The following is a 54,761-nucleotide window of genomic DNA, read 5'->3' on the forward strand; positions in this document are numbered from 1 at the left end:
CCGAGACGCCCAACGGTCAGGCGGTCGGCGCGGCCAACCCCGCGCAGCCCGGGAACGGTTACGGCTCCGACGCCGGTTACGGCTCCGACGCCGGCGGCGAGGCGGCGGCCGCCTCGCCGGCGGGGCAGCTCGCGGTCTGGGAGAGCAAGGAGCTCGGCAAGGTCCTCGCCGACAGCGCGGGGCTCACTCTCTACCGGTTCGACAAGGACACCGCGGAACCGCCGAAGTCGAATTGCGAAGGCGACTGCGCGAAGACCTGGCCGGTCGTCGCCGCCGGCGGCGCCTCCGCGGCTCCCGGGGTCGACCCCTCCCTGATCGGCGAGGTCACCAGGGCGGACGGCACCAAGCAGCTCACCATCGGCGGCTGGCCGATGTACCGCTACGCCAAGGACACCAAGGCCGGTGACGTCAAGGGCCAAGGCGTGGGCGGTACTTGGTACGCGGCCGCCCCCGATGGCAAGAAGGCCGCACCGGGCGCCGGCGGGGAAGCGGGCGGCGACGAGGGCACGGAGCCCGCCGACCTCGCGGGGCTTTCCGTACGCAAGGACCCCAAGCTCGGTGACATCGTGGTCGACAAGAACGGAATGACCGTCTACCGCTTCATGAAGGACTCGGCCTGGCCGATGAAGACCGCCTGCACCGGCGACTGCCTGAAGAAGTGGCCGGTCGTGGAGCCCGTCGACAAGAACGACACCGTCGGGATCCTGAAGAAGGGCTTCGTCACCTTCGACCGGCCCGACGGGATCGAGCAGCAGACCATCGACTGCTGGCCGATCTACACCTTCGCGGGCGACTCCAAGCCGGGTGACACCAACGGCCAGGGCGTCGGCGGCACCTGGTACGCCGTCTCGCCCGAAGGCAAGCCGGTCGGAGCGCCCAAGTAGTCCCCACGCTGCGCCTCCGGCCAGCGTCGGCCCGTCCCACGCCCTTGCGCGTGCGGCGGGCCCGACGCATGTGCGGGAGCGTTTGCCGGACGCATGTGACGACGTCGCGTTCCGGTGGCGCATGACGAACAGGTGTGACCAAGAACGGACCGCTAATTTCCGTTTGGGCTCGCCCTCTTGGCGGGCGATCAGTAGCCTCGGCTCGAACACTGGCCATGGACATGGCCGAACTCCCCCGTGGCGACTTGTTGGAGACATCGATGGAGCGTCCCGCCTGGGCCCCGCAGGGCATCGACATATCGGTGCCGAGCGTGTCCCGCATTTATGACTTCTACCTGGGCGGCTCCCACAATTTCGAGGTCGACAGGGCGGCCGCACGCAGGGCCATGGAGTTCATGCCGGGACTCCCCAAGATCATGCAGGCGAACCGTGCCTTCATGCGCCGTGCCGTCAATTACGCGGTGGGCGAGGGCATCACGCAGTTCCTCGACATCGGCTCCGGCATTCCGACCTTCGGGAATGTCCATGAAGTCGCCCGCAGGGCCAGCCCCGAGGCGAGGGTGCTCTACGTGGACCACGACCCGGTCGCGGTCGCGCACAGCCGGGCCGTCCTCGACGGGGACACGCAGTCGGACGTCGTCGCCGCGGACCTGCGCAAGCCGCGGGAGATCCTGGAGAGTCCCGAGGCGAAACTGTTGGACCTGGAACGGCCCGTGGCGCTGCTGCTCGTCGCCGTGCTGCACTTCCTCACGGACGAGGACGAGCCGTGGCAGGCCGTGGCCGAGCTGCGGGACGCACTGGCGCCCGGCAGCCTGCTGGTGATAACCCACGCCTCCTTCGAAGGCATCCCCCTCCCGGCCGAGCAGGCCGATGGGACGGTCGGTGTGTACCGGGACATCCGCAATCCGCTCGTGATGCGATCGCGCGAGGAGGTCGGCCGGTTCTTCGACGGGTACACCATGGTCGAACCGGGCCTCGTTTCCATGCCGGACTGGCGGCCCGACGGGCCCGTCGACCAGGAGGATCCGTACGCCTTCTCCGGCTTCGCCGGGGTGGGGCGCAAAGCGTGAGGCAATCGTCACGGGCGTCCGGGTCCGAGGGGGACACGGACGTGCTGGAGGACCGGCTCAGGCGGTTCGCGACCATCTGGAGCCGTGCCATCTTCCCCGCTACGGCAACGTCGCTCACCCGGCCCGAGTTCGAGCAGCACCTGCTGCCGCTGGCACGGGAGTTGAACAGCGCGCTCCATGCCCGCCCCTTCACCGCACAGCCCGCGCAGCAGGTGGGGGCAGCCCTCGTCGGCGTGCACTGTACCGATCCGGACGCACTCAGCCGCACCCTCGGTGTCGTCGACGCCTATTTGGTGCTCTACTGCGGCGATCCCCAGCAGACCGCCGAGGAGAACCGGGCCCGCTGCGCCCGCCTCCAGCACGCCCTCGCCGCCGGCTTCGCCCAGGCGCTGCGGGAACGGACGCTGGCCGAGCAGGAGTCCATCGCCCGCTCGTCGCTGCTGGCGCGCAGTGAGGCGCTTCAGGCCATGCACGCCACGGAGGCACGCTTCCGCGCGGTCTTCGAGGGCGCCGCGATCGGCATCGGGATCGCCGACCTCGAGGGCAACGTGCTCGAGGTCAACGACACGCTGACCCAGATGTTCGGCGGTCTGGAGAACCACGTCCGCGGGCGCAAGGTCACCGATTGGGCGCACCCGGAGGACCGGCCGCAGGTCTGGAAGCTGTACCACGAGCTGGTGACCGGGGAACGCGAGCACTACCGGGTCGAGAAGCCGTTCTACCGCAACGACGGCACCGTCCTGTGGACGAATCTGACCGTCTCCCTGCTGCGCGACGCCGACGGGGAGCCGCAGTACCAGCTGGCGCTGTTCGAGGACACCACGGAGCGGCGGCTGCTCAATCTGCGCCTGCGGTACGAGGCCACGCACGACGCGCTGACCGGTCTGCCCAACCGGACCCTGTTCTTCGAGCGTCTCGAGAAGGCCGTCGGCGCGGCGGCCGGCGCCCGCTTCGGGCTGTGCTACCTCGACCTCGACGGCTTCAAGACCATCAACGACAGCCTCGGCCACGCCACCGGCGACCGGCTGCTGGTGGAGGTCGCCGACCGGCTGCAGAGCTGCGCCACCGCGCCGGGCGAGATGGTCGCGCGGCTCGGCGGCGACGAGTTCGTCGCGCTGACGACCGGGCCCGACACCCAGAACGCCGTGGACGAGCTGGCCACCCGCATCCTGGGCGCCCTCGCCACCCCGATCCGTGTCGACGGGCGGGAGTTCACCGTCCGCGGCAGCATCGGCATCGTGGAGGGCCCCGCCGGGGAGCGCACCAGCGCGGAGGTGCTGCGCAGCGCCGACATCACCATGTACCGCGCCAAGTCCGCGGGCGGCAACCGCTTCGAGATCGCGGACCCGGAGGCGGACGCCCGCGCGATCACCAGGCACGGGCTGACCAACGCACTGCCCGCCGCTCTGGAGCGCGGTGAGTTCTTCATCGAGTACCAGCCGCTGGTGCACCTCGGCGACGGCAGCGTGCACGGCGCCGAGGCGCTGGTGCGCTGGTGTCATCCGCAGCACGGGGTGCTCGGCCCCGACCGGTTCATACCGCTGGCGGAACGCACGGGGCTGATCGTGCCGCTCGGCCGCTGGGTGCTCCAGGAGGCCGTACGCCAGGCCAGGTTCTGGAGCAGGCGGCACACGGACGGCGGCCCGCTGCGGATCAACGTCAACCTCTCGCCCGCCCAGCTCCAGCATCCCGGTTTGGTGGCCGACACCGTCGACGTGCTCGAGCGCTCGGGCCTGGAACCGGGCGCGCTCTGTCTGGAGGTCACCGAGTCGGCGCTGATCGGCGCCGACGAGGACCGGCTCAAGCCGCTGCGGCAACTGGCGGAGATGGGCGTCGACATCGCGCTCGACGACTTCGGAACCGGGTACTCCAACCTGGCCAACCTGCGCCGGCTGCCGGTGAGCGTGCTGAAGTTGGATCGTTCCTTCACCCAGGGCATGCAGCGCCATCCGGCCGACCCCGTCGACCTGAAGATCGTCGAGGGCATCGTGTCCCTCGCGCACAGCCTGGAGCTGGCCGTCACGGTGGAAGGGGTGGAGACCGGCGCCCAGGCCGAGCAGTTGAGGGAACTCGGCTGCGACACCGCACAGGGCTGGTACTACGCGCGGCCGGGCGCACCCGACCGGATTCACACGCTGGTGATGGCCGACGCCGTCTGACCTCCCGCGGCGGCCAACGAGTCCAGCAGCACCCGCTGCAGCTCGCGGGCCGCCCGGGGCGGCGCCACATCGCTGCGGTGCGCCAGCGCGACGGTCCGGCGCAGGCCGGGTCCGGCGAGCGGGGTCACCCGCAGGTCGCTGCCGGTCCGCTCGGCGACCGTGCGGGGCACGACGGCGACGCCGAGCCCGGCCCGTACGAAGCCGAGCACCGCGTCCATCTCGCCGCCCTCCACCGTGAAGGTCGGCTCGAACCCCTCCGCCCGGCAGGCGGCGACGGTCAGATCCCGCAGGTCGTAGCCGTGCCGGAACATCACCAGCGGCTCGCCGGCGAGGTCGGCGATCCGCACCGGACGGCGGGGCGCCCGGGCCTGCGGCGACGACACCACGACCAGATCCTCCTTGAGCAGCTCGACGGTGGTCAGCGCGGGGGACGGCGACGGCAGGGGCGAAACGACGAGGGCGAGGTCCAGCGAGCCGCGGGCCAGCTCCCGCACCAGGTCGTGCGAGCCGGACTCCTCGATCACCAGCTCGATACCGGGATGCATATCGTGGAAGGTGCGCAGGACCTGGGGCAACAGGCCCGTGCACAGGCTCGGCGTGGCCCCCAGCCGGACCCGCCCCCGGCGCAGCTGGGCCAGCTCCTGTACCTCGCGGCGGGCCGTGTCGGCGTCGGCCAGGATGCGCCGGGCGAGGGGGAGCAGGGTCTCGCCCGCGTCCGTGAGGGCGATGTTGCCGCGGGCCCGGCCGAACAGGTCCGCCCCCAGCTCCTTCTCCAGCGCTCTGATCTGCTGGGACAGTGACGGCTGCGAGACATGGACGCGCTCGGCGGCACGCGTGAAGTGGCGGGTCTCCGCGACGGCGACGAAGTAGAGGAGCTGCTGCAGCTGCATCCGGCCACGATAGACCATGCCTATGGACATGAGCTGGATCATGTCTTGGACCTCTGGACCCACCCGCCCTAGCGTCGACGGCATGGCACTGGGAACGAGGACGGAAGAGAAGCAGTCGAGGAAGGACCGGCCACCGTCCGGCATACGGCTGTTCTGGCGGTCCACCGTCGGCAAGAAGACGGTCATGGCCGTGAGCGGCCTGATCATGCTCGGCTACCTCGTCGCCCACATGATGGGCAACCTCAAGATCTTCTTCGGGGCGGACGAGTTCAACGCGTACGGGCACTGGCTGCGGACCATGGGCGAGCCAGTGCTCCACTACTCATGGGCGCTGTGGCTCGTGCGGGGGGTGCTGCTCCTCGCCGTCGTCGGGCACGGCGTCGCCGCCTACCAGCTCAGCCGCCGCGACATCGCGGCCCGCCCGGACAAGTACGTGCACCGGAAGCGGCGTTCGAGCTACGCGACGCGCACCATGCGCTGGGGCGGGATCATCCTGGCGCTGTTCATCGTCTGGCACCTGCTGGACCTGACGACCCTCACCGTCAACGAGAACGCCCGGCCCGGCCACCCGTACGAGAACGTCGTCGCCACGTTCTCCACCTGGTACGGCAACGTCGTCTACATCGTCGCGATGCTCGCCGTCGGACTGCACATCCGGCACGGCTTCTGGAGCGCCGCACAGACCCTCGGGATGGGCAACGCCACCCGTGACCGCATGCTCAAGACCACCGCCGAGGGGCTGGCCCTGCTGCTCACGGCCGGCTTCCTCTCCGTACCCGTCGCCGTCATGACCGGAGTCGTGAGCTGACATGGACTACCTCGACCACACGACCGGCACGCCCCTCGTCGACACCAAGGCGCCACAAGGCCCCGTCGAGCAGCGGTGGGACCGGCGCCGCTTCGAGGCGAAGCTGGTCAACCCCGCCAACCGCCGCAAGCACACCGTCATCGTCGTCGGCACGGGCCTCGCCGGTGGCGCGGCGGGCGCGACGCTCGCCGAACAGGGCTACCACGTCGAGCAGTTCTGCTACCAGGACTCCCCGCGACGGGCGCACTCGATCGCCGCGCAGGGCGGCATCAACGCCGCCAAGAACTACCGCAACGACGGCGACTCCGTGCACCGCCTCTTCTACGACACCGTCAAGGGCGGCGACTTCAGGGCCCGCGAGTCCAATGTGCACCGCCTCGCCGAGATCTCCGTCGAGATCATCGACCAGTGCGTGGCCCAGGGTGTCCCCTTCGCCCGCGAGTACGGCGGCCTGCTCGACACCCGCTCCTTCGGCGGCGTCCAGGTGTCCCGCACCTTCTACGCCCGCGGCCAGACCGGCCAGCAGCTCCTGCTCGGTGCCTACCAGGCACTCTCCCGTCAGATCGCGGCCGGCACCGTCACCATGCACCCCCGCACCGAGATGCTCGACCTGATCGTCGTCGACGGACGGGCCCGCGGCATCGTCGCCCGCGATCTGATCACGGGCCGGATCTCCACGTACTTCGCCGACGCGGTGGTCCTCGCGAGCGGCGGCTACGGCAACGTCTTCTACCTGTCGACGAACGCGATGAACTCCAACGCCACCGCCGTCTGGCGGGCCCACCGGCGCGGGGCCTGGTTCGCCAACCCCTGCTTCACCCAGATCCACCCCACCTGCATCCCGCGCACCGGCGACCACCAGTCCAAACTGACGCTGATGAGCGAGTCGCTGCGCAACGACGGCCGCATCTGGGTGCCCAAGGCCCGTGGCGACGAGCGGCCGCCCAACGAGATCCCCGAGGACGAACGCGACTACTACCTGGAGCGGATCTACCCGTCCTTCGGCAACCTCGTCCCCCGCGACATCGCCTCACGGGCGGCGAAGAAGGTCTGCGACGAAGGACGCGGCGTCGGCCCCGGCGGACAGGGCGTCTACCTGGACTTCGCCGACGCGATCCGGCGGATGGGCCGCGAGAAGGTGGAGGAGAAGTACGGCAACCTCTTCGAGATGTACGAGCGGATCACCGCGGAGAACCCGTACGAGGTCCCCATGCGGATCTACCCCGCCGTGCACTACACGATGGGCGGCCTGTGGGTCGACTACGACCTGCAGACCACGATCCCCGGCCTCTTCGCCATCGGTGAGGCCAACTTCTCCGACCACGGCGCCAACCGCCTCGGCGCCTCCGCCCTGATGCAGGGCCTCGCCGACGGCTACTTCGTCCTGCCGTCCACCGTCAACGACTACCTCGCCCGCGGCACCTTCGACGCCATCGGCGCCGGCCACCCCGCCGTCGCGGAGGCCGTCGCCGAGGTGGAGGACCGGCTGAACCTGCTGCTCGCCGTCGGCGGCGACCGCACGCCCGATTCCTTCCACCGCGAGATCGGCGAACTCATGTGGGAGTACTGCGGAATGGCCCGGACCGACGAGGGACTCCGCAAGGCGCTCGACCGGATCCCGCAGATCCGCGAGGAGTTCTGGCGGCGCGTCAAGGTGCCGGGCACGGGCGAGGAGTTCAACCAGTCGCTGGAGAAGGCCAACCGCATCGTCGACTACCTGGAGCTCGCCGAGCTGATGTGCCTCGACGCGCTGCACCGCACCGAATCGTGCGGCGGCCACTTCCGGGAGGAGTCCCGGACCCCGGACGGCGAAGCCGCCCGCAAGGACGACGAGTTCGCCTACGCGGCCGCCTGGCAGTTCACAGGCACCGGCACCCCTCCCGTCCTGCACAAGGAAGACTTGGTCTTCGAGTACGTCCACCCCACCCAGCGGAGCTACGCATGAGGCTCAACCTGCGCATCTGGCGGCAGAAGAACGCCGACACCCCCGGCGCCATGGCGACCTACGAGGTGGACGGCATCTCGTCCGACATGTCGTTCCTGGAGATGCTCGACACCCTCAACGAGGACCTCATCCTGCGCGGCGAGGAACCCGTCGCCTTCGACCACGACTGCCGAGAGGGTATCTGCGGCGCCTGCTCCCTCGTCATCAACGGCGACGCCCACGGCCCGGAACGCACCACCACCTGCCAGCTCCACATGCGTTCCTTCCGCGACGGCGACACCATCGACGTCGAACCGTGGCGGGCATCGGCCTTCCCGGTCGTGAAGGACCTCGTCGTCGACCGCTCCGCATTCGACCGGATCATCCAGGCCGGCGGCTACATCAGCGCTCCCACCGGCTCGGCCCCGGACGCGCATGCCACTCCCGTGCCCAAACCGGACGCCGACCTCGCCTTCGAGCACGCCGAGTGCATCGGCTGCGGTGCGTGTGTGGCGGCCTGCCCCAACGGCTCCGCGATGCTCTTCACCTCCGCCAAGGTCAACCACCTCAATGTGCTGCCCCAGGGCGCCCCGGAGCGTGAGACCCGGGTGCTCGACATGGTCGCGGCCATGGACGACGAGGGCTTCGGAGGGTGCACGCTCACCGGGGAGTGCGCCACCGCCTGCCCGAAGGGGATCCCGCTGCCGTCCATCGCCGCGATGAACAAGGAGTGGCTGCGCGCAACGCGCAAGGTCAGGCGGTGACCGCCGGCCGCATGTCGGCGCCGTAGAAGGTCTCGTAGTCGGGCACGACGATCCTCGAGGTGGGCGAGAGCGTACGGACCAGGTCCGTGAAACCGTCGAGGTCCATGACCGGATCACGCTGCGGCGGCAGGCTCAGCGGCCTCTCGAAGTTGTCCCAGTGGACCGGGACGACGGTCGCGGGGTCGCCGAGCGCGCCCAGCAGCCTCTCGAGGTAGCGGTACGTCGCCGTGCTCGACGGGGTGGCGGCCATCAGCACATCGGGTCGCAGCCCGCTCGCGGCCCGCTCCTCGAAGTCGCTCGCGCCCATGAGGAAGACGGACGGGCCGCCCCTGACGCTCACCTGGAAGGCGAGCGTGTCGCCCTCCGGGAGATCGGAGATCGTCCGCGGCGCGCGGCGCGGCACGGTGTTCAGCGTGCCCGGCGCGAAGTAGGAAAACTTGGCGTTGCGGCTGTGCCGGCTCGCGACGACCTCCACCGTGAAGCCGTCGAAGTCGAGCACCTCGCCGCCCTTGACCACGCTGATCTGCCCGGCGTCCACGCCGAGCGCCCGCAACACGTGGTACGTCGTCTCGGTGCCGATGACGCGGGCGCCCGTCGAACGCGCGATATGAGGTACGTCGTTGATGTGGTCCCAGTGGGTGTGGCTGACCAGCACCAGCTCCGGGCTGCCCGCGTGCCGTGTCACCAGCTCCTCGTCGCAGAGCAGCGGGGTGGCCGCGTCGAAGCTGCCCTTCGGGCCGAACAGGCCGGTCGGGAAGCGGGTGATGTACGGGTCGAACAGGACGGTCCGGTCGCCGATCCCGATGCGCCAGCCCGAGGTGCCGAGCCAGCGCAGGGTCGCGGAGCCGGCGGATACCGCGGCGGCCTTCCGGGATCCGGCCGTCGAAGCAGCCGCAGTCCCGGCCGGCAGCAGCGGCGCCGCCGCACCGAGCGCCGCTCCGCGGAGCAGGGTCCGCCGCACGAAGGTCCTCCGGCCGCCGTGCTGAGGGCCGTTCACGGGGTCACTCATGTGTTCACTCGGGTGTTCGCTCATGAGTCAGAGGAGATCAGGAACGGGCGGGTCCCGTCCAAGACCGTTTCGGCGCACCACCGATACCCGAATGGGCATGACTGCCCTTCGGCTCTCCTCAGGTCGCCAGCGCCTCAGCGGTGGCGCGGACGAACGCCTCCGGGTTGTCCAGCATGATGTTGTGTCCGCAGTCGCGTATCGCGACGACGGACACCCCTGCTTCGGTGAGTGCGTCGGCGCCCGGGAGAGGGCCGTCGGCCTCGGGCAGCAGGAAAGTGCGGGGAATCCTCAGGTCCAGGAGGAGCTCGCGCATGGTGGGCACGGTGCCGCGGGTCAGGTGGACCGCGCTGCGATGCAGTGCCTCGAGGCCGGCGAGGCGCATCGTCGACCACCAGTGGGCGCCGACCCGGTCGCGGACCTCCCTCCATCCGTCCGCCAGGAATTCCTGCTCGGAACAGGCGGCGATGCCGCTGCTTCCCGCAGAAGCGGGCCTGCGCGGGAGCGGGTCGAGATTGGCGTCGATCAGCACCAGGCGGGAGATGAGGTCCGGATGCCGGGCGGCCAGGACGATGGCCACCGAACCTCCCATGCTGTGCGCGATCAGCTCCGCGCCGGTGACGCCCGCGGAGGTCAGGGCCACGGCGAGCGCGTCCGCGTGGGATTCCAGGGTGTAGTCGAAGTCCGTCGGCCGGTCGCTGATGCCGTGACCGAGCAGGTCGATCAACAGCGAACGGCGGCCGGCCAGCAGAGGATGAACCGCGACCTCCGTGAAGTAGGCGGGCGAAGTGGCGCCCAGACCATGCACGTACACGCGTGGCGGCTCCTGGCCCGGCAGCTCGACCCAGCGGATCCGATCGCCTTCGGGTGTCACGGTGGCACTGCGCACAGTCTGCTCCCCTGCAGTCAAGATCGTGGAGAGACGAGAGTAGCCACGAGAGCCGGGTGTACCGCTCTCGCCCGCCGATACGGGCCCATCGGGTCAGGACCGGTGCTCGGGCTCGAGGCCGCGCAGCAGGTCCACCGCCGTCCGGGCCGCCGCGCCGATCGCCACGTCCGTTTCCGTATGGTTCGCCTGGAGGCCCGGAGTGCGGGCGAACACGGCCACCGCGTACCTGCCTCCCTCCGGGAACTCGGCCACCCCGACCTCGTTGTGCAGTCCCGGCAGGGTGCCCGTCTTGGCCGCGACGCGCGCGCGGTCGCCGAACCCGGCGGCGAGCCGGTGGCGAAAGACCTGGCGCCTCATCAGGTCCCGTACCTGCGCGCACGCTTCGGGCGGTCCCGCCTCGTCCCGCCACACCATCCGGAGCAGGCGTGTCATCTCGCGCGGCGTGCTCGCGTTCGTACGGGCCGGGTCGTACACGCCGAGGCCGCGGACCTCGGCGGCGGACAGCGTCGGGAAGACCGCGGCGAATTCCCGCTCGTCCCGCGCCCCCACCTCGTCGAGCATCGACTCCAGTACCTGACGGGGGCCGCCTACGATCCGGGTGTTCGCCAGCCCGAGCTCCTTCGCCAGCATCGCCACCGTGTCCGGACCCACCCGCTCCATCAGCAGGTCCGCGGCCGTGTTGTCACTCACCGCCATCGCGAAGTGGGCGAGGTCGCGCAGGGACAGCTCCACGTCGTCGAGACAGCCCCCGGTGCCCCAGCCGCCGAGGCGCCGCTCGCCCGTCACCCGGACCCGCTCCCGGGGATCGAGCTGGCCGGCGGCCGACTGCCGGGCGAACTCCAGGACGAGCAGCACCTTGAACACCGATGCGACGACGACCGGTTCGTCGGCGCCGTACCCCGCCTCACCGGGGCCGTCGATGTCCACGGCGTGCAGGAAGCCCTCGGCTCCCGCCCCGGCGAACACCGCTCGCAGTCTCTCCTCGATCAGCATTCGGCCACCGCTCCTGTCGCCTAGGGTCGTCCCGTGGATCTCCTGCGCCACTTGCGTATCTTCGTCGTTGTGGCCGACGAGTTGAACTTCGGGCGGGCGGCCGATCGCCTCGGCATGGCCCAGCCGCCACTCAGCCGTGCCGTGCGCAGGCTGGAGGACGAGCTCGGCGCGCAACTATTCGACCGTTCACGGCGGCAGGTGCAGCTCACCCCGGCCGGGTCCGTGCTCGTGGACCAGGCGCGGGACCTGCTGGCCCGTGAGGAGCGCACCAGGGCGCTCGTCCGCCGTGCCCGCGACGGCGGTCTCGGCACGCTGCGCGCGGGCGTCCCGCCAGACACTTCCGCGGCGGTGCTGGGGGCTCTGGTCGCCGAATGCGGGGTACGGGCCCTGCGCGTCGACCTCCAGGAGCTGACGACGGACGAGCAGCTCCGGCTGCTGGCCGCCGGGGGTCTGGACATCGGCCTCGTCCAGCAGCCGGCGGACGTCGGCGGCCTGGAGCTGGGTCCGGAGACGCGGCTCGAGCTGGGTGTGGTGCTGCCCCGCACCTCGCACCTCGCCCGGCTCCCGGAGGTCGCGCTGCCCGACCTGGAGGGCCAGGACCTCGTCCTCTTCCCGAGGGTCTCTGCCCCAGGCTGGTACGACACGACGCTCGAGATCTGCCGTGCCGCCGGCTTCGTTCCCCGTGCGGTGCGGCAGGCCCGTAACCCGGAGTTCCTGATCGGCCTGGTGGCGGCCGGCCACGGAGTCGCCTTCGACCAGGGGCCGGTGGCCCGCAAGGAGCCCAGGGTGGTCTGGCGGCCCCTGGCGGGCCGGCCGCTCGCGCAGCGCATCCGCGCGGCGTGGCCGGGGCAGTCGCCGCACAGGGCCGCCGCGGAGTTCGCGGCCGTCGCCGCGGACGTCCTTGCCCGCGACCGCACGCCGGCCCTCTGCGCCGTGGCACCGGCTGCCGAGGCCTCGGCCGGCGACGGGCCGCGCCCCTGGTCGGTGGTCTTCGGGTGAGTCGCGGGCGGGCTGGGTCGCTGGTCAGGGCCTTCGGGAGGGCGCGGGTGGACCGGGCCGCGCCGGGGCCGGTCGGGCACGCGGTGGTGCCCGGCAGGTCAGGCCGCCGCGCCGGTCAGCTCGTGGGAAGACAGGCCGGCCAGCCGCGCGAGACGCCGCAGCGAGTCCAGCAGCGCCACGCGATCGTAGGTGCTGGTCGTGACGAGTACCTCGTCGGCCCCGCTCTCCTCGACCGCCGCCCCCAAGGCGTCGGCGACCTGGTCCTCGGTCCCCGCGATGTGGCCGCTCAGCCCCGACTCGTAGAGATCGCGCTCCTTGGCGGTCATCGTCAGCGCCTCGACGCGTTCGGGCGGCAGGAGCGGCGGGAACGTCCCGTGCGTGCGGGAGTACGCCATCGACCACGCCTCCGGCATCAGCAGCCGGCGCGCCTCCTCCTCGCTCCCGGCGACGGCGACCGTCCCCGCGGCGACGACGTACGGCCGCTCCGCCCAGGCGGAGGGGCGGAAGTCCCGCCGGTAGCCCTCCACGGCCCTGAGCAGCCGGTCCCGGCCACGGAGATCGCCGATGACCAGCGGAAGACCGGCACGGGCCGCGATCCCCGCGCCCTCCCCGGTGGCGAGCAGGAACGGAGGGACCCTGAGCCCCTCCGAGGGGCGGGCGTGGACGTGCCGATGCGCCGCCCGGTCGCCGGTGAACCAGCCCAGCAGTTCCTCGAGCCGGGCCTCGAAGTCCTCCGCGTCCTGCTTGTCGCGGCCGAGTGCGCGGCGGATTCCGTCCGTGAAGCCGAGGGACCGGCCGAGCCCCATGTCGACCCGGCCGGGGAAGAGGGACTCCAGCACGCCGAACTGCTCTGCCACGACCAGGGGTTGGTGGTTGGGCAGCATGACCCCGCCGGTGCCGACGCGGATCGAGGTGGTCGCGGCGGCGACCGCCGCCGCGAGCACCGTCGGCGCCGAACCCGCGACGCCCGGGACGCCGTGGTGCTCGGAGACCCAGAAGCGGTGGTAGCCGAGGGCCTCGGCCTGCACGGCGAGGCTCACGGTGTCCCGCAGCGCGGCAGGGCTTTCGTACCCGTCGCGGGTGCGGGAACGGTCGAGGACCGACAGACGGACGGTGGACGCGGTCAGTGAGCTCACATCACGGTTCAACGCGTTCAGCGCGCGAGGATTCCCGATGTGCCGCCCGCGCCACCTCCGCCGGGCCCGTCCTCCCGGCTCCCGGCCCCGTCCTCGGTTCCGCCGTGCCCCCGTCCGGCAGGATCCGGCGGCGAGGGCCTAGGGTGACCGGCGTGACCCAGAGCAGCAGGCCACTGGCCGTATTCGACCTCGATGGAACGCTCTCCGACGCCGGGCACCGCCAGCATCTGCTGGAGCGCAAGCCACGCGCGTGGGACGCCTTCTTCGCCGCCGCCCCCGAGGACCCGCCGCTCGCCGAAGGCGTGGCGCTGTGCCTGAAGGCGGAGAAGGAGTGCGAGGTGCTGTACCTGACCGGCCGACCGGAGCGCTGCCGGAAGGACACCGTGGACTGGCTCGCGGCAAAGGGGCTGCCGCAGGGGCGGATCTTCATGCGGCGCAACGACGACCGGCGACCCGCCCGCAGGACCAAGCTCGAGATCCTGCGGCAGCTCTCCCGCGACCGGGAGATCAAAATGCTGGTGGACGACGACGAACTGGTGTGCCAGGACGCGGAGCGCGCCGGTTTCCGGGTGGTACGGGCGGTCTGGGGCAGGGCGAGCACGACGCCTGCCATGCATGAGGCGCAGGAGCGTGAGGGGCGCACCTGAGCGGGCCGGTCGGCCACGTACCTGAGCCCGCGGGTCAGCCCCCTGAGCCGAGCCGGTCACGTCAGGACCTGAGCGGGGCCGCTTGTCGAAGTGGCGGCGTCGAAACCGCGGAGGCCCGCGTCCCGTGACGCATCGAAGTACAGGACCGAGCGGGCTCCGGCGGAGACCTGGTGGAGGGGCTCGACGGAGCCGAGGAAGCCGCACAGGTTGCGGCCGCAGCGAGGGGCTTGCGGTCGGCCCGCGGCGCGACCGCGCGCTGCTCGGCACCATCATCGAGCCGGCCGAGCACGGGCCGCGCGTTCCGCGCCCGTGCCTCGTCGCCGACCGCCGCGGGCCCGGTCTTCACGGCATGGGGAGCTTCGGCGGGTCGAGGAGGGCGGGGTGCGGCCGGCCTCCGGCCTCTTTGAGCAGGCCCCTGAGGCAGCGCGCGAGCAGGATCCAGTTGCGGGGACTGCGCAGGTTCAGGCCGCCGAGGAGCTGCTTCAGCAGCGTGAGGCTGTCGAAGTAGATGCGCTCGCAGACGAGGTTCTCGTTCTCGACACCATCGGCGTTCAGCCCGAGAAGCAGCTCACGGACGAACTGGCGCGCCGAGCGCACCGACAGTGAGCCTCGGCAGTCGATGCGGGGCGCCATCCCTCCGTACGGGGAGGGCTTGGGAGGTGCGGCGGTTTCCCGAGGGCCGACTCTTCAGTCGCCGGCCGGGTCAGGTCCCAGAAAACCCTGGGCTCAGCGGCGTTCGGCCGCGGCGACGACGGGCCCGTGGGGAGGGACGCTGCGGTCCGGGCCGACTTTCCCATTTCGCGGCGGATCCGGTCGCCGAACTGGTCGCGGATCTGACCGATGACACCGGCGGCGCCCGGCGGGCCATGAATCTCCGGGCGGTCCGCCAGGGCGGGGAATCCGCGGGTAGAGCCACCATTTACCGCCGTGTCCACGACTCAGCGGATCGCGTCGACGATCTCGTGGCGGGGGTGCTTCTCCGGCCGGCAGCCGCGGCCGGTCCCGCAGGCGGGGGCGGCAGCAGCGGCTCGAGCAGGGCCCATTCGGTGTTCGTGGTGTCCGAGGGACAGCGGTGTCGACGCATGCGGTGGCAGATCAGTGGCGGCCGGCCATTGGGCCAGGCTCGTCCTTCAGTGCCGCGAGACCGGACCGCACCTGGCTGGACGAGAGGTCGCCGGCCCGTGTGCTCAGTCGCCGTCCTCGAGACGGAAACCGACCTTCAGACCGACCTGGTAGTGCTCGATCCGCCCCTCGACGATGTGCCCGCGGACCTGCGTCACCTCGAACCAGTCGAGGCCCCGCAGCGTCTGCGAGGCCCGGGAGATGCCGTTCTTGATGGCCTGGTCGACCCCGTCGGGCGAGGTGCCCACGATCTCGGTGACGCGGTAGGTGTGGTTCGACATGGGTGTCGTGCTCCTCTCGGTGCCTTCACTCCACCGTGCCCCACCAGTCGGCTTCCCGCGAGGCGTCGGGCGCGGGGCGGCCGTCCCCCGTGGGACCGAGCGAAAGCCGGGAGAGGATGCGGTAGCGGTCCCCGCGGTAGAGGGAGCGCACGTACTCGAGCGGTCGGCCCTTCGGGTCGGAGGTGACGCGGTCGAAGAGCAGCGCCGGCGACAGGACGGGTACGGCCAGCAACTCCGCCTCGGCCTCGCTCAGCACGGTGGGCTCGATGGACTGCTCCGCCCGGGCGGCGACGATCCGACGCTCGGCCCGCAGGTAGCGGTAGAAGCCCGACTCCATCCAACGCGGGGTGAGATCGGGGGCGAGCTCTGCCGGGATGTGCAGGTATTCGAGTCCGACCGGGCCGCCGTCGACCAGCCGCAGCCGGGCGATGTGGAAGATCTCCGCGGCGGGGGAGAGCCGCAGCCTGCGCCCGATACGGGCGCCCGCGGCGGTCCTGCGGAACTCCAGCACGCGGCTCGACCAGGTCCCCGGTGCTTGCGGGGCGGCGGCCGGAGCCGAGTCGCCCACCAGCTCCTGGGTGATCTTGGTGGGTGCGACGAACATCCCACGGCCGTGCTCCCGTACGAGCACCCCGGTGGCGACGAGTTCGTCGACAGCGGCGCGGAGGGTGGGGCGTGAGACGTCGAGGGCGGCGCAGAGGGTGCGTTCGGAGGGGATGGCGTCCCCGGGGCGCCGGTCGTCCACCAGTTCCAGCAGATACGCCCGCACCCGCTCGCGTTTGAGCGCCGCCCGGGGCGCGCCCTCGTCCCTCATCGCCGTCCCCTCCCGGGAGCCCGGGCCGTAGCCGTAGCCGGAGCCCGTGAGCTTGATGGGCCGAGGATACGGCCCTTTCAGGCGGCGGCCCGCCCCGACCGGAAGGCCACCACGGACTGCCGTGCCTGCGGCGATCCCATCCGCACGAACTTCCGCACCGCCGCGGCGAGTTCCGTGAGAGACGCGGCAGGCGCGCGGCTGGGACGGAAGCACGCCTTGTCGAGCCACCGGGTGGGCGGGGTGCCCCGGGCCTTGCTCGTCGCGGGGCCCTGCACGGTCGCTGCGGGACGGTCGGGGCGGCGAGGGCAGGTTCAGTACGCGTCGCCGGTTGTCGACGACGTGATGATGTCGCCGTGTGCGAAGTCGCCCGGGGGGATACCGGGATGGTGGCCCGCCGGGCGGTCGCCAGGTGCGGCGGACGGGCCGAGCGCGAGACGGGAGACGATGCGGTAGCGGTCGCCCCGGTACACCGAGTGGACGTACTCGACCGGGCTTCCCGCGGTGTCCGTCGTCAGGCGCTCGACCAGCAGCGCGGGGGAGAGGACCGGCACGTCGAGCACCGCGGCCTCCGCCTCGTTGACGACGGTCGGCTCGATCGACTGGACGGCCTGGTCGACGTGGACCTGATGGTGCTCGCGCAGATGGTCGTAGAGGTCTCCGGCCTCGAGCTCCTGAGGGGTCAGGGAAGGCACGAGCCGGGCGGGGATGTGCAGGTGCTCGATCGCCATGGGGGCGCCGTCGACGAGTCGCAGCCGGGCGATGTAGACCAGTTCGGCGGCGGGGGACATCCGCAGCTTGCGGCCGATCCGGGCGCCCGCGGTTATGGTGGCGAGCTCCAGGACACGGCTCGACCAGGCGCCCGCCGCGCGGGGGACGGCGAACGCCGCGTCGTCGGAGACGAGTTCCTGGGTGATCTTCGCCGGTGCGACGAACATCCCGCGGCCGTGTTCGCGCAGCAGCTGGCCGGTGGCGACGAGTTCGTCCACGGCGGCACGCAGGGTGGGGCGGGACACGCCGAGTTCCGCGCAGAGGGTCCGCTCGGAAGGGATGGCGTCGCCCGGCCGGCCGGCCTCGATCAGGCCGAGCAGGAACTCCCTGACCCTTTCCCGCTTCAGTACGGCGCCCGAAGAGCTGCTCTCCATGGACCCTGCCTCTCTGCTCCGCGTCTGCGATAACTGGTCAGATGGTAAACGAAGCTGCTTACCAGTGATCTGCACGGTCCCACGGTCGCCTGCTGAACAAACCAGTGTTTTCAAAGGCCTTGACGTCAACATTGGTCCATGCCACCTTCTAGCCACGCCGTTGGCCAGTTTACCAATTGGTCAACTCACTTCAGAGGTGGATCAGTTGAAGAATCGCTCCGCCGCCGCTGCCGCCGTCTTCCGCCGCGCCACCTCCCCGCCGCTCGCGCCGAGGCTGCCGGCGACGACGCTCTTCGGCTTCATCACCGCGTGGAACGGGTTCGCCTTCGCCGGCATGCTGATCACCAAGAACCAGGACGACCGCACCCTGCCCGTCCGGCTCTCCTCGTTCTCGAGCGTCCTCGGCGCCGACCGGGGCGCCACGACGGCCGCTTCCACACTCTTCGCCCTGCCCCGTACTCGTCCTCTTCCTGGTGCTTCAGTGCCGGGTCTCCGCCGGGTGACCGGCGGCGCGGTCAAGGGATAGGAGAGCCGACACATGCCCGCACCCCGTACCGGAACCATCCCCACCGGACCCCCTCGCACCGGATCGCGCACCGGCCCCGCGCTGATCCCCCGTCCGGCTCAACTCGCCTTCGCCCCCAATGAGTTCGTACTCGACAGCAATACCGGCATCCGCGCCACCCGCGGAGCCGAGCCGGCCGCCGCGCTCCTGCGGGCCCACCTCGCCCCGGCCACCGGCCTGCCGCTGCCCCTCGTGTCCGACGGCCGTGTCGTCCTCGCGCTCGACCCCCAGCTCACCGGGCTGGGCGCGGAGGGCTACGGACTCACCGTGGGGACCGACGCGGTACTGCTGCGCGCCGGCCGCCCCGCGGGGCTGCTCCACGGCATCCAGACCCTGCGCCAACTGCTGCCTCCCGCCGCCCTGTCGGGCACACTCGCCCCCGGCGCGCACTGGTCCCTGCCCTGTGTGCAGATCACCGACCTACCGCGCTTCCCCTGGCGCGGCGCGATGCTCGACGTGGCCCGCCACTTCCTGCCCGTGGCATTCCTCCGGCGCTTCGTCGACCTGCTGGCGCTGCACAAGCTCAACGTGCTGCATCTGCACCTCACCGACGACCAGGGCTGGCGGATGCCCGTCGCCGCCTACCCGAGGCTCACCGAGGTGGGAGGACTGCCCCACGGCGGCGCCTACACCCGGGCGGAACTCGCAGCCCTCGTCGCCCACGCCGCCGACCGCGGTGTCACCGTCGTGCCCGAGATCGAGATGCCTGGTCACGTCCGCGCCGCGCTCGCCGCCTACCCGCACCTGGGCAACCGGCCGGACCGCCGACTGGACGTGTGGCAGCAGTGGGGCGTCTGCGACACCGTCCTCGGTGTGCACGACGAGGTCCTCGACTTCTGCCGCACCGTCCTCGACGAGGTCATCGACGTCTTCCCCTCCCGGCACGTCCACATCGGCGGCGAGGAGTGCCCCACCACCGAGTGGCACGCCTCACCCGCGGCGCGACTGCGCGCCGAACAGGAGGGCATAGGCGGCCCCGAGGCGCTGCACGGCTGGTTCATGGGGCGGATCGGCGCCCATCTGCGTGAGCGGGGGCGGCAGCCGCTCGGCTGGACGGAGACCGGTCTCGACCTGCCCTCCTCGTTCACCGCAATGATGTGGCGCGACGAGGCCCACGCTCTGGCGGCCGCCCGCCGCGGCCAGCACGTGATCATGGCCCCTTACCGCTCCACGTACCTCGACTACCCGCAGTCGGCCGACGCCGGCGAACCGCCCGGCCAGCCCGGCGCGGTCGTCGATCTGCGGGCCGTGTACGCGATGGAGCCGGCCCCCGCCCACTGGGAGGCGGAGGTCGCGGACCGTGTGCTCGGCGCTCAGGCCCAGTTGTGGACCGAGTACGTGACCACGGCCGAGCACGCCGAGTACCTCGCCTTCCCCCGGCTGTGCGCCCTCGCCGACACCGCCTGGAGCGGTGGCGGCGACTGGACGGGATTCAGCGCACGGCTGCACCGCCACAGAGCCCGGCTCGGCGCCCTCGGCATCCCGGGCCGACCCCCCACGACCACCCCTTCCGAGAGGAAAACCAGGTGACCAGCACCAGCATGAGCACAACGGCGCGTACCGGCCGGACCCGTACCCGCCCCGCCATCCGGGCACGTGCCGCACTGGCCGCCGCCGTGGTGGCCGGTCTCGGCTGCGCCACCCTGTCCGCCCTGCCGGCCGCGGCCGCCGACGCCTCGGTGAGGGTCCAGTACCGCCAGAGCTCGAGCGGCAGCGATCAGGCGGAGCCGTGGTTCAAGGTCGTCAACTCCGGCAGCACCACGCTCTCCCTGGGAGAGGTCCGCATCCGCTACTACTTCAAGGCCGACGCCGGGGCCTCCTACACCTTCGCCTGCTCATGGGCGGTACGGGGCTGCGCGAACATCACCGGCACGTTCGGCACGCTCGCCGCCCCCACCGCCGACGCGGACCGCTACCTGGAGATCGGTTTCCGGGCGGGCGCGGGAAGCCTGGCGCCGGGCGCGGACACCGGGGACATGCAACTGCGCTTCCACCGCTCCGACTGGCGCCCCCTGAACCAGAGCGACGACTACTCCTTCGGTCCCGGCCGCACCTCGTACGGCGACTGGACCAAGGTCACGGCGAGCGTCGGCGGCCCGACGGTGTGGGGCACCGCCCCCGCCGGCGCCGACCCCACCGACCCCACCGACCCGCCGGCGGACGGCCCAGCCCTCTTCGACGACTTCGACTACACCTCGCACACCGACCCGGCCATCGGCGCCCACGGCTGGAACGTCCGCTCCAACGCGGGCGGCCCCGGGGTGCCCGGGGCGACCTGGGCGCCCGAGAACGTCACCTTCGCCAAGGAGGGGACCAACTCGATCATGAACCTGGAGACTTCCACCGCGGGCAGCGGTGCGAACACGGAGCACACCGAGATCCTCACCAAGGACATGAAGTTCAAGAACGGCACCTACGCGGCCCGGGTCCACTTCTCCGACGCCCCGCGGTCCGGCCCGGATGGCGACCACCTCGTCCAGACGTTCTTCACCATCAACGACCTCAAGGCCCCGATGGCGGACGACTACGCCGAGTACGACTTCGAGTACCTGCCCAACGGCGGCTGGGGCGAGCCCGCCAACATCCTTTACACCACCTCGTGGGAGACCTACCGGCCCGACCCGTGGGAGGCCGTCAACCAGCACTCCGAGGTCCGGGCGAGCTACGCCGGGTGGCACGACCTCGTCCTGACCATCGACGACAGCGGCATCGTCTACTACGTCGACGGCCAGGAGTTCGGCCGGCACGACGCGCGCTACCTCCCCGAGCGCACGATGAGCATCAACTTCAACCAGTGGCTGATCGACCTGGCGGGCCAGGGCAGCACCACGCCCCGCTCCTACGATCAGAAGGTCGACTACGTGCTCCACGTCAAGGACCAGGTCCTCACCCCCGCTCAGGCCGCCGCGAAGGTCGCCGCGTACCGGTCGGCGGGGGTCGGCTTCGAGGACACCGTTCCGCCCACCGGGTGAAGATCTTGTGAGGGGCGGGTGTTGTTCCCGCACCCGCCCCTCCCGCTGCCCGGCGCGTTCCCGGACTTGACCGGACCTGTGGTACAGACCAAAATCCAGCCACAACCCGTGCGAGCGTCGCTCGCTTCCCCCACGTCGGGTCGATCCTCCGTGCCACGCAGAAGGTGACCTACGTGAAGAACCGCTCGCTCGCCCTGCCCGCCGCGCTCGTGTGCGCCGCCACGCTCGTCGGCTGCGGGCTGGTCCCCGGCGGTTCACCCAGGAGCACCGTGGACATATGGCTCATGAAGGACAGCGTCTCCGACGAGTTCCTCGAGCGTTTCACCACGGAGTACGAGAAGCAGCACCCGTCCGTCGACCTGAAGGTGACCTTCCAGGAGTGGACCGGCATCGGCAAGAAGGTCATGGCGGCGCTGGAGAGCGACGACGCCCCCGAGGTCATCGAGGTCGGCAACACGCAGGTCGCTCAATACGCGCAGAGCGACGCGCTGCGTGACCTGACCCTCGAATCGGTCCGTGACCTCGGTAGCGAGGAGTGGCTGCCCGGTCTCGCGGAACCGGGCAGCATCAACGGCTCCCAGTACGGCATCCCGTGGTACGCGGCCAACCGAGTCGTCATCTACAACAAGGACCTCTTCGCCCAGGCGGGCATCACGGAGCCGCCCCAGGACCGGGCCGAGTGGCTGGAGATCTCGGAGAAACTGGACAGCCCCGGCCGGCAGGGCATCTACCTCTCCGGCCAGGACTGGTACACCCTCGCGGGCTTCGTCTGGGAAGAGGGCGGGCAACTGGCCGTCGAACAGGGCGGGAACTGGGAGGGCGCCCTGCACTCAGAGGCGTCCCTGCGGGGCATGGACTTCTACAAGCGGCTCCAGTCGCACGGCAACGGGCCGAAGGACGCCGACGAGGTGACACCGCCCCAGACGGACGTCTTCGCCAAGGGCGACGTCGCGCAGATCATCGCCGTGCCGAGCGCGGCGCCCCTCATAGAGAAGGCCAATCCGGCGCTCAAGGGGAAGCTGGGCTTCTTCCCCGTACCGGGCAAGACGTCCGAGGCGCCCGGCGCGGTCTTCATCGGCGGTTCCGACCTGATCGTGCCCGAGAACGCGCGGGAGAGATCCGCCGGCGTCGAGGTGGTGAAGGCGCTCGCGAGCGAGGAATGGCAGACCGAGCTCGCCCTCACGATGAACTACGTGCCCAACAAGACCACGCTCGCCGGTGTCATCGAGGGCAGCGAGGGCACGGCCGCGATGGCCGCCGGCGCCGCGAAGGGCAGGGCCACTCCCAACTCGCCGCAATGGGCGGCCGTGGAGGCCGACAACCCCATCAAGCCCTACATGACGGCCGTCCTCCAGGGGCAGGACCCGGCGCGCGCGGCACGAGCGGCGTCGGACGAGATCACGGCGGCGCTGCTGCCCTGACCGGACGGGCGGATTCGAGGTCGCGCGTCCACGGCCCCGGTCGACGGCACACGGACCCACCAGGGCATGGACGGCAGCGGTCGAGGCACCCTGACACGGATCCGCGGCAGCGGACGGCACCCGACCCACCGGGACTTGGATCCACCACCGCGGTCGACGGCACACGGACCGACGAGCGCGTCGGCCCGTGCCAAGGGAGCGGCGGCGTCCGCTCCGCCGCGCATTTCCCGGCATTCAGCGTCCTCACATCCGCTCTCCGCCGGGCGGTCATGTCGAATCCAGCCGGCCACGGAAGAAACAAGGAGCCGGGCCGCCGCACCAGTGGTCCGCCCCCTCCGTCCGGCACAGGAGACAGCCATGCCCGCATCGCCGCTCGTCGTCCCCGCTCCGCTGCCCGCACAGCCGACCGCTCCCTTGACTCCCCACCACGAGCAGCCCCGGTACGTCGTCTCACTCGCCCGCGACCAGGAAGAGGTGCGTGCCGCGCAGCGCCTGCGCCACCAGGTGTTCGCCGGGGAGATGGGAGCGAGGCTCGACGGACCCGAGCCCGGTCTGGACTCCGACGCCTTCGACGCCTACTGCGACCACCTGCTCGTGCGCGAGGCGGACACCGGTGAGGTGGTCGGCACCTACCGGTTGCTGCCGCCCGAGCGGGCCCGAGTCGCGGGTCGCCTCTACTCCGAGGGCGAGTTCGACCTCACCCGTCTCGACCCGATCCGCGACGACCTCGTCGAGGTCGGCCGCTCCTGTGTCCACCCCCTGCACCGCAACGGCGCCGTCATCGCCCTCATCTGGGCCGGTCTCGCCCGCTACATGACCCGCACCGGCCACAACTGGCTCGCGGGCTGCTGCTCGATCCCCCTCGCCGACGGCGGCGTCCTCGCCGCGGGGACCTGGGACACCGTGCGGGCCAAGAACCTGGCGCCCGAGGAACACTGGGTCACCCCGCACAAGCTGTGGAACGCGGAGGGCGTCGCACGCCCCACCGGCCGCACCGAACTGCCGCCCCTGCTGCGCGGCTACCTCAGGCTCGGCGCGTGGGTGTGCGGGGCACCCGCCCACGACCCGGACTTCGACGTCGCCGACCTCTACGTCCTGCTGTCGCTGCGCCGCACCGACCCGCGCTACCTGCGGCACTTCCTCTCCCTCGCCCCCGTGCGATGAGCGCCTGGCTGCCCTGCGCGCCCTGCACACCCGAGGGCTGCGCGACCCACCACGGGCCCGTCGCCGGGCCGCTCAAGGCCCTCGCCCGGCTGCTGGCGGGCCTGGCGACCGTGGGCTGCGGCCTGCTGCTCGCCCCCGTCGCGGCCCTCTTCGGCGTCCTCGTCGGCGCGGCGTTCCGCCATCGGCTGACCCGTTTCTGGTCGCGCGCCGTGCTGCGGGCGTTCGGCGTGCGGGTGAGCATGGTCGGGCTGCCGCACGACCTGCGGGCCTCGCTTGTCGTTGCCAATCACATCTCATGGCTGGACATCCCCCTGGTCGCCTCGGCCCTGCCAGGACGCATGGTCGCCAAGAGCGAGGTCCGCTCATGGCCGGTCCTCGGGCCGCTCGCCGCCCGCGGCGGCACCTTCTTCCTGGAACGGGACCGGTTGCGCGCGCTGCCCGCCGCCGTGGCGTCGATGGCAGGCGCGCTGCGCGGCGGGGCCCGGGTCGTAGTCTTCCCCGAGGGCTCCACCTGGTGCGGGCGCGGCCGGGGACGGTTCCGGCCCGCCGCGTTCCAGGCCGCGCTCGACGCGGGCGCCGCCGTCCAGCCCGTACGCGTCACCTACTCGCCCACCGGGGCGGCGGCGTTCGTCGGCGACGATCCGCTGCTCGTCTCCCTGTGGCGGGTCGCGGCGGCCGAGGGGCTCACCGCGGAGGTCCGGCTGCTGCCGCCGATCCTCCCGGGGAGCCACCCCGACCGCCGCTCACTGGCGCTGGCCGCTCAGCTCGCCGTCGCGAGCGACAGCGCGAACCTGCCCTCCCCGTCCGTCCACCAGTGCGTCAGGTTCATTCCCGCACCCGCGAGTTCGGTCCGCACACCGTCCTGACGGAACTTCGCGGACACCTCCGTCCGCAGTTCCTCACCCTCCTCGAAGGGCACGACCAGATCCAGCTCGGGAATCTTCACCGTGAGGGCCGAGCGGGCCCGCAGTCTCATCTCGATCCACTCGTTGTCGCGGTCCCAGCGCGCCACATGGTCGAAGTCGCCGGGATCCACGTCCGCTCCGAGCTCCCGCGCCAGCACCGCGAGGACGTTCTTGTTGAACTCGGCGGTGACGCCCGCGGCGTCGTCGTAGGCGCGTACGAGCACCGACTCGTCCTTCACCAGGTCCGTGCCCAGCAACAGGAAGTCGCCGGGGTTCAGCATGGCCCGCACGGACCGCAGGAAGAGCGCCCGCTCGCCCGGCAGGAGGTTGCCGATCGTCCCGCCGAGGAACGCGACCAGCCGGGGCCCCGGCGTCACCGGCAGCTCCGGCCCGCGAGTGAAGTCGGCGATCAGGGCGTGCACGTTCAGGTCCGGATGGTCGGCCAGCAGGGCCTGCGCCGCACCGTTCAGTGCGCTCTCGCTGACGTCCACGGGTACGTAACTGCGCAGCGAGGGCAGGGCGTCCAGCAGGAAACGGGTCTTCTCGGACGAGCCTGACCCGAGCTCCACGAGCGTGCCCGCCTTGGTCGCCGCGGCGATCTCCGGCGCCCGTTCGGCGAGTATCTCCCGTTCGGCCCGGGTCGGGTAGTACTCGGGAAGCCGGGTGATCTCCTCGAACAGTTCGCTGCCGCGGGTGTCGTAGAACCACTTCGGCGGCAGTGTCTTGGGCGCACGGGTCAGGCCGTGCAGCACATCGGCCCGCAGCGCGGCGTTGGTCGCGTCCTCGGGCAGGGTGCGGGTCAGCAGGAACGGGCTCACTGGGTCGGCTCCTTGAGCTCGGTCAGCAGGACGTCGGCGCGGGTCGCGGTGAGCAGCGTCCGGTCCGGCACCTCCTGCCACAGCGGATCGTCGTCGTACGGTTCCGAGGCCACGACCGTGCGCAGGCCGGGCTCAGTGAGGTACCAGAGGGTGTCGCCCCAGGCGGTCGCGGCGATCATCGTGCCGTCCGTCAGGAGCAGGTTCAGCCGGGATCCTGGCGCGGCCGCGGCGGTGTCCCGGACGGTGTCGGCCAGTGCCTGGGCGGGCGAGTCGCCCGCGCGCAGCCGACGCAGGGCCAGCGCCCACAGCAGCGCCGAGTCGTTGCGTGCCTCCATCGACAGCAAATCCTCCGCCGGTAGCGCGGCGGAGAGCGGGCCCATCGAAGCCGGCCAGCCGCGCACCGCCCCGTTGTGACTGAACAGCCACGGCCCGGAGGCGAACGGCGCCGCCGCGGCCTCGCCGTCCGCGCCGGGTGCGGTGGCGTCCCGCACGGCGGCGAGCACCGCCTGGCTGCGCACCACCCGCGCCAGGTCGGTGAAGGACAGGTCCGCCCAGATCGGCCCCGCGCGCCGGTACCTGGCGGGAACCGGGTCGCCGTCCGCGTACCAGCCGATCCCGAAGCCGTCAGCGTTGACCGTGCCGTAGCGCTGCCGGCGCGGCGCCCACGACTGGCGGAACAGCCCGTGCTCGGGGTCGGCGAGCAGGGTGGCGAGCGCTTCCGGCGGCCCGAGGTATGCGATATGACGGCACATCAGCGAAGACCCCCGTCCGGGCCGGCGGGCTGTCGCGCGTCCCGTGCGGTACGGAAGCCGGAGAAGATCTGGCGGCGCACCGGCAGGTCCCAGTTGCGGAACGTGCCCCGGCAGGCCACCGGGTCGACGGCGAACGAACCACCGCGCAGCACCTTGTGCTCGCTCCCGAAGAACACCTCCGAGTATTCGCGGTAGGGGAACGCGACGAACCCGGGGTAGGGCAGAAAGTCGCTGGACGTCCACTCCCACACGTCGCCGATGAGCTGCCGTACGCCCAGCGGCGATTCTCCCTGCGGATAGCTGCCGGCTTGTGCGGGCCGCAGATGGCGCTGGCCGAGGTTGGCGTGCGCCTCCGTCGGGTCCGTGTCGCCCCACGGGTAGCGACGGGCCCGGCCGGTCCGCGGGTCGTGCCGGGCGGCCTTCTCCCATTCGGCCTCGGTCGGCAGCCGCCGGCCGGCCCAGCGCGCATAGGCGTCCGCCTCGTACCAACTCACGTGCAGCACGGGCTCGTCCGGCGGGACCTCCTCGGTGACGCCGAACCGGCGGCGCAGCCACGTCCCGCCCTCGCGGCGCCAGAACAGCGGCGCGCCGATGTCGTGCTGCCGGATCTGGTCCCAGCCCTCAGCCGCCCACCAGCGGCGCTCGTGGTAGCCGCCGTCCTCGATGAACGCCTGGTACTCGCCGCAGGTCACCGGGGTCGTGTCGATGTGGAACGCGGGCACGACGCGCCGGTGGGCGGGCCGTTCGTTGTCGAGCGCCCAGGGCTCGGTGGAGGTCCCCATCGTGAACGCCCCGCCGGGCACCAGCACTTCCCGCGGCAGCGGACCTATGGCGTGGGCGGGTGGCTCCGGCGCGGACAGGGCGGGCGGCCCCTTCCGCAGCTGATGGGTGATCAGCATCGTTTCGTCGTGTTGCTGCTCGTGCTGGGCGATCATCCCGAAGGCGAAGCCGGCGTCGACGAGAGGGCCGCCCTCGAACGCGGTGCGCTCCAGGATGTCCAGCACCCGGCCGCGCACGTCCGCGGCGTACACCCGTGCCTCCGCGGGCGCCAGCAGCGGCAAGGAGGGACGGGCCGCCCGGGGATGCTCGAACGCGTCGTAGAGGGAGTCGATCTCGGGCCGGAGCGCCTCGCCCTTGCCGACCTGGCGCAGCAGCCATTGCTCCTCCTGATTGCCGATATGGGCCAGGTCCCACACCAGCGGCGACATCAACGGCGAGTGCTGGGCGGTCAGATCGCGATCGTCGACGCACGACGTGAGAGCGGCGGTGCGGTCACGGGCACGGGTCAGCGCATCGAGTGCCAGACTCCGCAGCTGGTCGGTCATGTGCCGGGCTCCTTCACCACGGAGGCGATCAGGTCGTCGGCGGGGCACCGGCCCCGCAGTACATGGCGTTCGTTGAAACGGGCCACCTCGTCGAGCACGGTCGTGGACGCGCCGAGTCGTACCAGCGCCTCCAGAGCCGCGGCGAAGCACGTCACGGCGGCGCTCCGCAGCATCTCGTCCGCCGGTCCGTGCCGCGCCGCCGCCCTCCACAGTGCGTTGCGCGGCGCGGCGCCGGCGCCCGTGGACTCGGCCAGCGGCTTGAGGGAGCGGTACACGGTCTCCGCCGCCTCGGGATCGTCGAAGAGCGCTGCGGCCACCGCGAGCGGCACCATCCAGCCGTTCTCGCCGGGCTGCGCGTCGATCATGCGCAACTCCAGGTGCCCGCGCGGCCGTACGGGCGGGAACAGCGTGGTCAGGTGGTAGCGGAGGTCCTCCTGCGTCGCCGGGCGCGGCCCGCCGGAGCGCAGCCAGCGCCGGAAGGTCAGGCCCTCGGGGAGCGGCCACGCCCCGTCCGCCATCCGTACGCACATCACGGGTGCGTCCAGCGCGTGCGCCGCCCACGCCGCCCGCGGCTCCGCCTCCAGGGGAGGCGCCATCGGGCGCACCGGATCCAGTACGTTCCACACCGCCTGCCGCGTGGAGCGCCAGCCCGTGGGACGCCCTGCCAGCATGGGCGAGTTGGCGAAGGCCGCCAGCAGGACGGCGCCCAGCAGATGGGCGAGCCGCCAGCGGCGGCCGTGCCCGAGCGGACCCGGCTCCTCCTCACCGGTGTCGAGCGACACCTGGACGGAGGCCGTGCTGCACATCATGGAGCGGCCGTAGGGGCCGGAGCGGTCCAGGCATCTCTCCAGTGCGTCGTAGCGCGGTTCATGGAGGAGCCGGCGGGGCGGGTGCCAGGGATCGAGTCCCATGCCGTTCAGAGTGAGGCCTGCCGGACGGAGAGCCGTTCGTACGGCGTCCAGGTCGGCGGCTGTGGAGTCGATGCACTCCATCAGGGAGGCGGCGGGGCGCGAGCTGAGTTCCAGCTGGCCGCCGGGCTCGAAGGTGAGTACGGATGTCAGGGGCAGGGCGCGTATGTCGTCGAATGCGCTCCCCAGGCGGTCGGGTGCCACGGGTTTCCCGGGCTGCTCCAGGTCATGGACCAGCCATTCCACCTCCACGCCCAGGGTGCGGGGCGGACCTGTCTTGAAGCAGATACATCGAAGCAGGTCCTCGGCCTCGTCCTCGGACATCGGACGGCTGAAGTCGCCCGTTCTCGCTCGGTGCATGATCGGCTCCTCCTGTCGAAGGGACTTCTGTCAACCTAAGGCCACCGCTGCGGGTCCGCACAAGAGTGCCCCTGAGGAGCGAAAATGTGTTTGCCGCCGTCACCTGGGTTTCCCGATGATGTAGGGCATGAGCGCACGGCTACGGGGAATCGCCAAGCAGACCGAGGAGATCGTCGGGGCCGGGGGGTACCGCCTTCCTGACGGGCGAGAGGTACGGATGGGGCAGCAGCTCGCCACCGCACTGGCGGGCACACGGATGTACGGACCGGAGCCCCTGGCCGTCTCACCGGACACCGACCGGATCACCCGCTTCGAGGTCACCAACGAGAGCAGCACCGAGGCCGCCCGGCGGCTCACCGGGGCCGGGGAGGGGCCGGTCGCCGTCCTGAATTTCGCCTCCGCCCGTAATCCCGGCGGCGGTTACCTCAACGGGGCGCAGGCCCAGGAGGAAGCGCTGTGCCGGGCGTCCGCCCTGTACACCACGCTGCTGCGCGTGCCCGAGTTCTACGAGCACCACCGGTCGGAACGCAGCGTCTTCTACACCGACCGGGTGATTCTCTCGCCCGGTGTGCCGGTCTTCCGCGACGACCGGGGTCGGCTGCTGGAGCAGCCGTTCACGGTCGGCTTCCTCACCTCTCCCGCACCCAACGCGGGAGTCGTCGCACTCCGCACACCGGGCGAGGTCCCCCGCATCCCCGCCGCGCTCGCGTCCCGGGCGGAACGGGTCCTGGAGACCGCGGTGGCCGGCGGCTACCGCCGTCTCGTGCTCGGCGCCTGGGGCTGCGGCGTCTTCCGCAACGACCCCGCAGCCGTCGCCGGCGCCTTCCACGCCCTGCTGACCGGCGGCGGCCGGTTCGCCGGCCACTTCGAGGAGATCGTCTTCGCCGTGCTCGACCGGGCAGGCACCTCGCCGACGCTCGCCGCGTTCCGCCGTGCCTTCGCCGACCGGACCGGCGCCGCCGGGGCTCAGCTCCAGCCGTAGCGCTCCCGCAGCCGCCGCACCACACGGTCGAACCGCGCCCGGTCCAACGCGCACGCCTCACGGCGCATCCCCGTCTCGTGCACCCGCAGCACACGGTCCAGATCCACCCACGACTCGCGTTCGGCGCCGTCCCACGGCCCCGCACCGATCGGCACCCACTCCCGGTCGTGGTCGTGGCGCCTGCTGGACAGCTGGACGGCCAGCAGGGTGCCGGCCGCCTCCCTGGCCACGACCAGGACCGGCCGGTCCTTGCCGCGGCCGTCGTTCTCCTCGAACGGCACCCACGTCCAGACGATCTCGCCCGGATCAGGATCGCCGTCCCGGTCCGGCGCGTACGAGGTGCGGACCGGCCCGGCGCAGAGGGGATCGGCCTCGGTCGTGGCGGCCGGGCCGCTGCTGCCGGGCGAATGCACAAAGACGTCGGAGCGCGTCGAGCCGTGCGGTCCCCGCGGGCCGGGCGAAGGGGCGGTGGAGTGCGTCATCCGGTCACGGTAGTGCCCACCGGGCGACATGCGGGCGCGGCGGTGGATGTCTAGCGTCGCCTGCATGAACACACAACCGCAGCGCTTCGGGATCATCGTGGTCCCCGAACACGTCGAAGGGCACGATCCCGCCACGCTCCTTGAGGACGTCATCCGCTCCGCCGTCGTGGACTGGACGGGAGAGCTGGGCGCGTCGGGCTTCCCGCGGTACGTCGGCGACGGCGTCGAGGTCGACATCGACCCGGAGACCCGCGCGGTCGAGGCCCTGCTGGTGGACGGCGCGGAACTGTCGCTGGGACTGGTGGCGCGGGTGGTGGACGCGGGGGAGGCGTAGCGCCGCCCCTCGAGCATGCGCCCCCGCCACGCACCGACGGCCGCGCCGGTACGCGACAGCGAACAGCCGGGGTCCGGCCCGAGGAATCGGGCCGGACCCCGGCCGGACGTATGCGGGGATCTGTGCACGAGAACGGTCAGGCGGTTGCCTGGCCACCCTCGGCGGCGCCCTTCTGGGCCTCGTCGATCGACTTGCGGACCGCGTCCATGTCCAGCGCGCGCGCCTGGCCGATGACGTCCTCGAGGGACGACTCGGGCAGCGCACCGGGCTGGGCGAAGACCGCGACATTCTCGCGCACGATCATCAGAGTCGGGATCGAACGGATCTCGAAGGCAGCCGCGAGCTCCTGCTGCGCCTCGGTGTCGACCTTCGCGAACACCAGATCGGGGTGACGCTCCGACGCGCCCTCGAAGACCGGCGCGAACTGGCGGCAAGGACCACACCAGGAAGCCCAGAAATCGATCAGGACGAAGTCGTTGTCGGTGACGACCTGATCGAAGTTTTCCTTGGTGAGCTCAACGGTGCTCATGACGTGCTACCTCTTCCTGAGGTCCGGGGGACTCGCCCCGCACAACGGTGCCCGGGGCCGTGCTATTCCTGCCCCTGCCCATGTGGCCAGGACGCACACCCCGGATCAGACTGGCCCTATGACCCATGCTGTGGAGTACGACGTCGTAGTGCTGGGCGCGGGCCCTGTCGGGGAGAACGTGGCGGATCGGACCAGAGCGGCGGGCCTGAGTACCGCGGTGGTCGAGAGCGAACTCATCGGCGGTGACTGCTCCTACTGGGCGTGCATGCCGAGCAAGGCGCTGCTGCGCCCGGTGATCGCGCGGGCCGACGCCCGCAGACTGCCCGGCGCGAGCGCCGCCGTGCAGGGCCCGCTGGACAGCAAGGCCGTACTGGCCCGCCGCGACGAACAGGCGGCCCACTGGAACGACGAGGGGCAACTGGCCTGGCTCGATTCCATCGGCGCCCGTGTCTACCGGGGCAAAGGAGCCCTCCACGGCCCCAGGAAGGTGGTGGCGTACGGGCCGGAGGGCGAGCACTACTCACTGACCGCCCGGCACGCCGTCGTCGTGAGCACCGGAAGCCGCGCCGTACTGCCCGACATCCCCGGCCTCGCCGGAGCTAAGGCGTGGACGAGCCGCGAGGCCACCAGCGCCCGCGAGGCACCGGGCCGCCTCGCGGTCGTCGGCGGGGGAGTGGTCGGCGTGGAGATGGCCACCGCCTGGCAGGCACTCGGTTCGCAGGTGACCATGCTCGTCCGCGGCGGCGGCCTTCTGCCACGGATGGAGCCCTTCGTCGGCGAGCACGTGGCGGAAGGCCTCAGGGAGGCCGGCGTCACCATCCGGACGGACACCGACGTCACCGCCGTCGAACGGCCCGGCGGCATCGGCCCCGTCACCCTGGTACTCGGCGACGGCGAGCGCATCGAGGCCGACGAGGTGCTCATCGCGACGGGCCGCGCCCCGCGCACCGACGACATCGGACTGGAGACCGTCGGACTGGATCCGGGCTCGTGGTTGACGGTCGACGACAGCTGCCGCGTGCAGGGCACGGACTGGCTGTACGCGGTCGGCGACGTCAACCGCCGTGCGCTGCTGACCCATCAGGGCAAGTACCAGGCCCGGATCGCGGGAGCCGCCATCGCCGCCAGGGCGCAGCGGGTCCCGCTGCTGGAGACCGACCGCTGGGGCGCCCACTCCGCGACGGCCGACCACGCGGCCGTGCCGCAGGTGGTGTTCACGGACCCCGAGGCAGCGGCCGTGGGCCTCTCGCTCGCGGAGGCGGAAGGGGCAGGGCACCGGGTGCGCGCCGTCGACTACGACCTCGCCTCCGTCGCGGGCGCCGGACTGTACGCGGAGAACTACCGCGGACACGCGCGCATGGTCGTCGACCTCGACCGCGAGATCCTGCTGGGCGTCACCTTCGTCGGCGCGGGCGTCGGCGAACTGCTGCACTCGGCCACGATCGCGGTGGCCGGGGAAGTGCCGATCGACCGGCTGTGGCACGCGGTTCCGTCCTTCCCGACCATCAGCGAGATCTGGCTGCGGCTGCTGGAGACGTACCGGGCGGGCTGACGAGGGCACGCGAGTGCGTGATGCCGGGGCCGGCAGGGCGGCGTTCCCGAACCTGCCGGCCCGAGCCGTTCACCCGCGCCCGTTCCTCCGCGAAATCCGTCCGTGCGACGGTTCCCCCTCGCGTCGGCCCGGCCGAGGGCGGCCCTGCCGCGATGAGTTCCGGCCGGCTCGGGAGTCTTCCGGTGAGCGTCGCATGACGCCGTAGGACACAGTCCGGCACGAGACACCACGGAGGACCCCATGACGACCACACCGAGTGACCCGAGCGCCGCGCTGCCCGGCCGCCCGCCCGTCGTCGACCTGGCCACCTGGCAGGCCGCCCGTGACGAACTCCTGGTCCGCGAGAAGGCCCACACCCGTGAGGGCGACGCCCTCGCCGCGGCGCGTCGCCGGCTTCCGATGGTGGAGTTCGACGGGACGGTCGAGGTCGTCGGACCCGACGGTCCGGTCCCGTTCCTGGAGTTGTTCCAGGGCCGCGACGAACTCCTGGTGTACAAGCACATGTGGTACGACGGCGCGCCCCATCAGGGTCAGTGCGAGGGCTGCACCACCACGGCCTGGCACATGAAGGACGCCGTCTACCTCAACGCCCGCGGCGTCTCGTTCGCCATCGTGACCACGGGCCGGTGGCGCGAGGTGGCCGCGTACGTCGCGTTCATGGGCTACACCCAGCCCTGGTACTCCGTGCGCGACGTGGACGCGCCGGTCGGCGGCGAAATGGGTTACCTCACCTGCTTCCTGCGCGACGGTGACCGCGTCTTCCTCACCTACTCCACGACGGGCCGTGGCAACGAGCCGGTCAACGGGTCCCTGGGCCTTCTCGACATGACGCCCTACGGCCGCGGTGAGGCGTGGGAGGACAACCCGAGGGCCGGCCCGACGGGCACAGCCCGTGCTGGTACTGGCGCTCGGACGCGGACGGGAACGCCACCTGGGGGCCGACCAGCCGTCCCGTGCCCCAGTGGACCCGCCCCGGCGCGACCCCCGTTGAGACCCTCGGCCGGCACGGCGACCACCACTGACGCGCTTCCCGCCGCGCGTCCGGACCGTCGGCGGGGCCGCCGGCCCGCGTCGGCACAGGTGTCAGGTGTTGGGGCGGAACCTCCGCACGTGAGACAACTCCTGCGTGAATTCTTGACGGCGGTCCGGCGCGGCCCGATTCTGAGAGCGCTCTCAAGCGTCTGTCCCTCAGGCCAGGACTTCTCCTTCGACGAGTCCGGCCAGGGATCGTCCGACCAGCATCCGACGACGGTCCGACAGGGATTCGTCGAGGATCCGATCAGGAGGAGGTGGAGGGTGCCTGTCCCACGGAAGTTACTGGCGCTGGCGTTCACCGCGCTGCTGTGCGCCGCCGGCGTCACCGCCAATGGGCCCACCGCGACGGCGGAAGCCGCGGTGCCCGCGACCATCCCGCTCAAGTTCACCAACAACTCGGGCCGCAGCGAGCCGGTCTACATCTACAACCTGGGCACGGAGCTCAGCACCGGCCGTCAGGGCTGGGCCGACGCGAGCGGCACGTTCCATCCCTGGCCCGCCGGCGGCAACCCGCCGACCCCGGCCCCCGACGCGTCGATCGCCGGCCCTGCGTCCGGCCGTTCCGTCACGATCCGGATGCCCAAGTTCTCCGGGCGCATCTACTTCTCGTACGGGCAGAAGCTCGTCTTCAAGCTCACCACCGGCGGCCTCGTGCAGCCCGCGGTGCAGAATCCCGGCGACCCCAACCGCAATATCCTCTTCAACTGGTCGGAGTACACACTCAACGACTCCGGCCTGTGGATCAACAGCACACAGGTGGACATGTTCTCGGCCCCCTACGCGGTCGGCGTCCAGGCCGCCAACGGCACGGTCAAGAACACCGGCCACCTCAAACCCGGTGGCTACAACGGCTTCTACAACGCCCTGCGCGGTCAGCCCGGCGGCTGGGCGAACCTCATCCAGACCCGCCCGGACGGCACCGTCCTGCGCGCCCTCGCCCCCGGCCACGGCATCGAGGCCGGCGCACTGCCGGCGAACATCATGGACGACTACATCAACCGCGTGTGGACCAAGTACACGACCTCGACGCTCACTGTCACGCCCTTCGCCCACCAGCCGGGGATCAAGTACTACGGCCGGGTCTCCGGCGGGGTCATGAACTTCACGAACGGTTCCGGGACCGTCGTCACCTCGTTCCAGAAGCCGGACTCCGACAGCGTCTTCGGTTGCTACAAGCGGCTCGACGCGCCCAACGACCAGGTGCGCGGCCCGATTTCGCGCACGCTGTGCGCCGGCTTCAACCGCTCGACGCTGCTGGTCAACCCCAACCAGCCGGACACCGGTTCCGCGAACTTCTACCGGGACGTCGTCACCAACCACTACGCCCGCAAGATCCACGCCCAGATGGCCGACGGCAAGGCGTACGCCTTCGCCTTCGACGACGTCGGCGCCCACGAGTCACTGGTGCACGACGGCGATCCGCAGACGGCGTACGTCACGCTGGACCCGTTCAACTGACGGCAACCACTCCCGCCCACAACCCGGAACGACGCGCACCGGGACGACGGCCGCACCCGTGACCCCCGCCGACAGGACTCCCCGGAGGTCCGCCTTCGTAGGTCCACCGGCCCGAAGCCCACCGTCCCTCGAACTTCGCCGCCCCCGGAAGCGCGCCTTCCCGGGGGCGGCGGAGAGGTCTTGATCACCGTCGGGCATGCTGACCCGGTGACCGTGCTCTCCGGCTTTCTGCCCATCTGGGCGATCACCGCTGTCGGTTGGGCGGCCGGCCGGTTCGACGTACTCGGAAAGCAGGCCCAGTCGGTGCTGGGCCGGTTCGCCTTCGCGTTCGCCATGCCCGCGCTGCTGTTCGTGACACTGGCGCGGGCCGACGTGTCCAATCTCCTCAGCCCCGGTGTGGCCGTCTTCGCCGCCAGTGTGCTCATCATGCTCGCCCTCGGCCTGCTGATCGGCCGATGGGTCTTCCGCCGCGGACGCGCGGACCGGGCGATCGGCGCCATGGCGGGCGCCTACGTGAACTCCGCCAACCTCGGCATCCCCGTGGCTGTACATGTGCTGGGTGACGCCTCGTTCGTGGTCGCGGCAGCCCTGTTCCAGACGTTGTTCGTGACCCCTCTGATCCTGACCTTGATAGACCTCGACGCGGGCCGCGGCGCCGACGGCCGGAACCGCTTCCTGTGGCTGCCGCTGCGCAACCCGATCATCGCCGCGTCGGCCGCGGGGGTGACGGTGTCCGTACTCGGTGTGCCACTGCCGGAGGCCGTGACCGCGCCCGCCCAGATGCTCGGCGGCGCGGCGGTCCCGGCGGCGCTGTTCGCGCTGGGCATGTCCCTCGACTCCCGCGCCACGGAGCCCGGCACCACCGTCCTGGCGGACGCCGTGTCCGCCGGGCGTGCGGAGCGACACGTCCTCGTCCTCCTCAAAACGGTCGTCCAGCCGCTGCTCGCCTACGCCCTGGCCCGATGGGGGTTCGGCATCGAGGGTGACGAACTGCTCGCGGTGGTGCTCTGTGCGGGCCTCCCGACCGCCCAGAACGCGTTCATCTTCGCTTCGCAGTACCGCCTCGACACCCGACTCGTCAGGGATGCCGTCGTGTTGAGCACCCTGTTCTCCATGGGATCCCTGTCGCTGATCACCTGGCTTCTCGCGTGAGCGGCAGGGCTGTGGGGAACGCCCTGAGGACGTTCCGCGGGAATCGGGGCGCGGAAGGGGGACCCGGGACGCCCGCACCGGAATAGGTTTGGCCCCATGAGCAATCTCGATCGTCAGGCCACCCTCTCCGTATGCGGCGGGCGTGGGTTCGTCGTCGCCGAACCCGTCAGGGAGCTCCTCAGCCCGCGCCGCGTGCGGCTCGGTGAGTCCACCGAGGTCCGTCGGCTGCTGCCCAACCTCGGGCGGCGGATGGTGGGCGCCTGGGCCTTCGTCGACCACTACGGGCCCGACGACATCGCCGACGAGCCGGGCATGCAGGTGCCGCCGCATCCCCACATGGGCCTGCAGACCGTGAGCTGGCTGCACGAGGGCGAGGTACTGCACCGCGACAGCACGGGGGCGCTGGCCACCATCCGCCCACGGGAGCTCGGTCTGATGACCTCAGGGCGGGCGATCAGCCACTCGGAGGAGAGCCCCCGTCCGCACGCCCGCTTCCTGCACGGCGCCCAGCTGTGGGTGGCGCTTCCCGCGGAACACCGCCGTATCGAGCCGCACTTCCAGCACCACGCGGAACTGCCGGAGGTCACCGGCCGCGGTCTGAGCGCCACGGTGATCCTCGGCAGCCTCGACGGAACGGTCTCACCCGGTACGACGTACACGCCCCTCGTAGGGGCGGACATCACCCTCACCCGGGGCGCCGAGGGGCGCCTGCCGCTCGACCCGGATTTCGAGTACGCCGTGCTCTCCATGTCCGGCGAGGCCCACGTCGACGGCGTTCCGGTACTCCCCGGCTCGATGCTCTACCTCGGCTGCGGCCGCTCAGAACTGCCCCTGCGCGCCGACTCGGACGCGGGCCTGCTGCTGCTGGGCGGCGAGCCGTTCGAGGAGGAGATCGTGATGTTCTGGAACTGGATCGGACGCTCCCACGAGGAGATCGCCCAGGCCCGAGAGGACTGGATGCACGGGTCGAGGTTCGGTGAGGTGAAGGGCTATGACGGCCCTCCGATTCCCGCTCCCGAGCTCCCTCCGACCCACTTGAAGCCCAGGGGAAGGGTGCGATGAGTTCGAGCAATCACCTGAACCGGCCTCGGGCGTGACGGCTTTGGCATGAGTGCCGTTTCCAGGCGACTCGTAGCCGGCTGCCGGAGGGGGACGGTCGGCCGCCCTGTCAGTCCAAGAGGTGCAGTGCGGTGTCCGGTCGGCAGTGGGCGCAGGCTTCCACTCCGTCGGTCAGGGCGCGGATGGCTTGGGCGCGGTCGATGGGGTGCTGCCGTTTGCCGGCCATGTGGCAGCCGCCGATGTGCACATAGAGCGGTTCACGGCGCTGTCCTATCCCGGTCTCGATGATCCAGTCGGGCGCGGGCGGGCGGACGGCGGCGCCGTGCGCGTGCTCGCGCTGCCTCTGCTCGAGGAAGCTGATCCGCTCACGGACCCGGTCGAGGCTGAGGGTGAGCCAGTGCTCCAGGGTGCGCAGTCTCGGAAGGTCGGGCGGAAGGTCGGACATGACGGTGGCCGGGTGGGTTCAGGCGGCCCGGGCGACATCGACCGCAGGCGTCGGGGACGGGCGGGGGACCGCCCTCAGTGCGCTGCGGGTCTCCTGCACCCGTTGCTCCTCGAGCGTTGCCCAGTACAAGTGGGTGGTGATCCGGATGGACAGGTCGGTGCACTCCGGCCTCAGCCGCTTCACCGTCAGCTTCTGCTCTTCGCTCCAGCCGGGTGTGTCCTCGCGGCAGCCGGTGACCTCACCGGCGTGCGGGTGCTCCGTGCCGGGCCAGCCGGGCATCGGCTCCACACTCCACGGCAGGGTGCGGCACAGCGCGGCCGGCTCAGCCGTCGCCTGATGCAGGCGGACCTGCGCGGCACGCAGATCCTCCGGGAACTGTCTCTCAGCCATGACAACCCACCTTTTCGATCATGTTCAGCACGTCAGCCAGGCCCGCCGACGGGCCTCACCCCGGCGCTGGACCGCCCCCACCGCCTCGAGCCGCTCCAGCTGGTACAGCACGCTCGAAGGCGACGACAGACCGACACCGGCAGCGATCTCCCGCAGCGACGGAGCCTCGCCGTGAACCGCCACGTAGGTGCGCATCCAGCGCAGGATGCGCACCTGCCGCTCGGTGAAGTCACCCATGCCGCCCCGCCTCCTTTCCCTCACGGCGGCGCGCCTGGTGGCGCAGCTCCGCCCAGCCGGTGCTGGGCCGGTTCGTGCCCAGATGCGGGTCGGTGAAGATCCGCGCCGACAACTGCAGCAGGCGTCGGCGCAGCTCTGCCGCGCCGTGGGGGCGCGGCTCGGCGAGCGCCCGATAGACGCGGTCCCACTCGCGCTGGACCTGCATCAAGTCATCGGGGAACGTCGATCTCGCCATACCCGCAGTAAAACACGTGTTCGATTTACTGCGCACGCCGGACACCCGGCACGAGGGCAGGTGAGAACTGAGCGGGACGGTTGGCGCTTGAGCACGCCTTATGGCGGCTGAGTGCGACAGCCGGCGCGCAGCAGCCGGCACTGGCTGCGCCCTGCCGCGACCGGCACGGCTTCACGGCCGCGCCGCGCATGTCCCTGACCCGGTGGTGTGCGCTGTCTCCGGCTACGAAGCAGCCAACGACCTGGCGCGCACCCCGGCGTACGCGAACCTGCCGCTGCTGGGCACCCCGATGAGTCGCGCGGTGGACCGGCTGTTGTCGGCGCGGATCCGGCAGAAACGCGGCCACGTGGGTCAGACCGAGGGCGGCTACCTGGGGACGTTCTGCGCTTTGGGCGCGGACGAACGGAGCGGCGTGCAGACCGTGATCACCCGCATCGCACAGCGGAAGGATCACAGTGGCGAAAGCCGCGGTCAGGGAGCCGTACGCGCTCTGGTGGGCTCGTCCACCTCGTTGTTCCTCAGGGTTGGGAACAGGCTGTGCGCAGTTTCTGTGTCGGGCGCGACAAGGACGCCGTCATTGCCGGCTGATTCGCAGATGCCCTCGGGCGCGAGGGACTGGACGGCGAGGGTGAGCTGGACGCCGCGCCTGGTGGCCTCGACGGCTATGTCGAAGCCGTGGCGGACGGGTTCGATCACCTCTGCGGTGCGGGCCCCGAAGCTCTCGGCGAGCAGGCGGTGCTCGGCGTCGGGGTCGACGTACAAAACATCGGAGGCGCCGAGAGCTCGGGCGATGTCGCAGACGTAGAGGCCGATGCTGCCGCGGGAGACGACCAGCACCCGGGCATCGGGGCGGGTCCGGAGGTGGGGTGCGACCAGGCGCCAGGACAAGGACCAGTTTGTCGCTCGCTGCGGCCATGGCGACGGGGTCGAGGCCGTCGGGCAGGGGCACCGGCATCACGTCCGCGTAGGGGACGCGGACCAGGTCGGTGTCGACCCGAAGCGGGCTGTGATCACCAGGTGCAGCCCACACGCATGGTCGCCGTCATCAGCACCCACGGAACGCGCAGCTCGATCGGTCCGACGCACGTCCGACAGATGAGTGATCAGTTGTCCCTTGCCCCTATGCCTTTGGTAGGGGAACGAGGGTGCGTTGGCTCGAAGAGGCGGGCAGCATGGCCGCCGTGGATATCAAGACAGAGCTGTTGAGACTGATGAAATCGTTGACCGACGGCTCGCGTGTCAATGGGCGAGTTGCCGCCGCTGGTGCAGATTTCGTCGCCGAGGAGGTCCATCGGCTCGCCGCGAAAGTGCAGAAGGCATGGGCACGTTATGCCGTGCCCGGGGCCGAAGGGCCGGGTTCTCCGGCGGAGGTCGCTGACGTACTCGTTGAGACGACTGGACGACGCGCGGTGGAGCTCATGACCTATCTGTCGACTGTCGACCTGGTGTTCCCGGGGCAGCTTCGGCCCAGCCGCGCCCATGCTCCTCGAGCCGCCGAGCGCCTCGTGGAGCTCCTGGGTGATGAGTCACGGTGGTGGACAAACGTCGAGGACTTCACCGCCGGCGTCCGAGCATGGACGCCCGTGACCCGACAGTCCTTCGACGGGGTCGTCGCGGGTGCCGGGGGAGGGCTTGTTGTCGTGCTGCTTCAGGTGGGCGAAGACTGAAGCAACAGGTAGGCAGCAGGGCCTACGTCTCCCACGACACTGTCGCCATGTGGGCGACAGCTCCCCATCTGGCCCGCCGCCTGGGCCGCCACGCGGGCGGTGTGAGCGACGTGGTCTTCACCCCGGACGGCCGTTCGCTCGTCGCCGCCGGTGGAGGCAAGGTCCTTTTCCGGGACCTCGGCGACTACCCGGCCATCGCCGCCGACACGATACTGGACTCGCCTGCCGAGCGACCGGCGGCGGGCTGGAGGCCTGGCAGTGGCATGTCTAGCCCCTGACGTCCCTACCAGCGTTCGTGCCTGTCCTGTTGACGGCATGGCCGGAGCTGAAGGGCCCGGAACCGAAGAGGGGATCCGCCCGACATGGTGAACGCTGTGCGCACATCCGCCTCGGCCTGGAACTCGACCTGGCCTGCAAAGACCTAGGACACGCCGGCGTGCCCGGGTTGTGGGATCGCTTCCACCTCGAGGCCCGGTCGGCACCGAGAGCAGCGCATAACCGTCGACCGACGAGGCATCCAGTGCGCCGGGGTCCGCCGCGACGAAGGCGTCGTCGCCTCCACGTACCTGCGACTGCGCGCGTACGGTCGCCGTGAGAATGGTAGATGCCGCTACCGAGAGTACGGCGGCCGACGGACCGTTGACGTCGCACGTCGCGCCCTGATCTGCTGCCTTGATCAACGTAGAGACCAACGCAGCGAACGCAGATGCCGAGCAGGGAGCTGAGATGACGCCCTCGCACGCACCGGGCCCGTCCGCCTTGGTCGTACAGAACACCAGGAGCGGCGGTCCCGGCCGGGTCGGGGCCTGGCTGGGCGAGGCGGGGATCGGCCTCGAAGTGCTGCGCCCCTACGAGGGTGATGCCCTGCCCCAGGCGCTCGACGGCAAGCCGCTCCTCGTGCTCGGCGGCGGCTTCCTGCCGGACGACGACGAGCGCGCGCCCTGGCTCCTGGCAACCCGCCGCCTCGTCTCGCAGGCGCTGGACGACGGCACGCCCGTCCTCGGCATCTGCCTCGGTGGCCAGTTGCTCGCACAGGTTGCGGGCGGCAGCGTGCGGGCGCGGCACGGAAAGCCCGAGTTCGGCAGCACACAGATCCGGATGCGTTCCGAAGCCGCCGACGATCCGCTGCTCTACGGGCTCGGCCCGGCGGTTCCCGCGATCGAGCGGCACGTCGACGCGGTCACCGAACTTCCGCCGGACGCAGTCTGGTTGGCGTCCAGCGCGGCCTGCCCCCACCAGGCATTCCGAGTCGGCACGCGGGCCTGGGGCGTGCAGTTTCACCCGGAGGCAGAGGCCGAGCGGATCGCCGGGTGGGACCGGGAGGAACTGGCCCGGCAGGGCTTCGACAGGGACCGGCTGCACGCCGAGGCCGTGGCCGCCGAGGGCGCGGCGGTCGCGGTGTGGTCGGTGTTCACGCGGAGGTTCGCTCAGGTGTGCGCGAGATTGCCGTGACCGGCGGCGCCGCCTTCCCGCCGACGCGACGACGCTGGTGAGCACGCCCGCCAACAGCAGCACGCGAGGAACCGGCCGGCGCCGGGCCAATCGTGCCGGCTGTAGACGGCTCCGCTGTCGGCGAGAAGGCGGTCGAATTCGCCTTCGCCGAGGCGGCGCTGCGCAAAGCTGTGATTCTTGCCGTGCACGCGTGGCGGCCGGACTACGTGCCGCCCGGTACGGCCCCGAGAGCGCCGAGCATCTGCTGGCCCAAGTACTCGCAGGCCGCGCAGAGAGGTATCCGGACGTCACGGTCAGGCACGAAGTGCTGAGCGGTGAAACCCGCGAGGTACTGATCGAGACGAGCAGGACTGCTCAACTCATGGTCGTCGGTGCCAAAGGACGCGGCGGTTTTGCCGGACTGCTCCTGGGTTCGGTGAGCCAGGCGCTGCTGCACCACGCGCACTGCTCCGTGACCGTCGTCCGCGGCAAGGCCCGACCGGACCGCGTGGCGAGGGATGCCCGCCGCGTATAGCGGTTACCCACCCCCGGCCGCCGTTGAGCCGAGCCGCGGTCTGCCGGACGCCGCCATCTGTCTGCTTGCCGGTGAACACCCTGCCGCCGAGCCGCTCCGGGCGGCATGCCGGGCGTGAGGCCGCGTCCACCGGATTCCGGCGGGGCGCCGTGCTCACCGCGGAGCGCCGCCGGGCGGCGCGAGCACCATCTCCCGGCGTTGCAGCGCCAGCCGCAGGAGCCCCGCCGCAGGCGCCGACACGCGGTCCGCGGGGAGGTCGACGACGGTGGCCTCGGTGAACGGCAGCCCCACCACGGCGCCGTCGGCCCGGCGCCCGCTGATCACACTGCCCTCGTCGTTTTCTTCCACGGCCTCCGCGAAGACCGTGTCGAAGGTACGGGCCTCGAAGACCGCCACAGTCAGTACGCACACGGCGAGGTGCAGTGGCTCCAGTGCCACCCCGAAGCACCACACCCGTAGCGAACCGTCGTCCAGCGCCGCGTCGAGCAGGCTGTACGGGGGCCGGCCGTAGTCGACCTCGGTGCCGGTGTCGCCGGCCGCCTCCGGAGCACCGGGGTGCACTTCACGCGTCCCCAAATCTCAACGAGGAACCCGGCCCGGCGTCACGGCCCCTCGCATCCCCCGCCGGGCAGTCGGGTTGGGCTGTTTGCATCAATAAGGTCACCCGTGCCAGACAAGAGTCATTGTGCCGGTGAGCTGCACTTTCACCCCATTGTCAAGCCTGATGGGGGATGGGTGGGCGTGCCGTTGTCCGGGTTTGTGCCGAGGGTGGTGTACGGGAGGCACGAACACCACCGGAGCCATGCCGGTGCGGGTTCTTCCACGGGAGGAGTGTCATGCGCAGGTTGTCACAGGCCCGGATCGTCCTGGCCGGAGCCGCCGTTGTACTGGTGTGGTCCTCGTCCGCAGCGTTGGCTGATGGCACGCCCACGGGCGCGGGGCCCTCGAATGTGAGCGTGAGCCCGTCGCAGGTCCATCAGGGCGCGACGTTGAAGGTCACGGCCTCGGGCTGCACCGGTGGGGGCACGGTCACCTCCGCGGCATTCCCCACCGTGCAGTTGCCCGCCGGGGCCACCTCGACGGCGACCGCACGGGTGACCAACACCGCCACGCCCGGCGCCCACACTCTGACGGTGCGGTGCGGCAACCGGACCGCGAACGCCTCGTTCACCGTGCTGGCCGGTACCCCGGCACGGGGCGGTCTCGGCGGCAGTCAGGGTTCCAGCACGGCGGTGACCGCCGCGGGCGGTGCGATGGCCGCACTGGCCGTCGGCACCGGAGCCTTCCTGATCACGCGCCGCCGCCGTGCCCAGTGATTGCGGGTGACACATACCGGGCGCTGCGACGCCGGAACCGGGAGCGGCCGAGTCGGGTCGTGTACCGTCCGCCCCTTTGACGTGTGGTTCCGGGCCGGCGAGGCGAGCGCCGCCCGGAACCACACCCCGCCGGCGAGGGGCTGGCGGGTCGGGTAGCGGTGTCCGGCGACCGGGGCCCTGTCAGGTGGCCGACAGCGGTCGGTTCCCGTGCGGGCGCAGGCGGTCGGTGAGGAAGGCGAGGATCTCGTCGCGGGCCCGGACCGTGGGGTGGCCGGCCTCGTCGACGAGATGCGCGGTGACGACGCTGTGCGGGGTGCCGACCAGATCGGCGAAGAAGGGCGGCGGGGCCGGGTTGGCGGCGCTGTCGGGCAGGACGCGCCCGTCGAAGGCGTCGCCCAGCAGCGAACGGTAGGCGGCGAAGCGCTGTCCCGTGCACCAGCGGTCGCCCTCGAAGCGGTAGGCGAGGACGGTGAGTCTGTCGCGGTCGAGCCGGTCGCGCACCGCGCGCGCGTCCGCCGCGTCGAGTTCGAGTCCGCCGGGGTCGTCGAGCGGCAGCGACGGGTGGTTGACCACCGGGGCGATGACCGCGGGCTCCAGGGCCATGGTGAGGGCGAAGTTACCGGTGAAACACAGGCCGATCGCGCCCACCCCGGGTCCACCGCATGCGGTGTGGGCCTGGCGTGCCAGGCCACGCAACCAGGTCGTCACCGGGCTGGTGCCGCCCCCGGCGAAGGCGCGGAACTCGGCGCTGACACAGGCGCGGCGGACGACTTCCCGGCCGCCCTCGACCGTGGGGAAGGCGCCGTCCGTCCCGAACAGGGAGGGCACGTGGACGGTGAAGCCCGCGTCCCTTACCCAGCGCGCGAGCCGCAGGACGTCGGGGCTGATGCCCGGCATCTCGGGCAGCACCACGACCGCGGGCCCGGCCCCGGCTACGTACACCGTCTTCTCCACCCCCTCCACGGCCACGCTCCGGCGGGTGAAGTCTGTGATCTGGTCGTCGTCGCTCATGGGGCCAGCCTGGGCCCCGGACCTGCCGCCGGGTGAGGGGCGAGATCGCCAAGGCCAGGGGTAATCTCGCCAAACGCAAGGGAGGCGAGTGGTGCGCCGCCGACCGGGGCCGGGACACCAGGGGGTGGGGGAGCGATGGAGGCGGAAGGTGCGGATCGGGGTGCAGGGCCGGGTGAGCTGCGGGTCGGGATCCTGGCGTACCCGGACTGCTTCGCGTCCGAAGTGTTCGGCGTCCCCGACCTGTTGACCATGGCGGGCCATGTCGCCGGACCGGACGCGCCCGGCTACCGGGTCTCGGTCGTCTCGCCCCGCCGCCGGGTCACCGCCTCGGGGGGCGCGAGCCTGGACGTGCGTCCCCTGCGCGAGGTCGACATCCTTGTGGTCCCCGGCTTCGAACTGCGCCCGGACACCGACCTCGACGCGCGGCTCGCGCGGCTCGCCCCCGAGATCGCGGCGATCCGCGCGCAGGCCGTCGCCGGCACCGCCGTCGTCTCACTCTGCGTCGGCGCGTTCCTGCTCGCCGAGGCCGGGCTCCTCGACCGGCGCCGGGCCACCACCTCATGGCTGCACGCCGGCGAACTGGCCATGCGCTGCCCGGACGCCGACGTGCGGCCCGAGTGCCTGGTCGTCACCGACACGGGGGTGACGACGACCGCCGCCTTCAGCGCGATGTACGACTTCGCACTGGACCTGATACGCAGGCACAACGGAGTCGGGGTGGCCCGCACCACCGCACGGTTGGCGCTCGTCGACGACGCGCGGACCTCGCAGACCCCGTACGTCGACCCACGGCTCCTCCCGCAGCCCGGCCGGGAGTTCTCACAGCAGGTCATGCGGCGGCTCGACCAGAACCTCACCGAGCGGTACGACCTCACCGCTCTCGCGGACGCCTTCGGGGTCAGCACCCGCACCCTGCTGCGCCGCTTCGCCGAAGAGACCGGACGCAGCCCGCTGGCCCATCTGCAGGCCTCGCGGGTCCGCCGCGCCCGCCATCTTCTGGAGACCACGGACCGCACCGTCTCCGCCGTCGCCGCGGCAGTCGGATACGAGGACCCCGGTACGTTCGCCGGCCTCTTCGCCCGCCACACCGGCCACCGCCCGAGCGTCTACCGGGCCGCCTTCCGCCGCCCTGCCCGGGGGTCCGCCCTGGATGACGGCGTCCGGACCGGCTCTGTCTAGGAGTTGTACGGGGCGCCTGAGAGCTCACTGCGCGCCGGCGGTCGTGGGCTCCAGCCGGACCACGATGCTCTTGGCGGTCGGCTGGTTGCTGGTCCCGGCCACGCTGTCCAGCGGCAACAGGACGTTGGTCTCGGGGTAGTAGGCGGCGGCGCAGCCGGGTGTCGTCGGGTAGGGGACAACCTCGAAGCCCTCCGCGCGGCGCTCCGTGCCGCCGTCCCACACACTCACGAGGTCGACACGCTGTCCCTGTGACAAGCCGAGCCGGGACACGTCCTGAGGGCTCACCAGGACCACGTGACGGCTTCCGCGGATGCCCCGGTAACGGTCGTTGTCCGTGTAGGGGATGGTGTTCCACTGGTCGTGGGAGCGCAGCGTCTGCAGCAGCAGGTGCCCCTCGGGGCATTGCGGCATCTGCCATGCGTTGCGGGTGAACAGGGCCTTGCCGGCGGGAGTGGGGTAGACCCCCTCATTGACCGGGTTGGGCAGCCGGATGCCGCCGGGACGGACCACCCGGCGGTTGAAGTGCTGGAGCCCTGGCACGACGCGGGAGATCCGGTCACGGATGGTCCCGTAGTCCGCTTCGAACTCGTCCCACGGGATTCCGGCCCTGCCGTCAAGGGTCCGGCCGGCGAGCCGGCACAGAATGGCGACCTCGCTGAGCAGGATCTTGGAGGCCGGTGCCAGGCGCCCGCGGGAGGTGTGCACCTCGCTCATCGAGTTCTCCACGGTGACGAACTGCTCGCCCGTGGCCTGGACGTCCACTTCTGTGCGGCCCAGGGTCGGCAGGATGAGCGCCGTCCGGCCACAGACGGTGTGGGACCTGTTGAGCTTGGTGGAGATGTGGGCGGTGAGGCTGCATCGCCGCATCGCGTCCTCCGTGACGTCACTGTCCGGAGCGGCGCGGACGAAGTTGCCGGCGACGCCGAGGAAGACCTTGATACGGCCTTCCCGCATGGCCTTGATCGAGTTCACCGTATCGAGACCGTGGGCGCGAGGCGGCTCGAAGCCGAACTCCTGTTGCAGCGCGTCGAGGAAGGCGTCGGGCATCCGCTCCCAGATGCCCATCGTGCGGTCGCCCTGGACGTTGCTGTGCCCACGCACCGGGCAGGCCCCCGCTCCGGTCCTGCCGAGGTTCCCGCGCAGCAGCAGGAAGTTGACGATCTCCCTGATGGTGGGGACCGCGTGCCTCTGCTGGGTCAAGCCCATGGCCCAGCAGACAATGACGCGTTCGCTGCGCAGTACCTCGTCCCGGACCTTCTCGATCTCTTCTCGCGTCAGTCCGGTCGCGGTGAGGATGTCGTCCCACGCGATGGTGCGGGCATGCTGGGCGAACTCTTCGAAGCCGCTGGTGTTGGAGCGGATGAAGTCCTGGTCGAGCACGGTTCCCGGCCGGGCGTCCTCCGCCTCCATCAGGAGCCGGTTCAGGCCCTGGAAGAGCGCGAGGTCGCCACCGCTGCGGATGTGAAGGAACCGGTCGGCGATCTGGACACCGTGCCCGATCACGCCCCGAGCCTTCTGCGGGTTCTTGAAGCGCAGCAGTCCTGCCTCCGGCAGGGTGTTCACGGCGATGATGCGGGCGCCGTTGAGCTTGGCCTGCTCCAGCGCGGAGAGTTGCCTCGGATGGTTGGAGCCGGGGTTCTGCCCGACAAGGAAGATCAGCTCGGCGTGGTGGATGTCCTCCAGGCTCACTGTCCCCTTGCCGGTGCCCAGGGTCTCGTGGAGAGCGAAGCCGCTGGACTCATGGCACATGTTGCTGCAGTCGGGCAGGTTGTTGGTGCCGAAGGCCCTGGCGAAGAGCTGCAGGACGAATGCCGCCTCGTTGCTGACCCTGCCCGACGTGTAGAAGACCGCCTCGTCGGGCGAGTCCAGCGCCTTCAACTCGTCGGCCAGCAGCCCCAGGGCGTCGTGCCAGCTGATCGGCTCGTAGTGGTCCGAGTCGGGACGCTTGACCATCGGCTCGGTGAGCCTGCCCTGCTGGTTGAGCCAGTGATCGGACCGCCGGCCCAGTTCGGAGACCGGGTGCCTGCGGAAGAAGTCGGCCGTGACGCGCCGGGACGTCGCCTCGTCGTTGATGTGCTTGGCGCCGTTCTCGCAGTACTCGTTCCGGTGCCTGTGGCCGGGGGACGGGTCGGCCCAGGCGCAGCCGGGGCAGTCGATCCCGTCCACCTGGTTCATGGTCAGCAGCGTCACTCCGGTTCGCCGGGCCGACGTCTCCTCGAGGGAGTACTCCAGAGCGTGGGTCACCGCCGGCACTCCCGCCGCCCACGTCTTGGGCGGGGTGACGGTGAGATGTTCGTCCGGCTCTTGGCTCGGTGGCTTCTTCATCGGGGGTGTTTCTCGCTCTCTTGCTCTCGAGTGGGCGGCTCAGCCGACCGGCCAGTGAGGAACCCGGCTTCTGGGCGGCTCCGCGTCCCGGTGCTCCACGTGGCCGCCTCGGATGACCCCCCGCCAGGCCCCGCCCTCCTGCCCCACACCCTCGATGAACTCCTTGAAGTGACCGAGCTCGGCGCGGACCACACGCCGAGTGAACCCGGAGGCATGGACAAGGCGGCCCGTGACTCCGTGCGGTGTGATGCTCATGCGTACCGAGACCGCGGTACGGTCCGATGCCGTCGCACGGAACGACACTTCACCGCGGTGGCCGGAGCGTCTGCCCAGGCTCCGCCACGCCACGAGGGAGTCGGGCACCTGTTCCACGATCTCGGCGTCGAACTCGTGCCGCACGGGACCGAACCTGATCACCCAGCGGGTGAGATTGGGGCGGACCTGCTCGACCTTCCGCACCGCGGACATGAACCGCGGGAAGCTCTTGAACTGCGACCACTGGTTGTAGGCCGTACTTACCGGTACCGCGACTTCGATCGTCTCTTCAACGGTGTTCATGGCCCCACCTGTCTTCGGGCGCTGACTTTTCTCAGTGTCACCGCGTGCCCGGCAGGCCGCCACGTGGAGGCGATCATCCGGACCGGGAAGCGGCTCGGCGCGGTAGGGATAGTGACGACGGCGGCGAGCTGCTGAGCGCCTCGGCCGGCAAGGCGGTGCGCTTCGCCGAGCCTGCGGCGTACGGCGGACCGGCGAGCGTCGAACGCCGCACCCTGGCAACCGACCGGTAACCGATGCGTGGCCACGGCGGCGCTGTCCCCCCACACGCGGAGGGCGGGCCGGGTGCAGCCCGGAGGACACGACGTCCCGCTCGTCCGCCGGATCGGAGGCATGGTGACGGCCCGACCGAGACCGCGCGGAACCGTGCCGCTGGGGGAAGCGCCGACAGGGCCGGTACACCGCTCGTGCCGCTGCGGATGCCCAGGGGCGATCGCGCAGCGGCACCGGCGCGATCGCCCGGTCAGGACCCGAAGGACCTCACCGCGGGAGCCGCTCCAGCAGGGCAGCGAAGTCGGTCCCGGCAGGCAGCGTGCCGAAGGCCAGGCCCTGGTCTCCTGCGAGGCGGGATGCGCAGAACGCTTCCGCGACGGCCGCCGGGGCGTGGCGGACGAGAAGGGAGCCCTGCAGCACCAGCGCGGCGCGCTCGATGAGGCGACGGGCCCGCAGCGGAGCGTCCTCGGTGAGGACGAGGTCGCCCTTCAGTTCGCGCCATGCCGCGTCAAGTCGGCTGTCGGCGCCCGTGGCGGCCTCTACCTCGGTGCGGAAGGCGTCGAGGGAGTCCGGCTCGCGGGTGAGGGCGCGCAGCATGTCGAGGGCATTGACGTTGCCCGAGCCCTCCCAGATGCCGTTCAGCGGGGCCTCCCGGTACAGGCGCGGCATACCGGACGCCTCGTCGTAGCCGTTCCCGCCGAGGCATTCCAGCGCCTCCGCGACGGCGACGGGCTGGCGCTTGCACACCCAGTACTTGCCGACAGCGGTCGCGAGCCTCAGGAAGGCACGCTCCTGTGCGTCGCCGCGCTGTGCCCGGTCGACGGCGCCGGCCAGGCGCAGGGCGAGGGTGGTGGCGGCTTCCGACTCGAGGCTCAGGTCGGCGATGACGTTGCGCATCAGCGGCTGGTCGATCAATTTGGCCCCGAATACCGCGCGGTGGCGCACATGGTGCGCGGCCTGGGCGAGCGCGGCACGGATGCCGGCGGCGGAGCCGAGCACGCAGTCGAGGCGGGTCATGGTGACCATGTCGATGATGGTGCGCACGCCCTTGCCCTCGGCGCCCACGAGCCAGGCCACCGTGTCGTCGAACTCCGGTTCGCTGCTGGCGTTGGAGCGGTTGCCGAGCTTGTCCTTCAGGCGCTGGATGCGGAAGGTGTTGCGGCTGCCGTCGGGCAGTACGCGCGGCACCAGGAAGCAGGACAGACCACCGGGGGCCTGGGCGAGCACCAGGAAGAGGTCGTTCATGGGCGCGCTCGTGAACCACTTGTGTCCGCGCAACCGCCAGGTGCCGTCGGCCTGTTCCGTGGCGGTGGTGGTATTGGCGCGGACATCGGTGCCGCCCTGCTTCTCCGTCATCCCCATGCCGGCGAGCAGGCCGCGCTTCCCGGCGGGTGTGCGCAGGCCCGGGTCGTAGACGCGGCTGGTGAGCAGCGGTTCGTACACCTTGGCGAGGTCGGGCGCGTGGCGCAGGGCCGGGACCACGGCGTACGTCATGGAGACCGGGCACAGGTGCCCCTGCTCCACGGTGCTCGCGAGCATGAAGCTCGCGGCGCGTGCCACATGGGCGCCCGGGCGGTCGTCGGCCCAGGCCGCCCCGGCAAGGCCCGCGCCCACGGAGACACCCATCAGCGAGTGGTACGCGGGGTGGAACTCGACCTCGTCGATGCGGTTGCCGTAGCGGTCATGGGTACGGAGCACGGGCTCGATGCGATTGGCCTGGTCCGCCCAGAGCTGGGCCTCCTCGCCGCCGACGAGCCGACCGAAGCGGTGCAGGTCGTCGAGATGCCACGCTGCGCCTTCGCGGCGCACGCCCTCGATCAGCACCGGGTCGTCGGCGACGTCGTGACCGGTCAGCGGTGGGGGCTGGTTGGTCACCTCGTGCGTGGCTGCCGTCGGATTGCTGCCTGGTACGGCGGGCTCGGTCATGGGATGTCCCTCCCGGGCGGTGGGTCGGTCACGGTCGCGGCGCCCGCGCAGCGCAGAGCCATGGCGGTGAGTTCGGCTAGGAGCCCGTCGGTGTCGTCCTTCTCCGGCGTGCCCAGCGGCGCTACCAGGACCTCACCGATCGCGCCCGTGAGGGCGGCGGCCGTGATCTCCGCGCTTTGCGGCGGCAGGAGTCCGTCCGCCATGCCCTCGCGGACGACTTCCGCGAACAGGGCGCGGTAGCGGAGGCGGAAGTCGAGACGTTCGGCGCCGACCGCCGGCTCGGCCGGGGCGGCGAGCAGGGCGTAGGCGAGCCCACGGTTCTCCAGGGCACGGCGGGCGAACACCCGGACACCGGCGACGAGTCGTTCGACCGGGCTCCCGGAGCCGTTCAGAACCTCGCCGAGGACCTCGACCTCCCGCCCCGCGGCGCGCCGGAAGACCTCGACGGCCAGCGCTGACTTGGACGGGAAGTGCTGGTAGACCGACCCGGCCGAGATGCCGGCTGCCTCGGCGACCGCCGACACGGAGGCGTGCGCCCACCCTGCGTCGGCGACGACGTCGGTGGCACGGGCGACGAGGTGTTCCCGGGCCGCCTCGAGTCGGCGGATCTCGGCCGGGGTCTTGCGGTAGGCCATGGAAGAAGTGAACCATCATTCATACTTTCCGGACAAGGGCCGGGGCCACCGGCTCGGAACCCCGTGGAGGACGTGGGCGTCTCTGCGCCCGGCCGGGCAAGCGGCACCCGCCTGCCCGCCCGAGTTCCGACCGCCGGTGCGACGGCGGTGGCCTGCCGCCTGCCGCCTGGCGTTTGCCGATCAGGGCGGTCTGACCACGGCGAACGCGGGGGGCTCATCGCATCGACGGGAAACAGCCGCGACGGCAGCGGGATGATCCCTGCCGGCCAGTACACTCGCGCCGCGACAGACTCACGGCGGGGCCGGCGGTCCTGGAGCTCGGATTCGCGCGCGGGGGAGCCGATCGGGCCGTGCAAGGCTCAGGGCCGCGGTACGGAGGTCTTTCCGCCACGGCCGGAGCGCTCGGCGCGGCCCGTCGCCGTACCCGATGCGACCGACCGCACTGCGAGGCAGGCACCTGCCGGCGCGTACGACGGCAGGGCTCGGGGCCTTGGAGTCAGGGGAGTTCCGTCACCAGGACGACTTGGTCACCCCGGGCAGGAAGCCGGCGTGGGCCTGTTGGCGGGTGCGGACCCTGGAGAGACCGAACTTGCGCAGGTAGCCGCGGGGGCGGCCGTCCACGCTGTCGCGGTTGCGTACGCGGGTGGCGCTGGCGTTGCGCGGCTGTCGGCGCAACTCCGCCAGCGCGGTCAGGCGTTCGTCCTGGGTCGACGAGGGGCGGCGGACGATCTCCTTGAGCTCGGCCCGCCGGGCGGCGTACCGCTCGACGATCGCTTTGCGCTTCTCGTTCTGTGCGATCTTGCTCTTCTTCGCCATCAGACCTTCCCCCCGCGCGCCCGGATCCGTGCCACGGCCGTCTCGATGCCGATCGCGTCCACCGTCTTGATCGCCTTGGCGCTCAAGGTCAGACGGACGTTGCGCCCCTCACTCGGGAGCCAGTAGCGCCTGCGCTGGATGTTCGGGTCGAAGCGGCGCGAGGTGCGCCGGTGCGAATGGGAGATCGTGTTGCCGAAGCCCGGCTTGGCGCCGGTCAGTTGGCAGTGGGCGGACATGGGAGTTACCTGCCTCTCTCTGCGGCATCCACTACTTATTGGTAATGGAAATCGTTCCCATATACTAGCCTCATGGCGCAACGGGCCGAGAGCGGTGTCGAACAGCTCCTCGGCCCGGCCCGCCCCTCTGAGTACTCCCACCAGCCCGAGGAGCAACGCCCATGGCCCGCCGCCAGGAAACCCGCAAGCCCGGCAAACCCCGACCGAACCCGCTCGACGCGGCCGAAATCGCTTACATCGACTACAAGGACACCGACCTGCTGCGCAGGTTCATCTCCGACCGTGGCAAGATCCGCAGCCGCCGCGTCACCCGCGTCACCGCGCAGCAGCAGCGCCGACTTGCCGCAGCCATCAAGAACGCCCGGGAGACGGCCCTGCTGCCGTATGCCGGCAACCCCGGGGGGCGTTGACTCCTCGATGGCTGTTCCCAAACGGAAGATGTCCCGCAGCAACACTCGTCACCGCCGCTCCCGGTGGAGGGCCGGCACGCCGCAGCTCGTACCGGTCACGGTCGCCGGCGTCAGCCACCTCGTGCCTCAGCGGCTGGTCCGGGCGTACGAGCGCGGCCTGCTGCACCCCGAGAGCCGAGCGCACGCCAACGACTGACCGCGGCGCGATCGGGCCGCGAAGCCGGGGATGACGTTCGGTCGTCGACGGGTGCGAGCCGGCTTCTGCCCCGGTGAGGCCGAGGCCGTTGAAGGGACGGCTGTCGTCACGCCGACAGGGGCGCCCCGCATGCGCGTTCGCACAAGCGCGGGACACCCCTGTCGGTCCGGTCGGAGGGTCAGTTCTCCTCGGTTTCGAAGGTGCGCAGCAAATCGGCCGCGACGCTCACAGCGATTGTCGCGGGTTCCTTGCCGGTGATGTCGGCCAGCCCGATCGGGGTCTTGATCCGATCGACGGTGGCCTCGTCGTGACCGCCCTCGGTGGTGAGGCGCTTGCGGAACCGCACCCACTTGGCTGCCGATCCGATCAGCCCGATGGAGCCGAGACGGGTCATGCGCAAGGCAGCATCGCACAGAGCTGCGTCCTCGGCGTGATCATGGGTCATGATCAGGATGTGCGTGCCGCGCGGCAACTCCGCCAGGACCTCCTCCGGCAGCAGCGGCGTGTGATGCACGTGCACCTGCGCCACCGAGTCCGCCAGCACGTCGAGCCGTTCCTTGGTGAGCATGTCGGAGCGACTGTCGATCAGATGGAGATCAAGGTCTTGACGTGCCAAGATGCGAGCCAGCTCCAATCCGACGTGCCCCACGCCGAAGATCGCCACCGCCCTTACCACCGGCAGCGGTTCGAGCAGCACCGAGACCGTGCCGCCGCAGCACTGCACGCCGTGCTGGTTGACCACCTTGTCGTTCAGCGCGAAATCGATCAGCTCCGGCTCCGGCTTGGACGCGGCCATCATCTCCCGGGCCCGGTCGATCGCGACGGCCTCGACATTGCCGCCACCGATCGAGCCCCACGTCTCGGTCCGCCCCACGACGAGCTTCGCACCGGCGTCGCGCGGGGCATGGCCGCGTACGGTCGCGACGGTCACCAGCACGCCGGACTCCCGGCGGGCCCGCAACCGCGCGACCGCGGCGACCCACGTCATGTCAGGCACCGCTCAGCGCTTCTGCGGCGGTCCGGTCCTTGCCGTGGAGGACGTTCCCGCTCAGGGACACGCCGCCCTGGCGAGCCGCCTCGATCGCCCAGTACACCGCCTCCGGGGTCGCGGGCGAGGCCAACTCGACGCTGACCCCGCTCGGCCCGAACGCGGCGGCGGCCTGCCGCAACGCCTCTCGGACCGAGAACGCCAGCATCAGCGGAGGCTCACCCACCGCCTTGGAGCCGTAGACCGCGCCCTGTTCGGTGGCGTTCGTGAGCAGCGTGACGTTGAACTCCTCGGGCATCTCCGAGAAGCTCGGCAGCTTGTACGTGCTCGCCGCCTGGGTCAGGAGCCGTCCTCGGTTCGGCCCGTCGCTGGTGTCCCAGCGCAGCTCCTCGAGCGTCAGCCAGCCCGCGCCCTGCACGAAACCACCCTCGATCTGACCGATGTCGATCAGCGGAGACAGGCTGTCGCCGACATCGTGCACGATGTCCACCCGCCGGATGCGGTACGCGCCGGTGAAGCCGTCGACCTCCACCTCGGTCGCCGCGGCGCCGTAGGCGAAGTACTTGAACGGCGAGCCCCGGAACGACTTCGCGTCCCAGTGCAGACCCTCGGTCCGGTAGAAACCGGCCGCCGACAGCTGAACCCGCTGGAAGTACGCGGTGTGAACCAGGTCGTCCCAGACCAGCTCCGTGTCACTGCCCAGGGCGCGCGCGA

General features: G+C 71.2%; 55 protein-coding genes and 5 pseudogenes (2 of these 60 cut by a window edge). 29 read left to right on the plus strand and 31 right to left on the minus strand.

Annotation, left to right across the window (positions count from 1 at the left end):
- The 3 genes from MDN94_RS23540 to MDN94_RS23550 form a co-directional block, all read left to right on the plus strand.
- Positions 1-884 carry the 3' portion of an SCO0930 family lipoprotein gene (locus MDN94_RS23540; protein WP_482727852.1) on the plus strand. Its footprint begins 85 nt before the window's first position, so 884 of the gene's 969 nt are visible here — the last part of the coding sequence; its start codon lies beyond the left edge, outside the window; the stop codon is at positions 882-884.
- 260 nt (positions 885-1,144) lie between these two features.
- Positions 1,145-1,954: an SAM-dependent methyltransferase gene (locus tag MDN94_RS23545; protein WP_482727853.1), complete on the plus strand. Its 810-nt coding sequence runs from the start codon at positions 1,145-1,147 to the stop codon at positions 1,952-1,954.
- The gene (locus tag MDN94_RS23550) at positions 1,951-4,113 is read left to right on the plus strand and encodes a putative bifunctional diguanylate cyclase/phosphodiesterase (RefSeq protein ID WP_482727854.1); all 2,163 of its coding nucleotides are present in this window, start codon (positions 1,951-1,953) and stop codon (positions 4,111-4,113) included. The genes MDN94_RS23545 and MDN94_RS23550 overlap by 4 nt, the downstream gene beginning before the upstream one ends.
- Here MDN94_RS23550 and MDN94_RS23555 read toward each other — a convergent pair.
- The gene (locus MDN94_RS23555; RefSeq protein ID WP_482728220.1) at positions 4,083-5,003 is read right to left on the minus strand and encodes a LysR family transcriptional regulator; all 921 of its coding nucleotides are present in this window, start codon (positions 5,001-5,003) and stop codon (positions 4,083-4,085) included. The genes MDN94_RS23550 and MDN94_RS23555 overlap by 31 nt on opposite strands.
- Positions 5,004-5,085: 82 nt before the next feature.
- Between MDN94_RS23555 and MDN94_RS23560 the strand changes: the two genes are divergently transcribed.
- From MDN94_RS23560 to MDN94_RS23570, 3 genes are read left to right on the plus strand one after another with little or no spacing between them, the layout of a single operon-like run.
- On the plus strand, positions 5,086-5,811 hold the full coding sequence (locus tag MDN94_RS23560) for a succinate dehydrogenase (RefSeq protein WP_482727855.1): 726 nt from the start codon (positions 5,086-5,088) through the stop codon (positions 5,809-5,811).
- Position 5,812: 1 nt separating this feature from the next.
- Positions 5,813-7,756 (plus strand): fumarate reductase/succinate dehydrogenase flavoprotein subunit, encoded by a 1,944-nt coding sequence (locus MDN94_RS23565; RefSeq protein WP_482727856.1) that lies wholly within the window; start codon positions 5,813-5,815, stop codon positions 7,754-7,756.
- Positions 7,753-8,499, plus strand: coding sequence for a succinate dehydrogenase/fumarate reductase iron-sulfur subunit (locus MDN94_RS23570; protein ID WP_482727857.1), 747 nt, complete (start codon positions 7,753-7,755; stop codon positions 8,497-8,499). The genes MDN94_RS23565 and MDN94_RS23570 overlap by 4 nt, the downstream gene beginning before the upstream one ends.
- Here MDN94_RS23570 and MDN94_RS23575 read toward each other — a convergent pair.
- The 3 genes from MDN94_RS23575 to MDN94_RS23585 all read right to left on the minus strand — a co-directional run bounded on the left by MDN94_RS23575 (position 8,489) and on the right by MDN94_RS23585 (position 11,384).
- Positions 8,489-9,508, minus strand: coding sequence for an MBL fold metallo-hydrolase (locus MDN94_RS23575; RefSeq protein WP_482727858.1), 1,020 nt, complete (start codon positions 9,506-9,508; stop codon positions 8,489-8,491). The genes MDN94_RS23570 and MDN94_RS23575 overlap by 11 nt on opposite strands.
- Before the next feature lie 118 nt (positions 9,509-9,626).
- Positions 9,627-10,394 carry an alpha/beta fold hydrolase gene (locus MDN94_RS23580; RefSeq protein ID WP_482727859.1) on the minus strand — a complete coding sequence of 256 codons (768 nt, stop codon included), beginning with the start codon at positions 10,392-10,394 and terminating at the stop codon, positions 9,627-9,629.
- 93 nt (positions 10,395-10,487) lie between these two features.
- Positions 10,488-11,384: a serine hydrolase gene (locus MDN94_RS23585; protein ID WP_482728221.1), complete on the minus strand. Its 897-nt coding sequence runs from the start codon at positions 11,382-11,384 to the stop codon at positions 10,488-10,490.
- Positions 11,385-11,420: 36 nt separating this feature from the next.
- On the opposite strand from MDN94_RS23585, the gene MDN94_RS23590 reads away from it, so the two are divergent.
- Positions 11,421-12,386: a LysR family transcriptional regulator gene (locus tag MDN94_RS23590; protein ID WP_482727860.1), complete on the plus strand. Its 966-nt coding sequence runs from the start codon at positions 11,421-11,423 to the stop codon at positions 12,384-12,386.
- 98 nt (positions 12,387-12,484) lie between these two features.
- Here MDN94_RS23590 and MDN94_RS23595 read toward each other — a convergent pair whose 3' ends face one another.
- Complete coding sequence (locus MDN94_RS23595; RefSeq protein ID WP_482727861.1) at positions 12,485-13,522, minus strand: MsnO8 family LLM class oxidoreductase; 1,038 nt, start codon at positions 13,520-13,522, stop codon at positions 12,485-12,487.
- A gap of 152 nt (positions 13,523-13,674) precedes the next feature.
- On the opposite strand from MDN94_RS23595, the gene MDN94_RS23600 reads away from it, so the two are divergent.
- Positions 13,675-14,169 (plus strand): phosphatase domain-containing protein, encoded by a 495-nt coding sequence (locus MDN94_RS23600; RefSeq protein WP_482727862.1) that lies wholly within the window; start codon positions 13,675-13,677, stop codon positions 14,167-14,169.
- 342 nt (positions 14,170-14,511) lie between these two features.
- Here the strand turns inward: MDN94_RS23600 and MDN94_RS23605 are convergent, their stop codons facing one another.
- The 5 genes and pseudogenes from MDN94_RS23605 to MDN94_RS23625 all read right to left on the minus strand — a co-directional run bounded on the left by MDN94_RS23605 (position 14,512) and on the right by MDN94_RS23625 (position 17,528).
- A complete protein-coding gene (locus MDN94_RS23605; protein WP_482728242.1) occupies positions 14,512-14,802 on the minus strand; it encodes a hypothetical protein in 291 nt (96 codons plus the stop codon).
- A gap of 131 nt (positions 14,803-14,933) precedes the next feature.
- Positions 14,934-15,253: pseudogene (locus MDN94_RS23610) on the minus strand (transposase); the annotation flags it as partial.
- A gap of 103 nt (positions 15,254-15,356) precedes the next feature.
- The gene (locus MDN94_RS23615) at positions 15,357-15,572 is read right to left on the minus strand and encodes a dodecin (protein ID WP_005308402.1); all 216 of its coding nucleotides are present in this window, start codon (positions 15,570-15,572) and stop codon (positions 15,357-15,359) included.
- A 25-nt stretch (positions 15,573-15,597) separates the two neighbouring features.
- On the minus strand, positions 15,598-16,386 hold the full coding sequence (locus MDN94_RS23620) for a GntR family transcriptional regulator (protein ID WP_482727863.1): 789 nt from the start codon (positions 16,384-16,386) through the stop codon (positions 15,598-15,600).
- 311 nt (positions 16,387-16,697) lie between these two features.
- Positions 16,698-17,528: a GntR family transcriptional regulator gene (locus MDN94_RS23625; protein WP_482727864.1), complete on the minus strand. Its 831-nt coding sequence runs from the start codon at positions 17,526-17,528 to the stop codon at positions 16,698-16,700.
- 229 nt (positions 17,529-17,757) lie between these two features.
- Here MDN94_RS23625 and MDN94_RS23630 point away from each other — a divergent pair.
- The 6 genes and pseudogenes from MDN94_RS23630 to MDN94_RS23655 all read left to right on the plus strand — a co-directional run.
- A pseudogene (locus MDN94_RS23630) lies at positions 17,758-18,054 on the plus strand (carbohydrate ABC transporter permease); the annotation flags it as partial.
- A gap of 12 nt (positions 18,055-18,066) precedes the next feature.
- Positions 18,067-19,623 (plus strand): beta-N-acetylhexosaminidase, encoded by a 1,557-nt coding sequence (locus MDN94_RS23635; RefSeq protein WP_482727865.1) that lies wholly within the window; start codon positions 18,067-18,069, stop codon positions 19,621-19,623.
- An 11-nt stretch (positions 19,624-19,634) separates the two neighbouring features.
- Positions 19,635-21,065, plus strand: a complete 1,431-nt coding sequence (locus MDN94_RS23640) for a cellulose binding domain-containing protein (protein ID WP_482728222.1) — start codon at positions 19,635-19,637, stop codon at positions 21,063-21,065.
- 173 nt (positions 21,066-21,238) lie between these two features.
- On the plus strand, positions 21,239-22,486 hold the full coding sequence (locus MDN94_RS23645; RefSeq protein ID WP_482727866.1) for an extracellular solute-binding protein: 1,248 nt from the start codon (positions 21,239-21,241) through the stop codon (positions 22,484-22,486).
- A 357-nt stretch (positions 22,487-22,843) separates the two neighbouring features.
- Positions 22,844-23,650: a GNAT family N-acetyltransferase gene (locus MDN94_RS23650; RefSeq protein ID WP_482727867.1), complete on the plus strand. Its 807-nt coding sequence runs from the start codon at positions 22,844-22,846 to the stop codon at positions 23,648-23,650.
- Complete coding sequence (locus tag MDN94_RS23655) at positions 23,647-24,516, plus strand: lysophospholipid acyltransferase family protein (RefSeq protein WP_482727868.1); 870 nt, start codon at positions 23,647-23,649, stop codon at positions 24,514-24,516. Before MDN94_RS23650 ends, MDN94_RS23655 begins: the two co-directional genes overlap by 4 nt.
- Here the strand turns inward: MDN94_RS23655 and egtD are convergent.
- Genes egtD through egtA form a run of 4 tightly spaced genes read right to left on the minus strand, consistent with a single transcriptional unit; the run spans position 24,411 to position 28,718 of the window.
- Entirely contained in the window at positions 24,411-25,373 is a 963-nt protein-coding gene (gene egtD / locus MDN94_RS23660) for an L-histidine N(alpha)-methyltransferase (RefSeq protein WP_482727869.1), read from the minus strand. The two genes, MDN94_RS23655 and egtD, sit on opposite strands and share 106 nt — an antisense overlap.
- The gene (gene egtC, locus MDN94_RS23665; protein WP_482727870.1) at positions 25,370-26,125 is read right to left on the minus strand and encodes an ergothioneine biosynthesis protein EgtC; all 756 of its coding nucleotides are present in this window, start codon (positions 26,123-26,125) and stop codon (positions 25,370-25,372) included. The genes egtD and egtC overlap by 4 nt, the downstream gene beginning before the upstream one ends.
- Positions 26,125-27,450 carry an ergothioneine biosynthesis protein EgtB gene (gene egtB / locus MDN94_RS23670; protein ID WP_482727871.1) on the minus strand — a complete coding sequence of 442 codons (1,326 nt, stop codon included), beginning with the start codon at positions 27,448-27,450 and terminating at the stop codon, positions 26,125-26,127. Before egtB ends, egtC begins: the two co-directional genes overlap by 1 nt.
- Positions 27,447-28,718: an ergothioneine biosynthesis glutamate--cysteine ligase EgtA gene (gene egtA, locus MDN94_RS23675; protein ID WP_482727872.1), complete on the minus strand. Its 1,272-nt coding sequence runs from the start codon at positions 28,716-28,718 to the stop codon at positions 27,447-27,449. The genes egtB and egtA overlap by 4 nt, the downstream gene beginning before the upstream one ends.
- Before the next feature lie 127 nt (positions 28,719-28,845).
- Between egtA and MDN94_RS23680 the strand changes: the two genes are divergently transcribed.
- Positions 28,846-29,700, plus strand: a complete 855-nt coding sequence (locus MDN94_RS23680) for a TIGR02452 family protein (RefSeq protein WP_482727873.1) — start codon at positions 28,846-28,848, stop codon at positions 29,698-29,700.
- On the opposite strand, the gene MDN94_RS23685 is transcribed toward MDN94_RS23680, so the two are convergent.
- Positions 29,685-30,182, minus strand: a complete 498-nt coding sequence (locus MDN94_RS23685) for a type II toxin-antitoxin system PemK/MazF family toxin (protein ID WP_482727874.1) — start codon at positions 30,180-30,182, stop codon at positions 29,685-29,687. The genes MDN94_RS23680 and MDN94_RS23685 overlap by 16 nt on opposite strands.
- A gap of 64 nt (positions 30,183-30,246) precedes the next feature.
- Between MDN94_RS23685 and MDN94_RS23690 the strand changes: the two genes are divergently transcribed.
- A complete protein-coding gene (locus tag MDN94_RS23690) occupies positions 30,247-30,516 on the plus strand; it encodes a hypothetical protein (protein ID WP_482727875.1) in 270 nt (89 codons plus the stop codon).
- A 136-nt stretch (positions 30,517-30,652) separates the two neighbouring features.
- On the opposite strand, the gene trxA is transcribed toward MDN94_RS23690, so the two are convergent.
- Positions 30,653-31,045 (minus strand): thioredoxin, encoded by a 393-nt coding sequence (trxA, locus tag MDN94_RS23695; protein WP_482727876.1) that lies wholly within the window; start codon positions 31,043-31,045, stop codon positions 30,653-30,655.
- 118 nt (positions 31,046-31,163) lie between these two features.
- On the opposite strand from trxA, the gene MDN94_RS23700 reads away from it, so the two are divergent.
- The 5 genes and pseudogenes from MDN94_RS23700 to MDN94_RS23720 all read left to right on the plus strand — a co-directional run bounded on the left by MDN94_RS23700 (position 31,164) and on the right by MDN94_RS23720 (position 37,304).
- Positions 31,164-32,597, plus strand: coding sequence for a dihydrolipoyl dehydrogenase family protein (locus tag MDN94_RS23700; RefSeq protein WP_482727877.1), 1,434 nt, complete (start codon positions 31,164-31,166; stop codon positions 32,595-32,597).
- Between the two features lie 240 nt (positions 32,598-32,837).
- A pseudogene (locus MDN94_RS23705) lies at positions 32,838-33,619 on the plus strand (DUF899 domain-containing protein).
- A 301-nt stretch (positions 33,620-33,920) separates the two neighbouring features.
- Entirely contained in the window at positions 33,921-35,090 is a 1,170-nt protein-coding gene (locus MDN94_RS23710; RefSeq protein WP_482728223.1) for a glycoside hydrolase family 64 protein, read from the plus strand.
- Between the two features lie 207 nt (positions 35,091-35,297).
- Positions 35,298-36,242 (plus strand): AEC family transporter, encoded by a 945-nt coding sequence (locus MDN94_RS23715; RefSeq protein WP_482727878.1) that lies wholly within the window; start codon positions 35,298-35,300, stop codon positions 36,240-36,242.
- Positions 36,243-36,338: 96 nt separating this feature from the next.
- Positions 36,339-37,304: a pirin family protein gene (locus tag MDN94_RS23720; RefSeq protein ID WP_482727879.1), complete on the plus strand. Its 966-nt coding sequence runs from the start codon at positions 36,339-36,341 to the stop codon at positions 37,302-37,304.
- 106 nt (positions 37,305-37,410) lie between these two features.
- Here the strand turns inward: MDN94_RS23720 and MDN94_RS23725 are convergent, their stop codons facing one another.
- The 5 genes and pseudogenes from MDN94_RS23725 to MDN94_RS23745 form a co-directional block, all read right to left on the minus strand.
- Positions 37,411-37,746 (minus strand): DUF6233 domain-containing protein, encoded by a 336-nt coding sequence (locus tag MDN94_RS23725; protein WP_482727880.1) that lies wholly within the window; start codon positions 37,744-37,746, stop codon positions 37,411-37,413.
- 18 nt (positions 37,747-37,764) lie between these two features.
- Positions 37,765-38,136: a hypothetical protein gene (locus MDN94_RS23730; RefSeq protein WP_482727881.1), complete on the minus strand. Its 372-nt coding sequence runs from the start codon at positions 38,134-38,136 to the stop codon at positions 37,765-37,767.
- Between the two features lie 24 nt (positions 38,137-38,160).
- Positions 38,161-38,373, minus strand: a complete 213-nt coding sequence (locus tag MDN94_RS23735) for a LexA family protein (protein ID WP_482727882.1) — start codon at positions 38,371-38,373, stop codon at positions 38,161-38,163.
- Entirely contained in the window at positions 38,366-38,608 is a 243-nt protein-coding gene (locus MDN94_RS23740) for a hypothetical protein (protein ID WP_453459068.1), read from the minus strand. Before MDN94_RS23740 ends, MDN94_RS23735 begins: the two co-directional genes overlap by 8 nt.
- Before the next feature lie 576 nt (positions 38,609-39,184).
- Positions 39,185-39,596, minus strand: a pseudogene (locus MDN94_RS23745) (zinc-dependent alcohol dehydrogenase); the annotation flags it as partial.
- A gap of 193 nt (positions 39,597-39,789) precedes the next feature.
- On the opposite strand from MDN94_RS23745, the gene MDN94_RS23750 reads away from it, so the two are divergent.
- The 4 genes and pseudogenes from MDN94_RS23750 to MDN94_RS23765 all read left to right on the plus strand — a co-directional run.
- A complete protein-coding gene (locus MDN94_RS23750) occupies positions 39,790-40,275 on the plus strand; it encodes a hypothetical protein (RefSeq protein ID WP_482727883.1) in 486 nt (161 codons plus the stop codon).
- 47 nt (positions 40,276-40,322) lie between these two features.
- Positions 40,323-40,553, plus strand: coding sequence for a hypothetical protein (locus MDN94_RS23755; RefSeq protein ID WP_482727884.1), 231 nt, complete (start codon positions 40,323-40,325; stop codon positions 40,551-40,553).
- A gap of 448 nt (positions 40,554-41,001) precedes the next feature.
- Entirely contained in the window at positions 41,002-41,727 is a 726-nt protein-coding gene (locus tag MDN94_RS23760; protein ID WP_482727885.1) for a type 1 glutamine amidotransferase, read from the plus strand.
- 47 nt (positions 41,728-41,774) lie between these two features.
- Positions 41,775-42,241, plus strand: a pseudogene (locus MDN94_RS23765) (universal stress protein); the annotation flags it as partial.
- 153 nt (positions 42,242-42,394) lie between these two features.
- Here the strand turns inward: MDN94_RS23765 and MDN94_RS23770 are convergent.
- The gene (locus tag MDN94_RS23770; protein WP_482727886.1) at positions 42,395-42,802 is read right to left on the minus strand and encodes a hypothetical protein; all 408 of its coding nucleotides are present in this window, start codon (positions 42,800-42,802) and stop codon (positions 42,395-42,397) included.
- Between the two features lie 275 nt (positions 42,803-43,077).
- Here MDN94_RS23770 and MDN94_RS23775 point away from each other — a divergent pair, with 275 nt between their 5' ends.
- Entirely contained in the window at positions 43,078-43,557 is a 480-nt protein-coding gene (locus MDN94_RS23775) for a hypothetical protein (RefSeq protein ID WP_482727887.1), read from the plus strand.
- A gap of 180 nt (positions 43,558-43,737) precedes the next feature.
- Here the strand turns inward: MDN94_RS23775 and MDN94_RS23780 are convergent, their stop codons facing one another.
- On the minus strand, positions 43,738-44,568 hold the full coding sequence (locus MDN94_RS23780; RefSeq protein WP_482727888.1) for a dienelactone hydrolase family protein: 831 nt from the start codon (positions 44,566-44,568) through the stop codon (positions 43,738-43,740).
- 135 nt (positions 44,569-44,703) lie between these two features.
- On the opposite strand from MDN94_RS23780, the gene MDN94_RS23785 reads away from it, so the two are divergent.
- Complete coding sequence (locus MDN94_RS23785) at positions 44,704-45,747, plus strand: GlxA family transcriptional regulator (protein WP_482727889.1); 1,044 nt, start codon at positions 44,704-44,706, stop codon at positions 45,745-45,747.
- Between the two features lie 24 nt (positions 45,748-45,771).
- Here the strand turns inward: MDN94_RS23785 and MDN94_RS23790 are convergent, their stop codons facing one another.
- From MDN94_RS23790 to rpmB, 6 genes are all read right to left on the minus strand, one after another.
- Positions 45,772-48,072, minus strand: a complete 2,301-nt coding sequence (locus MDN94_RS23790; protein ID WP_482727890.1) for an FdhF/YdeP family oxidoreductase — start codon at positions 48,070-48,072, stop codon at positions 45,772-45,774.
- 39 nt (positions 48,073-48,111) lie between these two features.
- Positions 48,112-48,630, minus strand: a complete 519-nt coding sequence (locus MDN94_RS23795) for an SRPBCC family protein (RefSeq protein WP_482727891.1) — start codon at positions 48,628-48,630, stop codon at positions 48,112-48,114.
- Positions 48,631-49,107: 477 nt separating this feature from the next.
- A complete protein-coding gene (locus MDN94_RS23800; RefSeq protein ID WP_482727892.1) occupies positions 49,108-50,766 on the minus strand; it encodes an acyl-CoA dehydrogenase family protein in 1,659 nt (552 codons plus the stop codon).
- Positions 50,763-51,401, minus strand: coding sequence for a TetR/AcrR family transcriptional regulator (locus MDN94_RS23805; protein WP_482727893.1), 639 nt, complete (start codon positions 51,399-51,401; stop codon positions 50,763-50,765). The genes MDN94_RS23800 and MDN94_RS23805 overlap by 4 nt, the downstream gene beginning before the upstream one ends.
- A gap of 510 nt (positions 51,402-51,911) precedes the next feature.
- On the minus strand, positions 51,912-52,217 hold the full coding sequence (gene rpsN / locus MDN94_RS23810) for a 30S ribosomal protein S14 (protein WP_453457198.1): 306 nt from the start codon (positions 52,215-52,217) through the stop codon (positions 51,912-51,914).
- Positions 52,217-52,453, minus strand: a complete 237-nt coding sequence (gene rpmB, locus MDN94_RS23815) for a 50S ribosomal protein L28 (protein WP_482727894.1) — start codon at positions 52,451-52,453, stop codon at positions 52,217-52,219. Before rpmB ends, rpsN begins: the two co-directional genes overlap by 1 nt.
- A 161-nt stretch (positions 52,454-52,614) precedes the next feature.
- On the opposite strand from rpmB, the gene rpsR reads away from it, so the two are divergent.
- Both rpsR and rpmF read left to right on the plus strand, forming a co-directional pair.
- Positions 52,615-52,863 carry a 30S ribosomal protein S18 gene (rpsR, locus tag MDN94_RS23820; protein WP_482727895.1) on the plus strand — a complete coding sequence of 83 codons (249 nt, stop codon included), beginning with the start codon at positions 52,615-52,617 and terminating at the stop codon, positions 52,861-52,863.
- 7 nt (positions 52,864-52,870) lie between these two features.
- Positions 52,871-53,059: a 50S ribosomal protein L32 gene (rpmF, locus tag MDN94_RS23825; RefSeq protein WP_482727896.1), complete on the plus strand. Its 189-nt coding sequence runs from the start codon at positions 52,871-52,873 to the stop codon at positions 53,057-53,059.
- A 178-nt stretch (positions 53,060-53,237) separates the two neighbouring features.
- Here rpmF and xdhC read toward each other — a convergent pair whose 3' ends face one another.
- Both xdhC and xdhB read right to left on the minus strand, forming a co-directional pair.
- Positions 53,238-54,047 (minus strand): xanthine dehydrogenase accessory protein XdhC, encoded by an 810-nt coding sequence (xdhC, locus tag MDN94_RS23830; RefSeq protein WP_482727897.1) that lies wholly within the window; start codon positions 54,045-54,047, stop codon positions 53,238-53,240.
- A 1-nt stretch (position 54,048) separates the two neighbouring features.
- Positions 54,049-54,761: the final stretch of a xanthine dehydrogenase molybdopterin binding subunit gene (gene xdhB / locus MDN94_RS23835; RefSeq protein ID WP_482727898.1), read on the minus strand. 1,690 nt of this gene lie beyond the right edge of the window; the window shows 713 of its 2,403 coding nt (coding positions 1,691-2,403); the start codon falls outside the window, past its right edge; the stop codon is at positions 54,049-54,051.

The sequence above is a fragment of the Streptomyces sp. WAC00040 genome (assembly GCF_056835925.1).

Excerpts from the sequence above, each read along its gene's own strand:
- MDN94_RS23545 (WP_482727853.1), top strand. The coding sequence starts at position 1,145 with ATGGAGCGTCCCGCCTGGGCCCCGCAGGGCATCGACATATCGGTGCCG.
- MDN94_RS23555 (WP_482728220.1), bottom strand. The coding sequence starts at position 5,003 with ATGCAGCTGCAGCAGCTCCTCTACTTCGTCGCCGTCGCGGAGACCCGC.
- MDN94_RS23560 (WP_482727855.1), top strand. The coding sequence starts at position 5,086 with ATGGCACTGGGAACGAGGACGGAAGAGAAGCAGTCGAGGAAGGACCGG.
- MDN94_RS23565 (WP_482727856.1), top strand. The coding sequence starts at position 5,813 with ATGGACTACCTCGACCACACGACCGGCACGCCCCTCGTCGACACCAAG.
- MDN94_RS23570 (WP_482727857.1), top strand. The coding sequence starts at position 7,753 with ATGAGGCTCAACCTGCGCATCTGGCGGCAGAAGAACGCCGACACCCCC.
- MDN94_RS23575 (WP_482727858.1), bottom strand. The coding sequence starts at position 9,508 with ATGAGTGACCCCGTGAACGGCCCTCAGCACGGCGGCCGGAGGACCTTC.
- MDN94_RS23605 (WP_482728242.1), bottom strand. The coding sequence starts at position 14,802 with ATGGCGCCCCGCATCGACTGCCGAGGCTCACTGTCGGTGCGCTCGGCG.
- MDN94_RS23615 (WP_005308402.1), bottom strand. The coding sequence starts at position 15,572 with ATGTCGAACCACACCTACCGCGTCACCGAGATCGTGGGCACCTCGCCC.
- MDN94_RS23620 (WP_482727863.1), bottom strand. The coding sequence starts at position 16,386 with ATGAGGGACGAGGGCGCGCCCCGGGCGGCGCTCAAACGCGAGCGGGTG.
- MDN94_RS23625 (WP_482727864.1), bottom strand. The coding sequence starts at position 17,528 with ATGGAGAGCAGCTCTTCGGGCGCCGTACTGAAGCGGGAAAGGGTCAGG.
- MDN94_RS23635 (WP_482727865.1), top strand. The coding sequence starts at position 18,067 with ATGCCCGCACCCCGTACCGGAACCATCCCCACCGGACCCCCTCGCACC.
- MDN94_RS23640 (WP_482728222.1), top strand. The coding sequence starts at position 19,635 with ATGAGCACAACGGCGCGTACCGGCCGGACCCGTACCCGCCCCGCCATC.
- MDN94_RS23650 (WP_482727867.1), top strand. The coding sequence starts at position 22,844 with ATGCCCGCATCGCCGCTCGTCGTCCCCGCTCCGCTGCCCGCACAGCCG.
- MDN94_RS23655 (WP_482727868.1), top strand. The coding sequence starts at position 23,647 with ATGAGCGCCTGGCTGCCCTGCGCGCCCTGCACACCCGAGGGCTGCGCG.
- egtC (WP_482727870.1), bottom strand. The coding sequence starts at position 26,125 with ATGTGCCGTCATATCGCATACCTCGGGCCGCCGGAAGCGCTCGCCACC.
- egtB (WP_482727871.1), bottom strand. The coding sequence starts at position 27,450 with ATGACCGACCAGCTGCGGAGTCTGGCACTCGATGCGCTGACCCGTGCC.
- egtA (WP_482727872.1), bottom strand. The coding sequence starts at position 28,718 with ATGCACCGAGCGAGAACGGGCGACTTCAGCCGTCCGATGTCCGAGGAC.
- MDN94_RS23680 (WP_482727873.1), top strand. The coding sequence starts at position 28,846 with ATGAGCGCACGGCTACGGGGAATCGCCAAGCAGACCGAGGAGATCGTC.
- MDN94_RS23685 (WP_482727874.1), bottom strand. The coding sequence starts at position 30,182 with ATGACGCACTCCACCGCCCCTTCGCCCGGCCCGCGGGGACCGCACGGC.
- MDN94_RS23690 (WP_482727875.1), top strand. The coding sequence starts at position 30,247 with ATGAACACACAACCGCAGCGCTTCGGGATCATCGTGGTCCCCGAACAC.
- trxA (WP_482727876.1), bottom strand. The coding sequence starts at position 31,045 with ATGAGCACCGTTGAGCTCACCAAGGAAAACTTCGATCAGGTCGTCACC.
- MDN94_RS23700 (WP_482727877.1), top strand. The coding sequence starts at position 31,164 with ATGACCCATGCTGTGGAGTACGACGTCGTAGTGCTGGGCGCGGGCCCT.
- MDN94_RS23720 (WP_482727879.1), top strand. The coding sequence starts at position 36,339 with ATGAGCAATCTCGATCGTCAGGCCACCCTCTCCGTATGCGGCGGGCGT.
- MDN94_RS23725 (WP_482727880.1), bottom strand. The coding sequence starts at position 37,746 with ATGTCCGACCTTCCGCCCGACCTTCCGAGACTGCGCACCCTGGAGCAC.
- MDN94_RS23730 (WP_482727881.1), bottom strand. The coding sequence starts at position 38,136 with ATGGCTGAGAGACAGTTCCCGGAGGATCTGCGTGCCGCGCAGGTCCGC.
- MDN94_RS23735 (WP_482727882.1), bottom strand. The coding sequence starts at position 38,373 with ATGGGTGACTTCACCGAGCGGCAGGTGCGCATCCTGCGCTGGATGCGC.
- MDN94_RS23740 (WP_453459068.1), bottom strand. The coding sequence starts at position 38,608 with ATGGCGAGATCGACGTTCCCCGATGACTTGATGCAGGTCCAGCGCGAG.
- MDN94_RS23755 (WP_482727884.1), top strand. The coding sequence starts at position 40,323 with ATGTGGGCGACAGCTCCCCATCTGGCCCGCCGCCTGGGCCGCCACGCG.
- MDN94_RS23760 (WP_482727885.1), top strand. The coding sequence starts at position 41,002 with ATGACGCCCTCGCACGCACCGGGCCCGTCCGCCTTGGTCGTACAGAAC.
- MDN94_RS23775 (WP_482727887.1), top strand. The coding sequence starts at position 43,078 with ATGCGCAGGTTGTCACAGGCCCGGATCGTCCTGGCCGGAGCCGCCGTT.
- MDN94_RS23780 (WP_482727888.1), bottom strand. The coding sequence starts at position 44,568 with ATGAGCGACGACGACCAGATCACAGACTTCACCCGCCGGAGCGTGGCC.
- MDN94_RS23785 (WP_482727889.1), top strand. The coding sequence starts at position 44,704 with ATGGAGGCGGAAGGTGCGGATCGGGGTGCAGGGCCGGGTGAGCTGCGG.
- MDN94_RS23790 (WP_482727890.1), bottom strand. The coding sequence starts at position 48,072 with ATGAAGAAGCCACCGAGCCAAGAGCCGGACGAACATCTCACCGTCACC.
- MDN94_RS23795 (WP_482727891.1), bottom strand. The coding sequence starts at position 48,630 with ATGAACACCGTTGAAGAGACGATCGAAGTCGCGGTACCGGTAAGTACG.
- MDN94_RS23800 (WP_482727892.1), bottom strand. The coding sequence starts at position 50,766 with ATGACCGAGCCCGCCGTACCAGGCAGCAATCCGACGGCAGCCACGCAC.
- MDN94_RS23805 (WP_482727893.1), bottom strand. The coding sequence starts at position 51,401 with ATGGCCTACCGCAAGACCCCGGCCGAGATCCGCCGACTCGAGGCGGCC.
- rpsN (WP_453457198.1), bottom strand. The coding sequence starts at position 52,217 with ATGGCGAAGAAGAGCAAGATCGCACAGAACGAGAAGCGCAAAGCGATC.
- rpmB (WP_482727894.1), bottom strand. The coding sequence starts at position 52,453 with ATGTCCGCCCACTGCCAACTGACCGGCGCCAAGCCGGGCTTCGGCAAC.
- rpsR (WP_482727895.1), top strand. The coding sequence starts at position 52,615 with ATGGCCCGCCGCCAGGAAACCCGCAAGCCCGGCAAACCCCGACCGAAC.
- rpmF (WP_482727896.1), top strand. The coding sequence starts at position 52,871 with ATGGCTGTTCCCAAACGGAAGATGTCCCGCAGCAACACTCGTCACCGC.
- xdhC (WP_482727897.1), bottom strand. The coding sequence starts at position 54,047 with ATGACGTGGGTCGCCGCGGTCGCGCGGTTGCGGGCCCGCCGGGAGTCC.